Here is a 57,671-nt window from a genome sequence, read left to right on the forward strand (position 1 = left end):
CAACTAATTTAGGCAACAACACCCCCTGCAGCTGAAAACGAAGTCGTTATTTACTACAAACGCGATGTTGCCGCTGCCAGCTCATCTGGCTCAACTTACGACGGTTGGGGGCTTCACCTTTGGAATGGTGAAGGCTGTACCAGCACAGATTTAGTCGGCATGGGATTAAGTGAAACCGGAACCGACTGGAACAGCCCTTACGAATATGATGGTATCAGCGATACTTACGGTGCCTATTATGTGTTGAAAGTTGACCCAGATGCCTCTGACCCACACAAATGCATGAACTTCATCTTGCACAATGGTGATGAGAAAGCATTTGGCAGTGCGAACTCAAAAGTCGAGTTAACTAAGCTTGGCGATTCACAAGGCGTATTTGGTTTCCATGGCAGCAGCGAGTTGTACTACGACCCAATTTCAGAGCGCCCAGTCAATATTGATGGTCAAAAAGCACACTGGCTAGATGCAACCACAATTGGTTGGGAAGCGGCTAGCAATGCAGACTCTGTGAAGCTTTTCTATGCACTAGACAACAGCATCACAATGAACGATGACAAAGAGATTGTCGGTGGAACTGCAATTGAACTAAGCAAAGACGGAGAACTATCTTCTGAATTGAAAGAGCGTTTCCGACACCTTGCAAGCTTACCTGCCCTAGCTATCGATGTTGACGACAGCACACTTCGCACTATTTTAAAATCTCAGATAATTTTTGTTGCCTACAATGCCAATGGCGATGTTATCTCTTCAACTGAGGTTCAAAAACCTGGTGTGCTTGATGCGGTATTTGCTAGCGAAGATGCTGGTAATGCAATGGCTGAAGAACTAGGCGCAATTGTTGAAGGCAGTGCGGCGACCTTCAAGCTTTGGGCACCAACCGCGCAAGATGTAGAGCTAGTTCTTTACAGCGAAGACCTGAAAAGCTCACAAGTTTTTCCAATGACAGAAAGCACTGAGACGGGTATTTGGGCGACTGACGCGGTACCTAACGCTGTCAACAGTTACTATCGCTACCAAGTGAAGGTTTACCACCCAACCACAGGCAACATTGAGACTCGCCTAGTGACAGACCCATATTCTCTCAGCTTATCGAAGAATTCGGCATACTCTCAAGTGATTGACCTAAATGATTCAACCTTGAAACCAGCGAACTGGGACAACTACCAACGACCAACCGTAGAGAAAGACGAAGACCACGTACTTTACGAATCACACCTACGTGACTTTAGCTTCAGCGATAAGCTCGGCACAGCTAGCCTAAATGGCAAGTACCTCGCTCTTACAGAAGCCGATCGTGAGTCGGTCAAACACCTACAAGCTCTCCAAGAAGCAGGTTTAACTACGCTGCATATCTTACCAGCATTTGATATCGCTACCGTCGATGAAGATGCCGCGAGCCGTGTTGATATCACCGACACCGTAGGAAAACTGTGTGATGTAAAACCGACAGCTACCTTATGTGGAAGCGAAGACGAAAACAAAGTCATCGAAGACGTACTCGATGGTTATGACCCTTCAACGGGTGACGCACAAGCATTAATGAATGACCTTCGTATGCTTGATAGCTTCAACTGGGGCTACGACCCATTCCATTACACAGTTCCTGAGGGAAGTTACGCGACCGATCCTAATGGTTCTCAGCGTATTCTCGAATTCCGTCAGATGGTCAAAGCTACGCACGACATGGATCTTAAGCTGATCATGGACGTGGTATACAACCACACCAATGCGTCTGGTGTGAACGATAAGTCGGTACTGGATAAGATTGTCCCTGGGTACTACTACCGTCTTAACGTCAACACTGGTGGCGTAGAAAACTCGACTTGTTGTGACAACACTGCGACCGAAAACCTGATGATGGGTAAATTGATGGTCGACTCACTTAAGGTGTGGGCTGACGACTACAAAGTGGATGGTTTCCGTTTTGACTTGATGGGCCACCAGCCAAAAGATGTAATGGTCGAAGCATTGGAAGAAGTGCGCAAAATCGACCCGAATACTCTGTTCTACGGGGAAGGCTGGGACTTTGGTGAAGTCGCTAACAATGCACGCTTCGATCAAGCAAACCAAATCAACATGGCGGGCACAGAAATCGGGACCTTCTCAGACCGTTTACGTGACGCAGTTCGTGGCGGTAGCCCGTTTGATGGCGGCGTCGATTCAGAAGGCAACCACCCACTTCGCTTTAACCAAGGCTTTGGTAACGCAGCGATTGCCAACGAAGAAACCAAAGTTGATCAAGACTCTATCAACGGTCGTTTACACAACCAAGACCTTGTTCGTTTAGGGATGGCAGGTAACCTCGCAGAATACGTGTTGATTGATTACAAAGGCGATACCAAGCTGGGTAAAAACGTTGATTACAATGGCGCGCCAGCTGGTTACACCAAGATGCCTTCCGAGAACATCTCTTACGTTTCCAAACACGATAACCAAACACTTTGGGATAACAACGCTTACAAGATCGCCACTGGTACTAGCTCTGCAGAGCGTGCGCGTATGCAGTCTGTATCGCTTTCTACCGTGATGCTAGGCCAAGGCATACCATTCATCCATATGGGTTCTGAACTGCTACGATCTAAGTCTATGCAGCGCGATTCTTACGATTCTGGTGACTGGTACAACCGCGTCATGTTTGATGGGACGGACAACAACTGGAATGTTGGCTTACCTCGTGAAGATAAAGATGGTGCCAACTGGGATCTGATCAAAACAATCATTGCTGACAGCGCGGCTAAACCAGACTCAGACGACATTGAGCTGACTAAGCAGCAATTCCTAGAGCTATTAAAGATCCGTAGCTCAAGCGAACTGTTCCGCTTAGATACAGCTGACGAAGTTATGAAGCGTGTCGACTTCCGTAACGTTGGCGAAGATCAAGTCGAAGGCCTGATTGTCATGTCGATCGATGATGGCGTGTCTGCGGGCGACGATCTTGACCCTGCAAATGATGCGATTGTGGCAGTTGTAAACTCAACTAATGAATCTCAATCATTCAAAATCACAGGAGCAACCGGCTTTACACTTCATTACGTTCAACAAAACTCGGCTGACGACACAGTGAAAGGCGCAAGCTTTGCCGCTGAAACCTTCACAGTCCCTGCACTAACTACCGCTGTATTTGTACAAGCTCAAGGTGATGCACAAGGTGCTGGCCTGCCAGTTGATAACTCAGACAAGGATGTATCTAGCATCCCACCATACGGCCAAACAACAGTTTACGTTAAAGGTGACATGAATGGATGGGGCGCAACGGATGATTGGGCAATGAGCTTTGTCGCTAATGGTGTTTATTCTGTGACAGGCAACTTGGAAGCGGGTAACTATGGCTTCAAGTTTGCTGATGCTGATTGGGTATCACCTAACTTTGGTTGCGATTCAGTCGAACTTGCTGGTGGGTCAATCGACCTAGGTACTGATGGTAACTGCCAATTAAGCGTAACAGAAACTGGCAGCTACACATTCACTCTGAATGCAATTCACGAGCTGGATGACAATGTAGATGGTCCAGTTGTTTCGGTCACTAAGCAGTAAAGCTTAAAGTATCGAAGCGAAGTAACAGATAATAAAAACCAGCGAAAGCTAGCCTTTGGGAGACGTCAGTCTCCCTTTTTTACAACTATTGAACCCAGCAGATTTAAGCAAATAATAAACAACTGCATCGCCCATTAAAATTCGGGGCATTTCCAACCATACTTTATAGCCCCTACATTCGATTACATGGCTGAAAACTTAGAACTAAAGGGAAAGGATATTCCTTAGAACCGTTAAAACCAGATCTTAACGATATATCATAGTAGGAATGCCGCTCTCCCTTAAGTGAACAGAATTAATCCTGGCAGCCTTTTTTGAAGGGTTACGCCCTACAATTACGATTAAAATACATTCAATTCTCGATGTAATATTCTATCAACAGCAAAACACCGCAGTTGTTTGCGGTGTCGTTAAATTTTGATTAGGAAAACTTCCATGAACCGTAAACATATCATCAAAACCATCCAAATGGGCATCGTGACTACAGCATTGATGGGCGGGATGGCTTTGGCTAATACCACTGATCTTGTAGAATCTACCGACGCTGCTCGCGCCCTGGCACATACTCCTAGCACTGCAACAACGCAACAAATACAAGCTGAAAATGCCGCGCACAAACAGGCACTGCAAACACTTGAAAGCAAAGGTAATGTTGATCAATATATGGAAATGGATAAAGCAGGGGAAACGACTACTGGTCACGTATCAAAATGCGAAAATACAGAAGTCCCTTTAGGCGAGAAAGTTGCTGAACATTGCAAATAAAAAGCATATACATTAAAGCGGTATTCGATAGGGTTCCTTAGAAGATGCTAACCGATGCTTAACTTACAAGCATTGCACTTTTAAAGGAACCCTTTATCTATATTACTTGGCGTTGACGGCTCGCACAAAGGCTTCTTGTGCACCTTCAATACCAAGGGCTTTTGCTTCATCTAATAAGCTAAGAGCTTTAGGAATATTATCTTCACTTACTGCTGTTTGAATTGCATTGTGGTAGTAAGTTTGTGTTTCTGGTTGAATGGTATCTATCTTAGCAGCCGCTGGCTTAGCGTTAGATTCACTGCTTGAACCAAATGAGAAGAAGCTTGGTTTATCAATCGTAACTTCTACTTTACCAACACTAGCGTTTGGAAGTGGAATATCTTTAACTTCAGGTAGATAATTACCACGCCCTTCTGCATCTAAGCGAGCAGGGTGAATCACATCAGTAAAGCCACCGATATCTTTCTGGTCTGTATAAACAATTAAGAAAACAGAGTCTTCAGTACGAGGAGGGAAGAACTCTTTTTCGGCAACAAGTCGATTACCCAGATGCATTCTAGGTTTCTTATATTCAAAGTCATCTTTACCATAACTTTCTAACTCTTTACCGTTTTTATCAAAGATCACTGCACGTGGGACAAATGCTGTATCTCCAATCAAACTTGAAATTGTTAATGAATACTCACCACGATTTGCTGGAAGTTCAACAGCAACGACAGGGCTATTAATAGATTGATAGTTTAGGTGTTGGCTTTCTGGCGTTACATCAAAAACTACAGAACTAGGTAGTTTCATTGCTGCAAATTGAAGGGCAGCAATAGAGTTAACTTGTTCAGCTTGTGCCACTTGCACTTGCTCAACTACTTGTGCAGATTGACAACCGGCCAACGCAACACAGCCACTCAACATTAGAGCTTTAAAATACATACCCCTTCCTTTTTGTTATTTTTTTAAGAAATTTACTAACTTTAATTACCACAAAGAAAACTATTCACCTAGAGAACGATCAACTTAATTGTACATTCCTTAAAAAAATAGCCGACGCAAGCCGGCTATGAATTAGGACAGTTTAGGATTTGTTAAGCTAAGTGTTTACCACCAAGCTTCAGCTTGGATACCGAATACATATTCAGTATCTTCATTCGTACCAAATGCGTTATCATTTTCAGTGTCTAGGATGTAAGAACCGTAAACACGGATTTCAGGGCGAGCCCAGAAGCTGTCACCCATAGCCCAAGCTTGAGCTACCGTGAATTTAGCGTTACCGAAATCTTCTTTCGCTAGGCCGCCATCAGAAATTTTCTCACCAGCATTGTAGCCAGCTTCAAATACTGTGCGCATTGTGTCGTTCCACTTGTACATTGGACGAACTACAGCAGAGTACTGGTCAATATCAAAGTTTTGGCCAGTGTAGTTACCACTGCTATCTTTACCGCCGATGTCACTACCCGCTAGATAAGCTAGTTGGTGACCCATTTCCCATGATTCGCCAAGGTTCATTACACCCCAGTTAATCAAGCGGTAACCAGTTGCGTCATTTTGAGCGCCAGAGCGGTCATACCATGCGCCTGAACCACCGAAGCTAGACATTTGAGCACCGTAACCGTTAGTACCGTATTGAAGAACAGTTTGGTTAAAACCATTGTCCATACCTTGGTGAATGATACCAGTAACCATCAAGCCATCATCAGCTTGAACATCTTGACCACTTGATTCAGTCGCAAAGTTGTAAGCTAATGCAACTTCTAGAGACGCATCAGACCACAGGCCAATGTTTGCTAAGCGAACATCTGCGATATAACCATTAACTGTTTCGCCTTTATAAGCAGTTGCGTCTTCATAGTTACTAGCGTCATCTAGTACTGCTTTTTCACAAGTTGCGCTACCTTTACAAGCTTTCAATTTCGCTTGTCCTGCAGCTGTTAATACAGCAGTTGTACCATTTTCAACATTTTGAGAGCCATTATCTTGAATCAGAGCAACAGAAAGCTTCTGGTCACCAATAGATAAGTTTTCAATACCACCACCGGTACCTGATGTGTTCAGGAAATAGAAATCAGTGATGTGGATATCTTTACGTTGGTAGTATGTTTTACCAGCCCAAAGCGTTGCTTCTTTATCTGAAGCGATTACACCTTTGGCTTTAACAGCAAATTGTGCAACGTTGAAGTCACCGTCTTCCCAACCATTTGCGCCGTCTGCACCAGAAGCAATCATTGACTCTAGACGCCACGTTTGCTCACCAGTTTTTAGCTCTTCTGCAAAACCAAACTCAGAGTAGTTGTCATTTTCGTTACCTAGACGACCAACACCATTTTTGTTTACAGATACGTCACCGCCAGAATTTCCGCTAATACCAGTACCAGCACGCATGTAACCATTAAAATCTACAGCGAACGCAGAGCCAGCAGCTAATGTAGTTGCCACTGCTGCAGCAATCAAACTTACTTTTTTCATTCTTAACTCCATTAAGGACGATTTATTTTAGGTTTTTATATTTTTGCTCTCTTGCGGCAACCAAAGGCAGTAATGGTAGTCGTAAGATAGAGAGGTTTAGGGTTTCCCCTGATTCGTTTCAACGGGGTCAATATTAAGAGGGGATGACAAGTTTGACTTCCTCCGCCCCTAAGTTAATTAAGGGGGACTAGAGGGGAGTAGAAAATATACAGAATGGTGTTTTAAAGAGGTAGATCACTTAATATAGGAGGAGTAGACAGCACACAGATCTAATTATTCAACATAAGTGAGATCTAGCTCAAATATATAATTTGAACTTCATCGATGAATTATTTTTTTTACCGTAATTAATCTGTGAAGTTGCTTGACCTTACTGTGACAAAGCTTTTTACTTATAGTTCACTGATGTCGATAAACGAACAAGAAATCAAGCAATGACTAGAACGCTCGCTCGCCCTTATCCGCTAGGCGCAACGCTAGGTAACACTGGCTGTAACTTTTCAATTTATTCTCCTGACTGTAAATCTCTCTCTCTCGCTCTTTTTGACGAGAACGACGAATTCACCACTTATAAATTAGAAAATGAATACGCTGATATCAGGTATGTCTTTATTGATGGTATTAAAGCGGGACAAAAATACGGCTTCATTGCAGAAACGGACAATGGCCCTATCCTGCTTTCAGACCCGTATGCCAAAGCAATAAGCGAACCGCTCGATTACGTCACGCCATATACCAATGAAAAAAGCTTTGCTATGGCGAAATGTGTCGTTGTTGATGACACCTTCGATTGGCAAGATGTAGAAAAGCCACGCATTAGCCGCGAAGATACCGTTCTTTTTGAAACGCATGTAAAAGGTCTATCTCAACTGCACCCAGAAGTGGCTGCCAATACTAAAGGACGCTACTTAGGGTTAGTGAGCCCTGAAATGCTTGCGTTCTACAAACAGCAAAATATCAACTCTCTACAGCTTTTGCCCATTGCCGCATGCATGCATGAACCACACCTATTAGACATGGGTAAAGTGAACTATTGGGGTTACAACCCATACTTGTTTATGGTGCCTGACCCTCGCTACGCAGAGAAAGATGCCGTAAACGAGTTAAAGACTGCGATTCGCGAACTGCACCGCAATGGCATCGAAGTCATTCTAGACGTGGTGTACAACCACACAGCAGAAGGTGGGGAAGGCGGAACCACCTTCAACCTAAAAGCACTCGATAGCCGCTACTACATTAAACATGGCTGCCATTACGCGAACTTCACTGGCTGTGGAAACACCGTCGACCTTACCCACCAGCCAACACTCAACTTAGTAATGGATACGCTTCGTTACTGGGTAAGCGAATTCCAAGTCGACGGCTTCCGTTTTGACTTGGCAGCGACACTGGGGCGCGAAGGTGACAACTACAACCCTGAGGCTGCTTTCTTTAAAGCCGTAGCTCAAGACCCTGTACTTAAAGAAACTAAGTTAATCGCAGAGCCGTGGGATATTGGTCCTAATGGTTATCAAGTGGGTAATTTCCCGCTTGGTTGGAATGAATGCAATGACAAGCTGAGAGACATCACACGTAGCTTCTGGCGCGGTGATCAGGGTTACCTAAAAGAGTTTGCTACACGCCTAATGGGCTCTCGTGATATCTACAGTGCAGCGCACTGGCCTTACAAACTCACCGTCAACTACATCACTTACCATGATGGCTTCACCATGCAGGACCTTGTCTCGTACAAGCACAAGCACAATGAAGAAAATGGTGAGAATAACCGCGATGGGCATGGTGATAACCGTTCTGAAAACTACGGTGTTGAAGGTGAAACCGAAAACCTGTTAGTTATCGCAACACGTGAAAAGCAGAAACGCAACTTCATGGCGAGCCTGCTGTTTGCTTTTGGTATTCCTCATATTTTGACGGCCGATGTGTTATCTCATACTCAAAAAGGTAACAACAACGCTTACTGCCAAGATGGCGTGACCAGCTGGCTTAACTGGGAAGATTCAGAGCGCAAGACTTACTTCAAGACTTGGTTATCTGAAATGATCTCTGCTCGTCAGCAATACATGGTGCCGTTTATTAAGGCATTCAGTGGCGAAAAGCGTAACTCTAACCGCATCTTCTGGAGCCGTGTCGATGGCACACTTATGGAGCATGACGACTGGAACCGCTTAAGCTCAGTCGCTTTGCATTTAGGTATTGGTAAAGATGGCGACGAGTTAATTTATCTTATCAACCAAACCAATGCGCCAGCACGTTTCTCGTTACCGAATGACCGTGAACAAAACTGGGTAACCATCTGTGATACCAACTCGCGAAACGTAAAACCGGGTCATGCAGAAGGTGAAATGTTGTTGTCGCCAACTTCGATGGCAATTTTGCACTATTCGCCAGATCAGGCTGATTTGATTAAAGCAAAAGCTTAGTCAGCTTAATAAAACACCGAAAACCATAGAAGCCAGTTATATTTACAGCTGGCTTTTTTGTTAGCTGAATATCACAAAAATCATTCATCCATATGGAATCATTTGCATTGATGTGGTTAATGAAACTGTTTAGTATTGCCGTACTATAAAAATGAATCTATAACGTCTTTGGATATCATGGCTTTACCTAAAACATTAATTCGGCTTTTTAAACCATACATTATTTTATTAACTGGAGGGATGCTCTATCTTGCTATGACTCAGCTTGAAAAAGTAGAAACAGCAGCAACAGAACAATCATCATCAAACATTCGTATCGCAAGCTCTACCATTCGTTCCAACATCGAAGCCACATTCGGCAAACTCTATTTTTTAGAAACCAGTCTAGGCTTGCCTAAAACGGCTCCAATCGGTGATAAAAAATTCAGAGAATTGAGTGATAATATTCTAAGAAGAACACCAAATTTCTCCGATATCGTTCGATACCAACCTAACTCCCAACATTATGTCTCCACTCGTGGCCTTCCTCTTTCCAATGAACAAATCGCCACAATACAATGGCATTCAATAGACGGTGTTGTAGAAGATTTTTACATCTCTTCCGTTTACCAAAAAGCCGATGGACGATGGGTTTTCGCCGTTAAACACACTGCAGAAAAGCTCAACGAAGAAACCTGGATTGAGTTTGATTTAATGCATACCACGCAAGGTTTAAGAGATTTAAAAACGCTTAATCACGGCTATGTATTTGTCGTTGACAGAGCAACAGAGCGACTGGTATTCCACCCGGATCCACAGCGTATCGGTTCTAAATCCATCAGCTTCCATGCAGGGATCAGCCACCAACTATCTCAAGGTGAATTGGCGGGTAAACATGAATACTACTATCAAGATAACTTCAAAATATCGGTATTTGACGCAGACAACAGCTTAAATTGGGTGTTCATTGCGGTCACCGATCGCCACGATATCTTAACCAGCTCACACCAATTTACGCTAACTGGCTTGGTACTTGGTTCACTGCTTCTATTGTGGATTGGCGCAAACTATTTGGCTTATCGTTTGAACGTGTCCTTGTCACAACTGAATAAAGTCGATGACCTTGTAAGCTTTAAACGAGAATTAAAATCCATACTGGATAGTTTCACCTACCAAAAAGGCATTCAATTCTGTCTCTATCAGCCTGAGAACCACGCATTCAGTACCATCGACTATCACGGAAACAAATCAACGGTACATTGTGACAAAGCCCTTGCCGAACGATTTACACCGGACACCATGGCTTACCGAAGCGGAAAGTACGCAGACCCATTAGCGTGTAAACTCAAAATACACCAACGCCATTACTGTATTCCTTTGCACTCTCGCAAGCAGTTGATCGCAGTGTTGTACGTAAACGCAAACTTACCGATCAGCCAGAGTATTCTGCGTATGATCAGAGATTACACGGAAGTCTCACTGTCCAACTTACTGCTTCAGCACCAGTTGAGTAGCAAGGACTTGATGACACAATTAGACAACAAAAGTAGCTTTAATATTGCACTGGAAAACTACGCCAACCAGCCTGAAACCTATATAGCTCTACTCGATATCGATAATTTTGACCACGTGAACCGTGCTTATGGTGAAGCTGTGGGTGACAAGATGATCAAGCTGACAGCAGAAGCACTACGCTCGTACTTTCCGAAGCCTAAAGGACTATGCCTTGCTCGTATTGGAGGCAAAGAGTTCGCAGTATTATTTAAAGCAAACGACGGCAACGACGCCAAGTTCCAACTAGACCAGTGCCGAATTGGCGTAGCAGAGAAAACTATTGTGACGCCAGACATCAGCCTCTCTTTAGGCGTGAGTGTCGGTTTTTCACAAATAGAGGGAGAGCCAGATACAGCTCTAGCACTGGCGGAGCAAGCAAAGTTGATTGCTCAACAGCTTGGAAAAAATCGAGTTGAAGGCCACATCAGGGCTGTTGCAAAGGCTTCATAGGTTGTCCTAACAAGCTCACTTTATCCTTTACTTGGATACCGATGAAAACAAAGCACCTAGGATTCATACCCTAGGTGCTTTTGTTTTTATGGAAAGTCATTACAATGCGCGTTCAACACGACAATACCCCTTTTCTAACGACACGAGCCTTATGAAGCTAAGTAACCGACTGCAAACTCTCCATTCCCTTGTCAGCAATGACTACCAACATATTTGGGACTGTTGTTGTGATCACGGCTTCTTGGGTGTTCAACTGTTGTCGGATAACAAAGCACCTCAGCTTCACTTTGTCGATATTGTCCCGTCTCTTATGAGCGATTTGGAAAGCAAACTTACGCGTTACTTTCCGCAAGGTGCAATAGCAGAACAGAAAGTGACTAGCCAATGGCAAGTCTACTGTATGGATGTCGCCGCTATCCCGCTTGAGAAACATACTGGCAAACACCTGGTGATTATTGCGGGCGTCGGTGGCGATCTTACTCAAAAGCTCGTCGATGATATTCATCGTCAACACCCAGACAAAGCGATCGATTTCTTGCTTTGTCCGGTGCATCAGCAATTCGAGTTGAGAAGCCATTTAAAGGCGATCCATTTTGGTCTTATTGATGAAGTGTTGATTGAAGAGAACCGTCGTTACTACGAGATTTTATTGGTGAGTAATAGTCGCGGTGATTCAGAAAAGAGCCAAACCGTTAGCGAGATATCAAACGTCGGTGACAAGATCTGGACACCAAGTTGTGATGAACAAGTGAAGGTATCACAGCAATACAAAGCCAAAACATTGCAGCACTACTTACGTATCCATCAAGGACAAGAGAAGCAAGGAAAACCTAGCCAAGTAAAGCATATTATTGATGCTTACCAGGCGGTTAAGCCATAGTAAGTACTAACTTAATGGTTTGAATATTAAGAAAGTCAAATTAATAAAAAAGCCGATAGTTCAATGAGCTATCGGCTTTATTAATGCTATCGATTCAGTTTTAGCTTACTGTTCTTGTTTCTTATAAGCCACATCAGGCTCGTCAACTGTCTCTACCTCAGAAGGCTTATCAACCCCATAAACCGTATCAAGGTAGACGTCTTTCTCTTTCCACGTGCTGTTCAACCAATTGTGGAAGCGACGTTTAAATGCCTTATCTTCAAAGTAATTACCGTTCACGTTCTCATCCATTGGATGCAATTTAATACGCACAACGACCTTAGTCATTTTGCCCTTCAGCATATCTTCAAACGGAGAGGTTTGGTTTTCAGGGTAAGCTAAGGTCACATCCACGATGCCATCCAAAATTGGGCCCATTGCAGATAAAGCAAATGCCACGCCCCCAGTTTTCGGCTTCAATAAGTGGCGATAAGGGGTCTTTGCTGACGCCAGTTTCTCGTGGTTTGCACGAGTCCCTTCAACAAAATTAACCAATGTTGTCGGTGCTAATTTGAACTTAGTACACGCTTTATTGATTGCATTAAAATCATCATTACGGCGTTCTGGGTTGCGTAATAGGAACTCACGAGAGTGGCGTCTCATGAATGGCATATCTAAGCCCCAGCAGGCCAAGCCAACAAATGGTACGTACAACAATTCATGTTTCAAGAAGTACTTCGTCATCGGCATTTTGTCTTTTAGGATTGAAGACAAAATCACAATATCTGCCCAGCTTAGGTGGTTAGACATCATCAAATACCACTGCTTGGTCGAAATATCTTCCCCCCCTTCCACTTGCCATTCGATATCGTTATTGGCGTTCAACATCCATAAATTAAGAGAAGCCCAACACCAGAATGTGAAGTTAGCTAAGCGAGTGCATGATTTTTGAACGACAGAAATTGGCAAAATCAGTTTGATTAGGGCAAACAGACTCACAGCCAATGCGGTGAATGCAGTATTAATGGTCACGAACAATACGTTCAAGGCCATACGAAGATTATCAAGCATAAAACACAGTTATATTGAGAACGAAAGCCGCCATTATACGCATCTATAAATTATTCTCTTCAGTAATTGATTGAATATCCTAGGGGTCAAACCACTCAACCTATGTTAACGATGTTCAACCAGCTAAAGTCTATTAAAACGAAACTAAAAACACATGCACGAGTCATTTGGACTCAAATAGTATATTGTCTTTTTGACAACATTCGACCCAATAATTAACCTTTAAGCAGTATTGATAAGCATTCTCATTATTGGCGTGGTACATGCAACTCTAAAGTGTAAATAGTTGAGTATCCTTAATGAGATAACTTCTCTTCTTAAAGGTGGATGATATGACAGATATTCCTCATGGTTTAGTTACAGGCAAAGTCCTAAACAAAACAGAATGGACAGATCAATTGTTCTCACTCCAGGTTAGTGCACCTGTCTCTTCTTATCAGGCAGGTCAGTTCACGAAACTTGGCTTACTTAACAGTGAGGATGAGTTCGTAAGACGCGCCTATTCGATGGTGAACGCGCCAGAGCACGAACAAGGTCATCAACATCTGGAATTTTTGATTATTAAGGATCAGAACGGTCAGCTTTCACCTCAACTTCATGAGTTGAAGATGGGCGATGACATCTTTGTCGGCAAAGACCCAAGTGGCTTTATGACCTTAGATGAGATCCCAGAGATCGCCGACGATCTATGGATGCTTTCAACCGGAACCGCGGTAGGCCCATTTATCTCAATACTTGAGAGCATGCAGATCAAGCAAAATGAGTTGGCTTCAGACAAAGCCTCTTCATTCAAGAATCTGGTTCTAGTGCATGCTGTAAGAACAGAGCAAGACCTGACTTATCGAGATCGTATCACTCAACTCGTTAATCACTTTCAAGGGAGACTTAAATATGTGCCAATTATTTCTAGAGAATCAGTTACCGGAACTTTGCGCGGACGAATCCCAAATTTGTTACTTGGAGGCGACCTCGAGCAAGCCGCGTCTGTCGCTTTCAATCAAACCCGCAGTTTTTTCTACCTTTGCGGCAATCCGCAAATGGTTCGTGACACAAGCGAAGCGCTAACTAGCTTAGGTTTCGAAAAGCACTTACGCAGAAAACCCGGTCAATTCAGCAGTGAGAACTACTGGTAAATAACAACCGCCACTCGTTAGACAGAAGCACAACTTTCAAAGAACAGTTAGAGAAGAGGTTTTATATGAGTCATTTACGTATTCCGTCACACTGGAAAATTCAACGTTCCACACCCGAAAGTAAGATTCATTCAATATTGATGAACTTATAAGCAAGCAACCTCGTAATGTGATTTTTAATGTTCAATAAGTGAAGACAAAAGATCAAATAACCATAGCAATTACAATGACTAATGGTGATAGACAAGAGAAAAAAACTCTAGCACACTGAACAGAGTTATTAGTTTTAATCCCGTCTCAGAGAATGAATTAGTGGGTTATTTATATTTTAGGTAAGAGAGGAAGCCATGCTCAACATTGCTTTTTTTAGCTCAAAATCATACGACGAAAAATCATTCGAACTGGCAAAAGGCGAACTCAACGCTGAGTTTCATTTTCACGATTTTCGACTCACCACAACAACAGCAAAAATGGCGCACGACAACGAAGTGGTTTGTGCGTTTGTAAACGATGACCTATCGCGAGACGTGTTAGAGATTCTTGCTCAAGGCGGCACCAAGTTAATCGCGATGCGCTGTGCGGGCTTTGACAAGGTCGACCTAGACGCAGCCAAAGAGTTTGGTCTGCAAGTGGTTCGCGTTCCAGCTTACTCACCAGAATCGGTAGCAGAACACACGGTTGGCATGATGATGTGTTTGAACCGTAAACTACACAAGGCATACCAACGCACTCGTGATGCGAACTTCTCTCTTGAGGGGTTAGTTGGCTTTAACTTCCACGGTAAAACGGTCGGTATGATTGGCTCGGGTAAGATTGGCCTAGCGACGATGCGAATTCTGAAGGGTTTAGGCATGAATATCCTATGCTATGACCCATATCCAAACCCGTTAGCTGTTGAGTTAGGCGCTAAATACGTTGAACTCGACGAACTTTACCAAGAGTCTGATGTGATTTCTCTACACTGCCCAATGAGTAAAGAGAACTACCACCTATTAGATGCGACTGCGTTTGAGAAGATGAAAGACGGCGTGATGATTGTCAACACCAGCCGTGGTGAACTACTGGATTCCACAGCTGCTATCGAAGCGCTTAAACAGAGTAAGATTGGCGCACTTGGTCTTGATGTGTATGACAACGAGAAAGAGCTGTTCTTCCAAGACAAATCAAATGACGTGATTGTCGATGATGTGTTCCGCCGTCTATCTGCTTGTCACAACGTGCTGTTCACAGGTCACCAAGCTTTCTTAACCAAAGATGCTCTGTTCAATATCGCGAACACAACACTCACCAGTGTTGATGCTTTCTTTGCTGGCAACACCAGCGGCAACGAACTCGTTTAATAACAGATTGAGTTAACAGCAGGCTGAGTTAAAAACAAACTAGGTCTACAGATACAAAGCCACGCTATTCTGAAGTGAACAGCGTGGCTTCGTCGTTTATTCAGTATTCTAAAACCGTTCCTAGACGCAGAAATGACAATCTTCAGTGTCTAAACCATAAACGCCTTTTCTAATAGCAAGGTGCTCTTCACCGGCTTTGACGCCCATCTCGTAACCTGTATTAAGAGTACTTTGATCCATAGTTAAACGCTTAACCGCGAAGGCTTCAGGTGGCGCTATCACTTTAATAGTCGCATCTTTGGGTGGGTTACGAATGAACTCCAGAGACTGGTTGTAGTTTTCAGCACGTACCGCCATCGACTCAGCAATATTCGGGAATTTCTTTAATAGTTTCTTCAGCATCCATTGGTGCTTTTGAGGCTTCATTCGGTAGCTCAATGGGTGAGACAGAATCACGGTAATATCGCGTGCGCCACGGCGATATGCTTCACGAACCGGAATCGAATCGGCTACACCGCCATCGGTATAACAGCCACCAGAGAAACACGGAGTTTCACGGTAAGCGATAGGTAAAGCCGTTGTTGCTTCAACAACATTAGAAAGGTTTTCTGGCTTAGTATGGTAATAGTCTGCACTGCCCGTATCGACATTTGTGACAGCAGCAATGAGTGGGATACTTGAAAACAACTCACCACAATCGAGCGGATAACGTTGATTGGATTCGTTCCATAACCATTTAACATCTACCAAGTTACCGCCTTTGGCAAAGCGAGAAGGATTAAAGAAAGTTTTATCCGTCGCCATCGTGGTGATCACATCATAACTGCGTTTTGGTGCATGAGATAAGTAGCCAACCAGATTCGACACACCTGCAGATACGCCGATGGCAAAATCATAAGGACGGAAATCGTCTTGCATGAAGGCGTCTAAAACTCCAGCAGCAAAAATACCTCTCATTGCTCCACCTTCAACGATTAATGCGCTCTTATTCATCTCAAACTCTTCTACTTTATAAACTGATAGTCGTAGAATAATCCCATCACTCTTACAAAGATAATGGGATAGATTTATCAATTCGATAGGTAAAAACTATCAATGTGGATTATTAAATTTTTCAATGATTTAGGGTTGCTTAATAAACAGCGAGATCAAAAAAGGCCGTTGAGTGATTCACTCAACGGCCTTTCAATTAACGAATCAAGATGATTGATTACGACTTAAATTCGCTCACGTCGATTTCAAGCAGTTTACCAATGCCTTCACCGTATGCAGGGTCAGCTTTGTAACAGTGTCTTAGGTGACGCAATTGAATCTCTTTTGGCACGCCGCCTAGGTTGCGAGCAGTGTTATCAAAAAGAATCGCTTGCTTCTCTGGTGTCATTAGGCGGAACAAGTCACCCGGTTGCGAGAAGTAATCTTCATCTTCGCGGTGATCCCAGTGTGCTGCTGCGCCATCTAGGTTCAGTGCTGGTTCAGCGAAATCTGGTTGCTCAGCCCATTGACCTTCGTTGTTTGGCTCATAACCTAATGTGCCACCGAAGTTACCATCGACACGCATCGCGCCATCACGGTGGTAGCTGTGTACTGGGCAACGAGGCGCATTCACTGGAATGTGCTGATGGTTTACACCCAAACGGTAACGTTGTGCATCACCGTAAGCAAACAGACGACCTTGCAGCATCTTGTCTGGCGAGAAGCTGATACCTGGAACTACGTTCGCTGGGTTGAATGCTGACTGCTCTACTTCTGCGAAGAAGTTTTGCGGGTTACGATTTAGCTCTAGCTCACCCACTTCGATCAACGGGTAATCTGCATGAGGCCAAATCTTAGTCAAATCGAACGGGTTGTATGGAACCTTCGCTGCATCCGCTTCTGGCATCACTTGTACTTTCAACGTCCATTTCGGGAAATCTTGGTTATCGATGCTGTCTAGCAAATCACGTTGGTGGCTTTCGCGATCATCACCGATCACTTGTGCCGCTTCTGCATCAGAAAGGTTCTTAATACCTTGCTGAGATTTGAAGTGGAATTTCACCCAGAAACGTTCGTTATCAGCGTTGATGAAGCTGAACGTGTGGCTACCAAAGCCGTGCATGTGACGGTAAGTCGCAGGGATACCACGGTCACTCATTACGATAGTAATTTGGTGCAGAGCTTCCGGCAAAGAAGTCCAGAAATCCCAGTTGTTTTTCGCGCTACGCATGTTGGTGCGTGGGTCACGTTTCACCGCGTGGTTTAAGTCAGGGAACTTAAGAGGATCACGAAGGAAGAATACTGGCGTGTTGTTGCCCACCATATCCCAGTTGCCTTCTTCAGTATAAAACTTCAATGCAAAGCCACGAATATCACGTTCAGCATCGGCAGCACCGCGCTCACCCGCAACTGTTGTGAAACGTGCAAACAAGTCGGTTTTTTACCTATTTCAGAGAACAATTTTGCCTTGGTGTATTTTGTGATGTCGTGTGTAACGGTAAATGTGCCGTAAGCACCTGAGCCTTTCGCGTGCATACGACGCTCTGGAATCACTTCACGATCAAAATGGGCCAATTTCTCCAAAAACCAAACGTCTTGAAGAAGTTGTGGACCACGTTTGCCCGCCGTTTGAACATTCTGGTTATGAGCGACAGGACAACCCGCAGCTGTGGTCAGTTTTTTACTCATGGTCTATTCCTTAAGGTTAAAGATATCGCATCGTTGCCACATCTTAGATTTAAGTGGATTCAATACTTTAAAAACCACTAAAACAATATGGATAAAGAATAGACCTGAGTTGGCAGAAAATATAATCGTTTATATTTATCGTTGTTATCTATGAAACCTATTGAACTTCACTGCGAATAAGCCTATGTATAACTTCGGTTTATTTAAAAATGGCATGGCCTAACCTCAGAGTTGAGGCAATGTTCCTCGCCGTTCTGGTTAGGTTCAATTCAGCTTCTCGCAGTACTTGCTCGAGTGACTGAGGAGAGCGCACTGTACCAAACAAGCTGTTCATTTCACCATATAAGGCTTCGACTTCTGTACCTAAAGAACCTGCAATCCCTATGGTCGGAATGCCTTGTAAGCTCGCACGTTTGGCAATGCCATAAGGCGTCTTTCCTTGCAGAGTTTGATTGTCCATTTGCCCTTCACCGGTAATCACAAGATCTGCGCCTTTCAATACTTCATCGGCTTGCAAAACATCAAGCACCATCTCAATACCCGGTTTAATCTGCATGTTAAACAACAAACCAAGCCCCATTGGAGCACCACCAGCCGCACCATAACCCATACGCTTTTGAACGGATTCACCGCCGTCTACACAACCTTGCGTTTCTGCGACTTGAGCAAAATTCGCAAGCGCCTTATCAAGCATTAAGACTTGTTCAGGTGTCGCTCCTTTTTGCGGACCAAATACATGGCTGGCACCGTTATCGCCACACAATGGATTATCAACATCGCATGCCACAATCAACTCGACATCTGCATAGCGCGAATCCAAACCTGTAAGATCTATTGATGCTAATTCTGCAAGTGCAGCACCACCTCGGCCAAGCTCTTGCCCTGCATTATCTAACAGTGTCCCACCTAATGCTTGAACAATACCTGCACCGCCATCATTAGTTGCACTGCCACCCAATCCAAGAATAATCGTTTGAGCGCCCTGCTCTATCGCCTCCAAAATCAATTGCCCCGTTCCGAATGAAGAAGCAATCAATGGATCACGCTGCTCTGGTTTCAACAAGTCCAAACCCGATGCAGCAGCAATTTCAACCAGTGCCGTTTTGTTCGGGTTGCTATTGGATGACTCAAGCATCGCCCATTCAGCATTAACTTGTTGCCCTAACGGCCCTTCGACTTGCCTATGTCGCTTTTCACCAACAAGCCCTTGGAGCAATACATCCACAGTCCCTTCACCACCATCAGCCAAAGGCAATGTTACGTATTCAGCGTCTGGGAAGATTTCACGAAAGCCCTTTTCAATACACGCCGCCACAGATACAGCCGATAGAGATTCTTTAAACGAGTCTGGTGCAATAACAATTTTCATACTGAGAGATCCAAAAGATTAGTAATTTTGATGAGTGCCCGATCCAAAAATGCCCCTATTGAAGATCAGCAAGCTAATCACTTAATAGGGGCAGTATATAAAGTAAATACTAAGCACATAACGTCACCCTCACATTGAGGTTATTGATACCCGCAATTTGTGAGTTAGATCTACTACTTACATATTGGAATCATAGATTGAGAGCATCGACCGAAATTTTAGGATAGGCAGAGTAGAGTTGCATAAATTGAAGATGGTATAGTCCACGAAAATCAAACATCTTGGACATCATCATGCATTCTAGCGACATCATCAAATTGGCAAATTTAGGCGTTAATATCGAAATTTCAAAAGACTCTTCATTGCATCCTTCTGATGCGTTGGAAGTGGTAAAGATTGTTGCTGAAATCGGTAGCCAAATCGTCATCAAAAAGAAGTACCACACAGACTACCTGATTCAGATGGCTGAAGTGGGCCGTGATCATGTGACTATTGCTGTTTAAGAACAGCCACTATTTCGAAATTGACATAACCTCAGCTTCAACAGTTTAGGGCGACATGTTGATATAAAAATGCAGCATATTGGGGGGCAATATGCTGCATTTTCTCTTTTCGTTAGGAGCACCGAGAACGCAAAGAGAAACTAGTTAATAATTCTAAGTAGAGTTAGTGGTCAAACAACATCGGAACACCCGTTTGCACACAAACATCATTCAGTCGTTTTTGTGCCGTAAGTATATTCTCTTTCCAACGTTCATCTTGAGCCCACATCTCAATCACGAGTGGTACGACGCACTCAGTCTCTTTCAACGTTTCAAAAATGGCATTAAAGTCGACTTCACCATCACCAATCACTAAGTCTCGAAATTGACCTTTGTATTCGTCAGTCACTTTATAAGTGTCTTTGAGGTGGATCTGAGTGATATGAGGCTTGCTCAACTTTAGTTCCGTCACTATGTCGTAATTCCAACCGGAGATATTACCCACATCTGGATACGCCGTGAAATACGGTGAATTGACTTCACGACTCAGCACTTCAAACTTGCTCAAAGAGTTCAAGTAATCGGTATCCATGATCTCCACAGCGAGCATAACGCCCGACCTTTCCGCCAACTGCGCAGAAAGCTTCATGCCTTCAATGAACCTCTGGTGAGTCACCTTATCCGCAGGCTCGTAGTAAACGTCATACCCAGCCAATTGGATGGTACGAATACCCAATTTGTAAGCGAGTGAGATCGCTTTTTCCATATGGATAGCCGCTTGTTCACGAATCACCGGATCTGCAGATCCAAATGGGAACTTGCGATGCGCGCTTAAACACATGGATTGCAGCGGTACACCATGCTTTTCACACAGGCGACGTAAGACATACACTTCATCGTCATTCCAATCCAAACGGCTACGGCGCTCGTCTGATTCATCTACCGATATCTCAAGAAAATCAAAGCCGAGCTCTTTGGTTGTTGCCAGTTTGTCTTCCCAGCTGAGTTCGTTAGGTAGGGCCTTCTCATAAAGCCCTACTCGGTGGCGTAATAAGTTTTGGTACATAACGCCTCCTAATTCCAGTAACGGTCGATCTGAGCTTTTAGTGCTTCTGCTGTTTCTTTACCTTTTTCACCCGCAAGTGCGCGACCTGCAATAAAGGTTTTCGCTTTAATGCCTTCAAATAGGTAAAGGTCTTCAGGCACGATGCCACCTGTGATAGAAAGCTCGATGCCCATTTCAGACAATGCACGCATCTTCACAAGATCTTCTTCAGTCCAGCCCACACCAGCTAATTCAGCGTCACGAGAACGGTGATAGATAGCTTGAGAGATACCTAGGTCGACCCAAGATTGAGCATCGTCCATTGTCCAATTGCCGTAAATTTCGATTTGGATTTCACCGTTAAATTCGTCAGCGACTTTCTTAGACGCACCAATGGTTGCGATGTGTGCAGCCGCAGAAACGGTTATCCAATCAGCACCCGCTTCGAATGCCATTCGAGCCAAAATTGCGCCGCCATCGGTGGTTTTCATATCGCACACAAGGATATGGTCTGGGTGGTTTTTACGAAGGGTAGAAACCGCTGTCATCCCTTCAGCAAAAGCCAAAATAGTGCCCACTTCAATCACATCAACAAAGCTTTCAACGTTGTTTGCCACTTCAATTGCGGCAGGAAGATTTGTTTGGTCTAGGGCGATCTGAATCATTGGTTTAGTCATGTTGTTATCCTTTAATTTGTTCACGTATTAGACGGGCTAAGCCATCATGGTTGTTATCTGTTGAGCACACGCGTTGAACGTGTGATTTGACGATGTCATCAGCATTGAGCATCGCTACACCGAATCCGGCGTACTTAATCATGGATATGTCGTTGTGGTTATCACCGACGGCAATGACGTCATCGGCGTGATAACCGAGTTCTGCGATGTATTCAGCAAGGCGTAAGCCCTTACTGTTACCTTTTGCAGCAAAGTCGATTCGGTTTGACCAAGAACGCTCACCGTTGAAGTTCTCTCCTATCCATGGGTGTTGCATTAAACGGTCGACGGAATCTTGGCTCCCCTCTACCACAAACTTCCAAACGTGTTCAGCTTGTTGAGCTGTTTCTATGAATGATTCCACTTGGTAAATTTGTGGGCGATGTTGCTCTGGTGCCGTTTCAGCCCAGCTTTCCAATGCCAACATGTAGGCAAATGGGTTGTACTGTGAGTACGTCATGGCATGAGTTATATACATCACCATCTTGAGCTGAAACTCGTCAGCCATGTTAATGAAAGTAAGTGCCTTATCTTTCTCTATGGCGTTTTGAGTCAATACCGTTTCAGTTTGATAGTCATAAACATAAGTGCCGTTACAGCAGATGATTGGAGTATCTAGCCCCAATTCGTAATAGTAAGGTCGTGCTGCTGTGTGGTGTCGGCCAGTAACAATCATGACGTGACAACTTTGTTTGGCTTCTTGAATCGCCTTTTTTACTTCTGGATGAATCGTGTGATCATCCTTTAACACGGTTCCATCGAGATCTAACGCCAGCACTTTATACATAGAGTCCTCTACTTATTCCCTGAAGTCGGGCCTAATCAATATTGAAGCTACTTCGAATAGAAACGACTTACTTAAACGGCTTATTTAAACAAAAAGCCGATTTACTGTTGGCCGTAATAAGCATTTTCACCGTGCTTACGTAAGTAGTGTTTGTCGGATAGTTCTGGCTGAATTTTGATGCCGCTATTCAAGGTGCGCGTTGCCAACGCCATTGCCGACACTTCTTCTAATACCACCGCGTTATGAACGGCGTCGTTGGCATCTTTGCCCCAAGAGAACGGCGCATGTCCTGCAACAATCACACTTGGAACGGCCATTGGATCGATTCGACGTTGCTTGAACTCTTCAATAATCACCAAGCCAGTATTTTTCTCGTACTCTTCAGAAATTTCAGAGTGAGACAATCGACGTGTACATGGGATGTCACCGTAGAAATAATCAGCGTGAGTGGTGCCTAAGGCTGGGATGTCGATACCCGCTTGTGCCCAAATGGTGGCACTGCGTGAATGCGTGTGAACAATGCCACTCACTTCAGGGAAAGCTTTATAGAGCTCTAAGTGCGTTGCGGTATCGCTTGAAGGATTGAGTTTCCCTTCAACAACCTTGCCTTCGAGATCGACGACCACCATGTCTTCAGCCGTCATATCACTGTATTCGACACCTGATGGTTTAATCGCTATCACTCCGTTAACACGGTCAAACTCAGAGACATTACCCCAAGTAAATGTCACCAAACCGTATTTCGGAAGTTGCAAATTGGCTTCTAAAACACGTTGTTTCAATTGGCTATATTTAGACATCGTTGCCTCCTTACGCCGCTTCCGCTTGAAGCAATGCAGCATCAATTAAACGCGCCACTTCTTCTGGGCTTTTGCACGCGCGAAGTTTTGAGAAGTCTTCATCGAATTCAATCAAGTTCGCCACTTGCATGGTGCCTTCGATGTGCTCTTCTGAGTCCTTACCCGCTAGTGTTATCAGCACATCTACAGGCTCATCAACACCTTCAAACGTAATTGGCGCTTCAAGCACGGTTAGCGCAAACCCAGTACGAATAACACCGTCTTCAGGGCGGCAATGTGGCAGTGCGAACGCATCGTGAATACAGATATAAGGCCCTTCTTCGCCAATCGCTTTGGTAATCGCTTCGTAGTAACGCTCTTCAGCCACGCCCGCTTTTACCAATGCGTCAGTACCTAGCTTGATCGCCGCTTTCCAGTCGGTTGCTTTTGCATTCAGTAGGATAGAGTTATTCTTGATAAGAGATTCTTTTAAGTTCATGTTATTGCTCACTTATATAATTGTTTTTATTGGCTCAGCAGTGCGACACCACTGAGCCGTTTTTAATTATTTATGGAAGTTGTTCTCGATGATGGAAACAAGTTCGTCGCCGAAAGTTTTCACCATAATCATGTTCTTAACCGCTAACTGTTGCTTACCTTCCGGCAGACCCGTGATCTTCGCTGCAAGAGCAACCGAAGTAACGATGATGTCGAATGAACCAAGGTGTGATTTGTAATCAGTGATGGCGCTGTTAAAGGTCGAGCTTGGGATGCCTTTCTTGTCCAAATACTCTTTGATTTTCTTAGAGCACATCATTGAAGAACCTTGTCCTGAGCCACAGCACACTAAGACACGAACCGGTTTCTGGTCAGCGGCTGGTGAGATTCGAGTTTCTGATGTTGTAGAAGCTGCCGTTGTTGAAACAGATGGTGCTTCAGCGGTTGCTGTCGATTGTTGTGGAACCGCGACTTCAACCTCAATACCTTCAGGCGTTACTGCGGTCATTGTTTCAGCAGCAGCTTCTGCGTCTTCTTCAGCTCGTAGTTGCTTAGAAGCGAAGTACATGTAGATGCCAGCCAAAGCCAAAATCACAAAGAAGAACATGCTAGAGCTTGAGATACCTTGCATGATTGGTGGGAATACCAGAGCCCAGTCAGCCATGCCCATCCAGCCATTAAACTCAGTACCTGATTGAGCGAAGATATGGATTGCCCACGCAGAGCCAACCACTTCGATGATGCCCATCACGAAACAGATCTTCATCACCGCTTTCCAGCCACCAAAGTGGTTAGCAAACACACCGATAGTGGCGTTCGAGAAGAACATTGGGATAAAGCCAGGAATGATCATGATTGGTGCGTCAAACGCTAGCATTGCAAGAACAGCGGTGAATTGACCCACTGCGCCCCACATGAAACCAAATACCATTGCGTTAGGAGAGTAGGCGTAAATAGCAGCACAATCGATTGCTAAAACAGCGTTAGGAATAAGGCGTTGAGAAATACCGTTAAATGCCTCGGACAGTTCCGCAACGAACATGCGAACACCAGTAACGATGACTTGAATGGCAACAGCGAATTTCAAACCAGTTTCAAAAATGTAGATAAACCAGTGCGTTTTACCTGCCATGTCCTGAAGGTTATCAAGACCGAACGAAAGAAGAATAATGCCGAAGAAGCCAGTCATTACTAACGTTGTTGCAGCGATACTGTCGTGGAAAATGTGTAACCACTTAGGCAGTTTGATGTGGTCAACACTGTCGTTCTTGTCGCCAAGCTTCGGTGCAACCTTGGTGGCTACCCATGAAGCAAACTGTTGTTGGTGACCAATCGAGAAACCCGCACCACCAGTGACTTCTTGAGTCGGCTTGAACATGATGTTTGAGGAGATACCCCAGTACAACGCCATCAATATTGCTGAATAAATAATGGTTTCCCACATACCTGCACCAAGCACGAAGTAGAAAACAGCAATGAGGCCAGCTTGCTGGAACATGATATGCCCAGTCAGCATGATGGTTCTGATACCCGTAATACGTCGGAAGGCAACAAGTAGAATGTTTAGCCCAAGAGCCAGTAATACTGCATACCCAACCCAAGAGTAGTTGTCGCCCATGGTTTCCATGGTGGACATCATGGAGGTGTACGGGTCAATTACCGATCCCGTTAATCCATGTATTTCACTCATTTTTTCAATAACCGGTTTAAAACCCGCTACCAATGTTCCTGCACCTACCTGCACTATCATGAAACCAACGATGGTTTTAATAGAGCCGGAGATAACAGTTGTTGCGTCACGTTTTAGAAGGATGTAGCCGAGACAAGTAACAAGACCGAGTAGCAACGGTGCTTTGGTCATTACCTGACTGTAAAAAATATAGAAAATATCGTATAAGAATTCCATATCTTTACCCCTGATTGATTTTTAATTTTAATGATTTGTAGGATGTGATGATTCTAGTTTTGCTCACGAACTAGACTTTACCAATCAAAAGTAATCATTCAATGCTCACTTGTGATTACTTTGATTTATATCAATTAACCACACCCAGAATGTGCTTAATTGAGCTTTAGATCACACGTGAAAATTATAAATACAATAAAATCAACCACTTATAAAACATTGTGATTAATGTCTGGTTTTTATAGCGATGTGGTTTGACAATCATGATGGTGATTATTAGAATCAAAACAAATCAAAAGTAATCATTAAATTGTCACAACGACAAAAAGAGTGATAAATATGAATGAAGTACAAAGACATAACGGCATTGTGTCGCTGTTAGAAGATATGCAGACAATCAACGTCTCTCATATTATTGATAAATTTAGCGTTTCTCCTGCTACTGCTAGGCGCGATATCGCTAAGTTAGATGAAGTTGGCCGACTTAGAAAAATTCGAAATGGTGCGGAACGAGTAGAAACTCAGAAGAGAAAGTGGTCACCACTGAATATCAACAGCACTGAGTTCTATGAAGAGAAATCAGAGATTGCTCAAGCAGCTGCAGGGCTTTGTCAGGCTGGCGATACAGTCGTGATCAACTGTGGTTCGACGGCTTTCCTACTCGGTCAGCAATTATGTGGCGATGACGTTCAAATCGTAACGAACTACTTTCCACTCGCAAGCTACTTGATCAACGAAGATCATGACGATGTCATCATCATTGGTGGTCAATACAACAAAGCGCAGAACATCTTTCTAAACCCTGCCCCTAATTCATTAGGTGGCTATGCGGGAAACTGGATGTTCACCTCAGGTAAAGGCTTAACCGATGCCGGGCTGTACAAAGCCGACATGTTAACGGCCGTAGCCGAACAACAAATGCTCGAACAGGTCGATAAGCTTGTCGTCGTGGTCGATAGCTCAAAAGTTGGACAACGTACCGGAATGCTCTTTTGCAGCACCAAGCAAATAGACATTGTCATCACCGGTAAAGACGCCAATCCCGAAGTCGTAAAACTGATTGAAGCTCAAGGGACGCAAGTCATCCTAGTTTAAATCGCAGGGCTAACTAGCCCACCAATAATAATAAATTTAGCTCAGTGCCTTAATCCAAATTAAGGCGCTCGGCTCCCTACATCCAAAATTAATCAAATTATTGAAATAAAAGGTATTATCATGAGCAATGTAAACGAAATCACTCGCGAGTCTTGGATCCTAAATACATTCCCTGAGTGGGGCACATGGTTAAATGAAGATATTGAACAAACAGTTGTGCAACCGGGTACGTTTTCTATGTGGTGGCTGGGTTGTACAGGTATTTGGCTAAAATCAGAAGAAGGTGCAAACCTATCAATGGACTTCTGGTGTGGTACTGGTAAAAAAACACAAGCCGTTCAAAAAATGAAAAACCAGCACCAAATGATGCGTATGGGCGGTGTGGAAGCACTTCAACCAAACCTACGTACCGCGATCTTCCCATTGGACCCTTTCGCTATCAAAGAGATCGATGCAGTTATGGCATCTCATGACCACGGCGACCACATTGATATCAACGTTGCAGCGGCAGTTCTACAAAACTGCGGCGACCACGTTAAATTCATTGGCCCTAAAGCGTGTGTTGATTTATGGATGAAATGGGGTGTGCCAGAAGATCGGTGTGTTATTGCTAAAGTTGGCGACGAGATCAAAATCAAAGACGTGAACATCAAGGTTCTTGACGCATTCGACCGTACAGCTCTAGTGACACTTCCTGAAGGAACATCTTCCCTAGACAAAGAAATTCTAGACGGAATGGACGACCGTGCAGTGAACTACCTAGTAGAAACAACAGGCGGTTCAGTTTACCACTCTGGTGATTCTCACTACTCAAACTACTATGCTAAACACGGTAATGACCACAAGATCGACGTTGCACTGCTTTCTTACGGTGAGAACCCACGTGGCGTAACAGACAAAATGACATCTTCAGACATTCTTCGTGCTGCTGAGTCTTTGAACTGTGAAGTAGTTGTTCCGTTCCACCACGACATTTGGGCTAACTTCCAAAATGACCCGCGTGAAATCGAAATGCTGTGGAACATGAAGAAAGAACGTCTTCAATACGGCTTCGCACCTTTCTTCTGGCAAGTTGGTGGTAAATACACATACCCAACAGATAAAGGCCGCATGCACTACCAGCACTTCCGTGGCTTTGCAGACATCTTCACAAATGACCCAGAACTGCCATACCGCGCATTCTTGTAAACATTAAGAAAAGCACTAACTAGGGAGCAATGCGCTCCCTTTTTTTATCATCGAATAAGGATGTTGATATGGTATTACGTGAGTTCAAAAAACATTTCAGTCGTGGCGACCTGAAAGCAGCAATTGGTGTCGTGTCCCCAGGAGCTAATGGTTATTACTTAATGGTCAAAAGTCATAAGTGGGGAGTAAACAGCTTTCTTGAATCCGACAGAAAAATGCAACCCAGGGTATTCAAGACTCAACAAGCTTTGTTGAACGCCGCTAAAGCAATCGGTTTTTCCTACCACTCGATTGATATCCAACATTTATAATCAAGATTGTTAGATATTGGGTTGATTCTGTTATCGGTGTCGCTTCGTAAAATAACCAAACATTCAGAGCCTGAATACCACCACTCCAAAATCATCTGTTTATCTACTCGACAAAAATAATTCTTACAATTAAGCGTTTATATTCATTAATAATATTGGCGGCGGGCGGCATAATAGCCGCGAATCCTTCTAACGAGTTTGGTTATGTTCTACAAGCGTCTTTTGGTATTGGCTTTACCGCTTACTTTTGTGTTTCCCATCCATGCTGAAACGTTTGGTGAGCGAATGGCGCGTATCGAACAAGAGAATGTACTGGCGAAAACCATGAGTGAAGAACAAGTTGAGTTGATACAAAAAGTCGTACAGACCAATCACAGCGCTAAAGTGGCGTTAACCCACCACCAACGCATTTTAGGCCAATATAAGGTTGAGACATCTTCTTCTGAGTTATTTGTAAAATGGCGTCAACTCGGTAAGCAGTTAGACGCTCAATACGAGACAGATTACCCCGGCTACCCTAAGCACGCTTTTCAAGAATATCCTGCGGCTTCAAGCAAAGTCGATGGCTACCTTTTTGCTTTAATCGACAATGGTTTAAACGAGCAATCGTGGATCGCCAAAGAGTTTAAGCAGTGTAAAAAGAATAAGCTAATATCCCGAACCTAAGCTCAAGTCTGCTCTGGTTCGAGAGTACTCACTCACATTGGTTCTAATAAAGTAAGAACAGCCCTTCATAACCGCCAATTTCTATTTCACTCACATAGTCACCAACGTTACCGTTAGCATCAACAGGTTTCATTGGAACATCCAGCGCGATGGTGAGTTTTGCCGCGTCATAAAAGCTCGGATTCTTACCGTGGAAATCCGTGCGATACAACACACGACCATTGCTGAACTCTCTCGCTAACACCATGTCCTCAGGGCCACCAGCAACCACCTGATTTTCAGATTGATACATAAAGTACGTGAACGTCGGTAGAACGTGAGTGATACCATTGGGCAGATCAGCATGCACCATTTCGTTCATCGAGGAATCGCCAACGATGGTGTAGTCAGCAGGCTGAGGTGTCGTTGTCGAAAGCATCAAAGGAATCGGCGCAAAGCCATGTGGGATTTGATGACTCGGCTCTCCCAAGTCAACGGCCAATAACGAACTGGGTTGGTAGGCGATGTTTTTAGGGACACCACTTTGCCAGAAAGTGTCAGCCGTCGTATTGCCACTTCCATAGACGTAACCATTGTTCCACTGATTAAAGTAGCTATGTTGAGCGTGTCGATTGAGGTGGTAGATCGCTAGGGTCGAGTATTGGTCTTGCTTCCAATTATCTTCACTATTTCCAAGATACTGAACTCGCCCATAACGCGTTGTCGCCTGAAAAATAACACTTTGCCCATTGTAGGCGAGCGCAGAATTATCCCAGAATTTTGAGATCCCCGAGTAACCACTAAACCCAGTAGACGGAAAAATGTAGTGCTCGCGTAAATACAGAGAGCCCGCCTCGCTAAGATGAGACTGTCCATTTCGACCCAGTAAGTTCGCGGTTCCGATATTCAACCCAATCGACGCATCACTTTCTAAAGCAGAAAGATTTTTGAGAAACGCTGAAAATTGTTGCTTGTAGAGATCATCCGCTTGATTCGAACCCGCAACAGCTCCTAACTCTTGAACATGCCCGCCAGAGTGAACATAGAACTGGTTCGAGCCAATGAGTTTATTTGTGTCGTCGTTGTACGCACCATTCAAACCTTGTCTTGCCCAGCTTTGCTTGTAGTAGCGATGAATAGCAGATAGATAATCCGCGTTTGCGACGTTCGTTAGCGACCAAGATGAGTTAGCGCTCCACATTCGACCAAATGGCACCACTCTTGATTCCCAACGAAAACGTGCTGTCGCGTTCTTATTGGTTCGATTTCGATACTCGCTTGGCGACAAGTAGTTATCACCATCTAGATCTGCAGACACATCAAAACCACGGATTTTTCGCCATTGGCTGATAGCATTGCCGTCCGGGGTTGAAGTCGGAGCATCGGTTAACTTGACGGTTGGAAAACTGTTTTTGAGTTTTACTTCTTTTAAACGCGGCCTGTCGTCGGCATTCTCACTTTGCCAACGAACTCTCACAACGTATAAGCGCCCACCATCTCTCAAAAAGGTTGAACCAAAATACTGGCCGCCGCCATAACTCGCACCGCTCCCATCATGAGTTGTAGCTCTTAACCAGTTATCCGGAAGGTTCCAGATCACCGATTGGTTTTTGGTCATATTGAGCGTTTTGTCTTTCTTTACATCAAGCCTTTCCCATTGTGAAACCCTACCCTGAGAATCAATAGCAGTTGGGTATTCAATCCAAAATTCACCGCTGCCAGCAAACTGTGAGAACTTAAAGGTCAGCCGTTCGAACTGTTCAGCATGATAGACATACAAAGCCCCACCCTGTTCGAAATTCTCAAACACATCGGCATCCCACGGAGGCTCTTGATACAACCAAAAACCAGCATGGTCTTCACTGGTTGTATAACCCAAGATCATAGGTTTTCGGTTTAAAAGGGTCTTTTCGCCATGAGTTTTATCAACTTCGGCAATGACAGTATCTTCAGAAAAGTGCAGGAAATAGTCTTCGAAATTGAGGCCTTCTAACTCAGCTTGGTTACGGAGATCGTTCTCCAACCAACCCGAGTTCATCGCCATGACTTGGTTGTACATATAACCAATTGTCGTGGCCCGCTCATTGTCGGCTTTGTCGGCATAAGCTCCGAACACAATATCACTGTTGGAAATTTCCCAATCAATGACGGCATTCGTAGATAGTGGGGAGCCCAAAAGATCAACACCAACTTCATGTTGCCCTGGCAGCACAACCGCTGTACCAACAGCAAAAGCGTAACCAGCGATTAAACATGACGGTATGAGTGCGAGCAGCCCAGAAATGTAGGTTTTCATGATTCAAATTTCCTAATCGATACTGTCATGCCTTAAATCACAAAACGAAAAGTCAGCCAACTTACGTGTCAATTTAGGAATCAAAATACGAAAAAAGTATCGACTACATGGCTCTATTGTTCAAGTGCTCGTCTGTCTTGTTTCATCGGTGGCAAGTAAAACGAGCAAATGCCGATTCAAAATCAATGCATTAAGGAAAATATAAGTTTTTGTGATTTTAATTTTATTTGGAAACCAAGTATCTCCGGCTAACGAGAAATCAGCTCAGATTTTCTCAAAATGAGAATAATACGGTTTGGAAGATGAGAAGTTATCAGAGCCTAGAACTCAGAATAGGACTTGGATTTGCTGTATCGAATCTCAGTTTGAGCGCCACACTATTGAAACTCAATTTGGATAGGCTGTCTAAACAAGAACGATGACAACGCTCCTTAAAGCCTCTTGTTCCACTTCCCTTGATGGTCGCGATCGCAATTTTCTTGCGTATCGTAGCTAACATGCTTATCGATATTCTTCAGTTGAATTCCAACTTGATTGAACGCTTGTTGAATAGCCCCTGAGACACTCTGTTGACCTTCGCCACTTAAGAAGTTCGTTCTATCCTGATTGGTATCGAATACACAGACAATTTTCAAACTTTGCGGAAAAGAGGAAAAGTTGACCGAGTGAGTCACCCACAAAAAACCATCGAAGCCTTTCAGCGTGTCTTCACAAACGTCAGTTAACACGTCTCTGATTTGATTCTCGATTTTCTTATCTGATTTACGCATGCGGCAAAGGTCCTATTTAACACCTTAAAAAATAAGGTTTTTCGGTCAGTTTCGTACTACCTGATATTGGACACTGTGGCGGTTTCAAATGCAAAGTATTTATTGGGGAGAGTCGACTGGAAGATATAGAGGAAACGCCTCATGTTTGATAGCTTACGAGGCGATCAAACATGAGACGAGTATAGAATTTACTAAAACATTAGCTCGCCGCATGTTCCCAATCAGTTAATAACTTCATGATTACGCGAGAGTCTTGGTGGGTTGCCATTGGCGCAGCAAGTTGTGTATCACCTTGCTCAACCGCTTGGCGGATATTGCGCACTTGATAATGGAAACCATCACCTTGCGCTTCGACTTTCACTTCACGTGTCGACGTTTCATAGATCTCTACCGTAAACGTGTTTTCTGCCATCGGTAGCCATGGATTAGTATCTAGCGTGATACAGCCTTTGCTGCCTAGGATCGTAAAACCATGCTTTAAACCGTGGTCTTCAGCAGTGTGGATTTGTGCGGTAAAACGGTCGTTGAAATGCATCATCGCCGACGATTCACAGATATTGCCATCTTCGCCTCGTCGACCGATTGCTGAGATCTGCACGTCATCGAACACGCTCTCACCAAATTGCTGCTGCGCAACAGAGTGAATCAGCGACATTGGGTAACAGCCAAGGTTGTATAGCGCGCCTTTGCTCGCAGGATTCACGAACTGATCAATCGCCGCAACGTAGGAACCTTGAATTGAACGCACTTCGCCAATCTCACCAGTTGCCAGTTCTTGATGAAGCTTGGTGATAAGTGGATGGTTTAAATACATCAAACCTTCAGCAAAGAATACGCCCGCTTCTTTCACGGCTAGTAAAGCTTGCTCGGTTTTTTCCATATCTACCGACAAAGACTTCTCACACAAGATCGCTTTGCCTTTTTGAGCCGCTTTAATCACATACTCATGATGAACGTGGTTTGGTAGAGCAATGTAGATAATGTCGACCGACTCATCTTCAATCAAGGCTTCATAGTTGTTGAAGGTTCGTGTTGGCTGGTATTGGGCAGCAAACTCATTGAGTGTTTTCTCTGTGCGTCCAGCAACAGCATACAGCTCACTTTGAGCATCGCCTTTAATCGCATCCGCCATTACGCCTGAGATAAAGCTGGTTCCTAGGATTCCCCATTTCATGTCTTAGATCTCCTGCTCTTGTGCTTTGATAGGCCCACGTTGCGTTTCGAATGCTTGAACCAACTCGGTAATATCACGCTCAATAAACGCTTGGGTATGAGGCATCACAAAGTGCTGATTGATCGCCTCGCGGTTTACGTATTGCTCAAGCAAGATCACACGATCGCTTTGGCTTTGATCATAGGTTGCAATTGCTTGTAGGCAGCCCGGTTCGCTTTGCATGTCTAAACAAAACTGTTCGATAGCTTCGAGCGCAGCTGCTCGTTCTATGTTGGTTTTGATCTTAAGTTCGGCAGTAACAAAGATAGTTTCATTCGTTTGAGGCATTGCACACTCTTATTTTAGTTAATTATCGGTTTGCCATTAATATAATTAACCCCTAATAATTGATAAACTCACCTTTTGTTTATTGTTTATCAACCAAGAGTGTTCAATGGATAAGTTAACCAGCATGAAAGTCTTCGTCTATGTGGTGGAACAAGGTAGCTTTCGCAGCGCCGCAAACCACTTCAACCTGTCGGCGACCATGATAAGCAAACATGTCCATTCCTTAGAAGCCAGTTTGAAGTCTCAGCTGATCCACCGCACCACGCGTAAGCAATCGTTAACCGATTCAGGACAACTTTACTATCGTGAGTGTAAGCGAATTCTCGAAGACATCAGCAATGCAGAGAACCTGATTCAAACCTTGGAAAATCAACCACAAGGCACGGTAAAAATAAACTGCCCTGTCACCTATGGAAACAAGGTACTCGCCCCTATCGTAGCTAAGTTTCTCGCGCATCACCCAACCATTAACGTTGAGCTGATGTTGAATAATGACCTTGTTGATCCTTATTCATCTGACATTGACCTGATTGTGCGAATTGGTGACCTATCCGATTCAAGCTTGGTCGCAAGGTATTTAGGGGATTATGAGATGTGTTACTGCGCGGCGCCCGCTTACCTAAACCAACATGCTGAAATCAGAGTATTGGAAGACTTGGCGCAGCACCCATCGCTTGGATTCAGTTACAGCAGCCAAGCTCCTCACGCCACACCGAATAAAGAACGTGTGCGCTTGATGTCGAATAATGGTGATGTGTTGCGGTATGCCGCCCTGCAGGGTGTGGGCGTGTTGTTGCAACCGACTATCTTAGTCGCAGAAGAGATTGATCGTGGAGCGCTGTTGGAAATCCTACCCGGCATGGCGCCGTTACCAAAGCCGATTCACTTGCTCTACAAAACCAAGCAACTGTCGTTGAAGAACAGAACCTTTGTCGAGTTCTTGTTAGCTGCGTTTGCTGAGTAACTAAGCGCTTTCTAAACAACAAAGACCGCTAGACTGTTTGCCATTGGCTCATCAAGCGCTTGCCAAGATCAGAGGGCGTGGTGTTATGGACGATCATCTCATCACATTGGTTGAACACCATGAAGTGTTTTAGTTCATCGCATAAAGCATGAACCAACAACTCATGGTTTTTAATTCGCTCTTCCACAACCAAGTTACGGATATTGAGCAAACCACTCTTCCTGTCGACCTTGCAATCCATTCGTGCCACCAGCTCACCTTGCCACAGAATCGGTAAGCTAAAATAACCAAACTGACGCTTGGCCTCTGGAACATAGCATTCTAGGAGGTAATCAAAGTTGAACAATGATTGCATTCGCTTTCGTTGAATCAGCAGGTTATCAAACGGAGACAGTATCTTAAGCTTGGTTCTGGAAAGAGGTTGATTCAGCAGTTCAAAAGCACCTGGCAGGACATAGTAATCAGAGCCTTGAATATCTACTTTCAGAACCTGCTTATCTTCAAGCATCTGTTGGAGTGCTCTCTGAATCAAAGGCTTTGTGTTCTTGAGTAGGTAGCTCATTTCCGACGCTATTCCAACTCCGTTAGCCTCTAAATAACGTGTTATCAGATGCTCGATGTACTCTTGTTCTGTCGGCTCAGAGGTATCAATTCCGCTCGGTAAAACTCGCTCGGTTAGGTCATACACCTTATGAAAGTTAACTCGGCTTGGCACCATTAAGTCGCCTTGCATGAACAATGTTTCTAATGCTTGCTTGGCCGGTTTACCGCCCCAACCGCCGGGGTTTGGCCTATCCCCTTCAAAATCTTTCGCCATCAACGGCCCTTCATTCTCAATACGTTTGAGAACATGAGCCATCAGTGCGTCATTCTTTTTATACCAATGCTTGAGCTTACCGCTCGCAAAGCCATTCTTGCGGTGTAGGCTGAATCGGAAGTCACGCATGGGTAAATACGCGGCGGCATGCGACCAATACTCAAATACTTCTCGACGCTCTAACAGCTTATCAAGATGGTTCAGTTGGTAATCTTGATTGCGATTCCAAAGCGTGTGGTGGTGAGCTCGCTGAATCACAGAGATGGTATCAATTTGCACATAGCCAAGGTTTTCAATCGCAGACAACGTGTTCGCCAAAGCGCCCCCATTGCGTTGCTTTTTAGGTGGCAACTTCTTAGGCGGCAGCTTTTGCGAAAGCAATACCAGTTTTTGCGCTTGAGCGAGTGACAGTGATTCCATGAAATTCAGACTCTAATTGATAGCAATGATCCGTTTATGATTCAGCAATAAGCTCTTGAAGAATCTGCTTGTAGGTTTCTACCGTCTGCGCGCCCGTTACTGCACTCTTACGGTTGAACACCACAGCAGGAACCGCAGAGATCCCCATGCGTTGCCATTCAAACTCTTGCGCTTCAATTTGCTTCAAGTTGTCGGTGTTCTTTAGGCGCTTCAGTGCCTTCGTTGAGTCTAAGCCAACCGCTTCAAGCTCTTGTGCAATGACTTCAAGATCGGACAGGTCTTTTTGCTCTGTGAAGTGAGCAGCAAAGAAGCGTAGCTTTAACTCAGTCTGTTTGCCGTGCGCTAGTGCAAAATCGAGAAGTACATGTAGATGACGTGAATTGACCATTCTCATACTGTCATAAAAATTGAAATCGAAACCAACCGCTTGGCCGCGAGCCGAAAGCTGTTCTCGTGAACGTTGGCTCTCTTCTGCGCTAGAACCGTATTTTCTCATGATATGGGCACGCAGGTTTTCGCCCTCTTGCGGCATGTCAGGGTTAAGCTCAAACGGCTGCCATTCAAGTTCAATCTGTTGTTCTAAGCCAAGTTCCGTAATGGCTTGCTCTAAGTTTTTGTAGCCGACCACGCACCAAGGGCACATTACGTCAGAAATAATATCAAGTTGAAGTTTCTTGCTCATAATCATTCCAAATATCGTTACTAAGGCGTATCCAATTCAAAGTGAATACCCATCTTTCTGGTTAGACTACAACAAGCTGAACACTCGTTCAAATTTAACTCAATACAACAGCAGCCAACAAAAAAGCCAACTCATTTTCACGAGTTGGCTTTGATAAAAATCGAATCTAGCTTAAGAGCGTTACGCTAGCAACTTCTCAAGTACTTGGAACACACCCGCGTCAACGTTACTTGGCGCGCCAAAACGCGCGATCTCTTTTAACTTTGGATGCGCGTTTTCCATCGCGTAAGAGTGGTAGCTCTCTTTAAGCATTTCCAAGTCATTTAGGTAATCACCAAAGCTCATGGTCTGCTCGTAAGTGAAACCTAATGTGTTCTGTAGATGTTTAATCGCCGCACCTTTTGACGCTTCAGCGTTCATCACATCTAACCAAATTTTTGCGCTTACAACCACTTGGTAGTTCTCACCGAATTTGGCATCAATAGTTGGGTTCACTTTCTCTTGTGAACCGTCGAAGTGACAGATAGCCACCTTGATGAAATCGTCTTCTACCGCCAGTAAGTCTTCTACTTGCTCACGGCGATGGTAGTACTTAGAGATCTCCGCCAGAGCACGCTCATCTTTGGTTTCGATGTATGCCGATTTCTTACCGCATAGCACCACATGCGCGCCTTCAATAGCTCGAGCTTCTTTAATGATCTCTTTAATGGCATCGGTATCAAGCAAGCAGCTGTAAAGTTCTTGGCCTTTGTGCATCACTAATGTGCCGTTTTCAGCAATAAACATCATGCGATCTTTAAGCGGGGAAAATGTTTCTAGCAAGCTGTAATACTGGCGGCCAGACGCGGCAGCAAAAATAATATCTTGCGCTTCTAAGCGCTCATAAAGATTGAAAAACTCAGGGTCGAGCTTTCCATGCTCATCGAGTAAGGTGCCATCCATATCAGTCGCGATAAATTTGATGTTTTGTTGGGGCATGTCGGGCGTACCTATTATTGGATTATGATCATTCGTTATCTTGAGTAACGGTTCTGGGTTCGATTATATCGCTAGAGTCGCTGGTGAATACAATGCTTATTTTACCGCCTGTCAGTCACTGTTTCACATCTTTCCAAGGCAAACGCTAACAGAAGCGCATTCCAGTTTGAAGGGTTAAGTCCTACATACAAGATGTGCGTTAGGTCACACTCCACTATATTCTTTCCTGTCTCTCCATCACTTTATTCCGACCACAGTCATTATGATTTTAGCTATTATTACGACCTTGCTTTGCATCGTTACCGTCAAGTTTCTAATCACACTTGCGAACTTAGAGCGCCATCGTATTCACATTGAACCTAAAATATCGTTCAAAAGAACTGAGTGGCCGACTGTTTCCGTCATTATTCCTGCGCGAAATGAAGAAGACAATATTGAAATCAGCCTTGGCTCTCTATTGAAGCAGAGCTACCCAAAAGACAAGTTTGAAGTCATTGTTGTTGATGACTTTTCTACTGACTCAACCCGTGCAAAAGTAGAAGCATTGATCAGTAAGTTCGACGTTAACGCGCGCTGTATTTCAGGTAGAACGTTACCGACCGGATGGCTTGGTAAGAGCAATGCATGTATGGCTGGCGCACTCAACGCGAGCGGTGAATATGTGTATTTCATTGATGCAGATACCGATTCAGCACCCGCGATGCTACAGAGCGTTATCGACTTTGCTATCCAACAAAAAACTGATCTCTTATCGTTTAATCCAAAACAAACTTTTGCGTCTGTGGCAGAAAAAGCGACCTTGCCGGGCATCTTTCTATCGATCGCATCTTATATGAACTTTAAAAACTCGAACGACATGACTAAGGAAGAAGCGATTGCTAACGGTCAGGCGATGTTGTTTACCCGAAAATCCTACGACGCAGTCGGTGGACACGCCGCAGTAGCAAACGCGATATCGGAAGACATCGCCTTTGCAAAAGTCATGAAGGTCAATGGATTTAAGATTTTCTGGGCATTTGCAGACAAACTAATGAGTACGCACATGTATTCAGACTTCAACTCAATCTGGGCTGGCTTTTCCAAAAACATGAATCTTATTGTGAATTGTCAATCGCAAGCACAAGCTTTAAAAGTCTTCATCAAAGCCAACATCATCGCATGGGCGGGACCGCTTTTGATGCTGGTATCGGCGAACGCCTTCATCAGTGACATGTCTGCCATTCATGCTTATTCGCTCATTGTCAGCTCTGTGATGCTCTTGGTGTCGATCGTCACCTACTTCATTTTGGTTAAGGAACTGTTTGTTCCCGCAAAATTTGCGTTAACCGTACCCTTCGGTATTTGTGTTCAAAGCCTACTCGTGCTGAACAGTTACCGCTTATCTAAAACCAATAAAATCAGCTGGAAAGGGCGCTCATTAACATGATGAATAAGATTATTACTTTGCTTCTTCTTGCTTGTTCAGTTTCGGTGTTTGCATCAGACACCGATGGCTGGTCACTGGCACGCGATAAAAAAGGCATCGAGGTTTATAACCGTAAAATTGAAGGCAGTCACTTTAAAGAATTTCGAGCAGAAGGCGACATCAACGCGTCCCTCACTTCTATTATCGCACTCTTTATCGATACCTCTGTTGGCACGCAATGGGTAGAAAACATCGATGACATGGAAGAAATAGAGCATTTTAGTGCGGCGCACACGATCACCAAAACCTATACCAAGGCACCTTGGCCAGTTGCCGATCGTGAAGCTATCGTAGAGAACGTCATCACTCAAGATCCAAAGACGATGGTTGTCACCATTGATCAGCATGGTAGGCCTGATTACCTGCCAAACAATAATAAAAAAATCATCAGAGTGGCTGAATTAGAGGCGAGTTGGATCCTGACACCAATCGACGAAAACACCACCCATATCTCTTATCGAGTATTGAGTGATCCAGGTGGCGATATTCCGTATTGGCTCATTAACATGGTGGCCGTTTCTCAGCCTTACAACACGCTTCGCGGGTTATCTAAGATGTTGGATTCTGGTGAGTACACCGATCGTCGCCTTGATTTCATCGAGAACTACACGTCACTTTAACAATGCAATGAATACTCTAGAGGTCTATATTGTGAAATTTCCATTCTCTCCAATCGCAGCGATATTGCTTGTAGCATCAAGTTCAGTATTTGCTAATCAAATCATTGTCGATACTAAAGGTGTTGATGAAACACAGTATCACGCCGATCTGTATGAATGTGAGCAATACGCTCAACAAGTGAAGCCTGAAGAGGTCGATTCTCTTGGCAGCGATATTGTCGGTTCAACCGCTAAGGGTGCAGCGCTGGGTGCGGTTGGTGGAGCCGTCTCTGGCGGGAGTGGTCATGATGGTGCAAAAATTGGTGCTGGCATCGGTATTATCAGCGGCGCTTTAAAGCACGGTGCTCAAAAAAGACAATCCGCCGAGCTATCTGAGCAGCAGAAGTTTCAAGTGAATCGTAACTGTATGATCAACCGAGGCTATACCGTTCTTAACTAGCGGATAACCGAGCAAAATGGCGTTTAATCGATGTTCACGCCATTTTGCGTAGCTGAGTCAAAGCAGAGTTCAACCATAGTCCCTGAATCGCCACCTTAAAGTTCGTTCAAATAGACAGTGAGCATTGACCCCTATTTAAAATAGGCTTATCATTAATCGTCTTTTAACGATTAATAAAAGTGAGACGTCAATATGAACTCAACTTGCTCGACATCTGGTGGCTGTTCTCTGCCCATCGAACACGGTGATGCTAAAGCAGAAAAGCAAATGGCCGCACTGGCGAAAGCACTCGCTCACCCAGCAAGAATACGTATATTGAGTATCCTTTCCACGTTAGAAAAATCGGGCGGCTGCTTGAACAGTGATCTGGTGAGTGAATTGGGTTTAGCTCAATCAACGGTATCAGAGCACTTAAGAATATTAAAAGCCTCAGGTTTTATTACGGCTGAGTCGATTCCGCCGAAGATGTGTTACCGCATCGACCGCGACAATATTCAACGCTTCGAATCGATATTTAACAGCATTTTAAAATAGAAGTTCACGCTTGAATGATCGGCTTTGATAGCCTTTACTTTTAAGCGTGTTTTTTTGCCACAACCAATCGTTTTTCGACGATTTACGATATCAACTAAGAGAGATTATCATGAAACCAAAGTTAGGTTTTCTAGATCGCTACTTAACACTGTGGATTTTTATTGCCATGGGCCTTGGTGTACTACTCGGCACCCTATTCCCACAGATCGAACAGTGGAACGATTCAATGTCTGTTGGCACCACTAACATTCCGCTTGCGATTGGCCTTATCTTAATGATGTACCCACCTCTGGCTAAGGTTAACTACAACCTGCTAGGCACTGTGGTAAAAGATAAGAAAGCCATTAAGCTCTCTTTGATCATGAACTGGATCGTTGGTCCAATTCTGATGTTTGTATTGGCACTAACTTTCTTGGGAGACCACCCAGGTTACATGGTTGGGGTGATTCTGATTGGTCTTGCTCGTTGTGTGGCGATGGTTCTGGTTTGGAACGACATCGGCGGCGGTAACAAAGAGTACGGCGCGGCATTGGTTGCTCTAAACAGTGCATTCCAAGTGGTGAGCTACAGCTTTATGGCGTGGTTGTTCATCAGCGTTCTTCCACCAGTATTTGGTTACGAAGGCATGTTGGTTGATATCTCGATGATCGACATTGCACACAGTGTACTTATCTACCTAGGTATCCCATTCCTAGCGGGCTTCCTAAGCCGTAAGATCCTTGTGTCGATGAAAGGCGAGCAGTGGTACAACGACGTATTTATTCCACGCATCTCTCCAATCACACTGATTGCACTACTGGCGACTATCGTTCTGATGTTCAGCCTGAAAGGTGAAATGATTGTTGAACTGCCAATGGACGTTCTATTAATTGCGGTTCCACTGACTATCTACTTCACTGCGATGTTCTTCATCAGTTTCTTCATCGGTAAAAAGATGGGCATCGAGTACGACAAGAACGCATCAATTGCATTTACAGCAACAGGTAACAACTTCGAGCTAGCGATTGCCGTGGCTATCTCAGTATTCGGTATCAACTCAGACCAAGCGTTTGCAGGCGTTATCGGTCCACTGATTGAAGTCCCTGTGCTGATTTACCTTGTGAACGTGGCGCTTAAGATGAAAGACAAGTACTACAACGGTCAGACGGTTAAACCTAGCGTATAGCATCTACGTCTACACCTAGAACTAGAACTAACAAAAAGCAGCATCACTTTGAACAGAAAGGCTCACACGTTAAACGGTGAGCCTTTTCTTTATTCAGTTTCGTCTAATAGGCCTTTCAATGCTTGTTCAAGCCAAAGTAATGCAGGACCTTTTGAGCGTGTTTTAGACAGAACAAGATCAACCGGAGGCGACCAAGTTTTATGGTCAAATGACACATTCACCTCTACCAAGCGCTGTTTAATAAGCTCTTCTTCAACAAGGTGTTTCGGTAAGTATGCCCAGCCAATATCACTGCCGAGTACCATCTCTTTGATCACAATAAAGCTGTTTGACCACCACACTTTACCGGCAATCATCGGAAACTGATCCATCACCTTCCCCTTGTCTCCCCTCAACACTAACTGACGATGTGGGAGTAAATCAGGGAGTTTCGCGACACCTGTTTTTGCGAGCGCATGACTTGGATGACACACAGCAATAAACGGTAAGTGACCGATAAAGCATGGCTCAGAACCGACATCAAAAGCCAAGTTGGTAAACATCAATCCAATGTCGGCTCTCTCTTCGATAATTAACGGATTGACCTCTGTCGTGGTACACGCAACCAGTTCCACTTCAGTCGCAGGGAATTGTTGACTGAACTGACTAAGGATCTTAGATAGATTCGGGACCAATAGTGAATCATCTAATGCAATTTTGATGAGCCCCTCTTCACCACTGCCCATCGCACTAACCGTCACATTCAGATCTTCAACCTGAAGCACGATCGCTTTCACCTGTTTAAATAACTGCTCGCCCGCTTTGGTTAGTGAAGGCTTTCGAGTCGAACGATCAAAAAGCTCAACATTAAAATCTATTTCAAGATTACTGATGCCTTGGCTCACCGCCGACTGCACCTTCCCCAAATGACGAGCACTGGCAGAAAATGACCCTAATTCAACGGCATACACAAACATTTTCAGTTGTTCAATGTTGTACATTCGGTGTCTCCCAAAACTTACTATCACTATATGTGATGCTAACTATCTTTATATTATCACTTAAGTAGATATTATTTAGCCAAGTCATTAGCCCATCGGCGGCTATTTAATCGTAAAGAGAGTTAGAAAAATGTCACATAAAGAACGCATGTTGCACATGGTGCTATTTGAATTGGTTGCTTTGGTTTTGATGGCAGGGCTTGCAACCTATATTACAGGAAACGGCGCAGGTGAAATGGCAGGCTTAGCGCTCGCAATATCATTGATAGCGATGGCTTGGAACTACGTTTACAACTATGGCTACGACAAAATTTACGGAGCAGACCGAAGCAAAAGAACCACGAAAACACGTATCCTGCACGGATTAGGTTTTGAGCTTGGCTTAATGACAGTGACTCTACCTGTCTTGATGTGGGTTCTACAACTCGACTTCCTAACCGTACTGATCATGGACATCGGCCTAGTTATTTTCTTCGTACTTTACGCGATTGCGTTCAACTGGGCGTATGACTCGGTTCGATATCAATTGGTTGCGAAAGGAAAAGTGGCAGCTCTGGTTTAGAGCTGCATACATTCAAATAAAAAGGGGCTAACTGGTAATCAGTCATCGTAAAAAGGAGAATAAATACGATGACCACATAAGCATAGACGGACGGGTCACATATCAGTTAGCCCATGAGTTTACTCTAACAATCTAAGCTGTCATGCGCCTGACATGACAGCAATTAAACTTCGATGAAATCTCAGGTCATTCAATCAACTCACCATGAACAGAGGCACGTTGGTTTTACTCAATAATCTTCTGGTAACGCCACCCAGCATCTGTTGATGCATCTTCTTATGAGCAAGAGCGCCAGCCACTATCAAGTCAGCATGAAACTGCTCTGCATGAGCAAGGATCGCTTGAGGCGTTTTTATTCTGCCCTCTTTAAACGAAATACACTCCACTTCGATATTATGTAGCCCCAAATAGCGCTTTAAATCTTGTTGATTAGGCTTTTTGTTGAGTGAACGCTCACTGGTTACCACCACGATGTTTTTTGCTTTTCTAAGCAATGGCATCACTGCTTTCACAGCCCTCGCACCTGGATCATCTCCATTCCAAGCAATCATAATGCATTCCGGGTTAAAGCTTTTTTGCTCACGTGGCATCAGTAAGATGGGGCGACTGCCATGTTCTATCGCCACGTCAAAACTCACGCTACTTTTGCCATTGAGCGGTTTAGGGATAATGATTAAGTCAGACACCTTACCGCGCTCAGAGACTACATCCGCTCGATAACCCGTTAGATTATGCCATTGGGCACTCACGAGTTTATTGGCGTCGTTCATCACTAAGTTATCACTGTCGCACAGTGGCACTTCGAGCTTGTCGCACAAGGTGGTGAACTCAAGCTCAGACTGGTTCATATCTTCTGCAACGTAGTTATTCACCAATTGATCAATACGGCTAAGCCATTTACTTGGTAGCAATTGGCGCTCTTCTGGCATTAACTGTTGCGGGCTAATTTGGGCGTGCAATACATCCAAGTGCGCACCAAAATACCGAGCAACACTCAATGCACCTTCTAACCTTTCAGCGGAGTTTGCCGTAGAAGCAAAAGGCATAATAATAGTTCGAATCGTCATAATTACTTTCCTTCCATTATCCAATCGGCCAAGGCAGATCAACCGCCTCTTGCAACAAGCCAATCGGTAAATCCAAAACCATTAGGTGAGTTAGACCCAGTAAGAACCCTGTCGCAGCAACCGTTACCGATGCGGAACGTATCAAGCTCAACCCTGCTTTACTCATCAAGAACAGGCAGAAGAACGCGCTAATAGAAATCACGTAGCCGACAAAGTAACAACCAAGGATCAACGCACCGAGCCAGTACAGGTAATGCATCATGCTGATGCTGTTGGTATCAAAGGCATAGCCTTGCTCATACTCGTTATCAAAATAGACAGCATCGCCTTCTGGCTTGGTCAGCAGTTGGAATAGCACCACCGAAGACAATACCCACATAATACTGGCAATGATGATGGTGAACACGCCACCTAAAAAGCTCTGTTGGTAGCCATCGTAAATGCCGTACATAAACGCGATGTTGACCAAGGCAGCGAAGATAACCTGAGGCTTGCGGTAACTGATTCTTACTGAAGGTTGAGCAGTTTCAATCGAAGCGTCTTGTGCTTCGCTTTGCTTGTTCTTCTTCGCGCTTTGACGCCACATGAAGAACAGAGAGAAGACAGTCAGCGCACCAATAATCATCACACCCGGGCGTAGTAAGAATGCAGCACCATCAAACTGAACCGCTTGGTATAGGTAGGTCTCCATGCCGTTGGCCAATACAAAACCAATCAAGAACGCAGGGCGAGGCCAGTCGAAACGCTTCATCAGCACACCCAGCGTACCGATGCCTAATAGGGTCACTAAGTCGCCAAGGTCGCGTGTTGCTTGGAATGCAGCAAAACAAATCACCATCACCATGAATGGGGCAAGCAAGGTGTAACGAACCGTGGTCAGCCTAGCCACCCAAGGTGAAATCAGCATACAAGCACCAGCACCAAACACGTTCGCTAATGCCAAAGACCACACGATAGTGTAAGTAATATCGAGGTCAGTACTCACCATCGCAGGACCCGGTTCTAAACCCACCAACACCATGCCGCCAAGGAATACTGCCATGCTACCCGAACCTGGAATACCGAATAACAGCGTAGGGACTAAGCCACCACCCTCTTTCGCATTGTTCGACGATTCAGGTGCGATAACACCACGCACATCACCTTTACCGAATTCAGGATCTTTCTTAGTCGTTTGCACCGCATGACCATAAGCGATCCAGTCCACGACACTGCCACCAAGGCCGGGAAGTGCACCAACAATACAGCCGATTACACTACAACGCACTGCGAGCCATTTGTTTTCCAAGAAGTCACGAACGCCCGCAGACCAACCCTTGCCAAGTTTACTAGCATTGGCGATTGGCTTATTTTGACGAAGCAGATCGATAATCTCAGGAAGCGCAAAAATACCTAAGCCAACGACTACCAGAGGAATGCCGTCCATTAGGTAGAAGTTGTCAAAGGTCATTCGATATTCGCCAGTTGCAGGGGCACTACCGACACTGCCAAGCAATACACCCATGCCACACGCCGACAAACCTTTTACCAAGCTCTTACCTGCCAACGCACCGACCATGCTCAAACCTAATAAGGTCAGCATGAACAACTCACCAGAACCAAAAGCGAGGATCACTGGTCGAGCGATCAACACAAACCCTGTCAGTATCACCGCACCGAACAAACCACCGAAAAGCGATGAAGTAAACGCGGCAGAAAGCGCACGAGCCGCCTCGCCTTTCTTCGCCATTGGGAAGCCATCAAGCACGGTTGCTTGTGAGCCGCTTGAGCCCGGGATCCCCATTAATACGGAAGTGAATGTATCGGAAGTGGGAATAACCGCAACCAAGCCGATAAGCATCGCCAAGGCTGAAATTGGGTCCATGCCATACAAGAACGGCAGCAGTAATGATAAGCCTGCAATGCCGCCAAGCCCCGGAAAGATACCAATCGCGAGACCCAGCAATACACCACCTAACATAAAGGTGATGTGCTGAACGCTTAATATGGTTTCCAGTGCAGCAAAGAGTTCGTTAAACATCGTTGAATCCTTTCTATCATGAGACTCACTTTCGCTTTCGTGACCACTGCTTTCCTGAGCCCTTGATGCACAAAGCCCTACGGTGTTACCCGTACAGCGGCGATACAATGGGAGTGAAGCACTCACTGAGTTAACGATTTAATCGAATAACTCGTTAGCTACGTTGCGACAGAGAAAGTGAGATGAAAAGGCGTGAGCCACGATCTTGCGTCGCGGTCTCACTGCCAGTTAATACTGAGCGTTGTTAAGACTCATATTTTCTTGGGCTTCTGGATAGCCTGTTTAGAAACGAGTGTTGTAGTTTGTAGTGAGCCAATTTCTGACCCATTCAAGGTTGCTTTCATCAAGCGACATAGCCGCTTTAAGTGCGAGTTGTGCTTGTTCGCCAGTCAGCTGAGGGTAATCACCCAATACTTCGACGGCACGTTTTTGAAAATCAGGTTGAGAGACTAATTCAGAAGCCGATGCGCGCCATGCTGCAACTATCTCTTCTGGTGTCGACTTAGGCACAAAAATCATCTTCTGAGCGGCAAACCCGGCCATAAAGAATGAGCGCCAAACCGCATAGCCTTGTGTTTCTGCTTCTTCAGGGTGGAACAACTGGTACACCTCAGCGAAGTGCGGAAGCTCTGGGAAGTTAGGATCACGCTTTAGCTTGCCGTCTTCACCCAATACACCGAAGCTAAACAAAGGAATCGCTTTACCTTCATTGACTAACGGTGTCACTTTGTCGATGTAAGATGAGCTGGTTTGAGAATCGATATTCACTTCGCCGCGCTCGAATGCCAGTCGACCCGCACCACGCCCTTGCATGCCGAAAATCGCTTGTACCTCCAAACCAAGTAGATCCATGGCTAGCAGTGGTACCAAGTCAATTGAGGTCGCACCTTGGCTTGCGTATTGAAACTTGATTTGGTCTTTCTTATCGAAAAGATCTTGTACATTCTCGATGCCCGTTTTAGGCGAAACATACACAACGCCGCCAGTTGGGGATGCGAGAATCACGCTCCAATCGTTGTAGTCGTAACGAACTCGGCGATCTTGAAGAAGATAGGGATATTGGGTTGATGCCGAGCTTGCAAAGATGTTGAGGCCGTTGTCTTTCGCACGGCGAGCAAATTGGTTAGCGCCTTTTGTTGAGCCGCCACCCGGGATGTTTTTCACCACCACTACTGGATTGCCCGGTAACGATTGAGACAAATAAGGTGCATAGAAACGCCCCCATGTATCGGTACCGCCGCCCTCTTTGTAAGGCATCACAAACTCGACACGCTCACCTTTAAACGAAACCTCTTCGGCTTGTGCGTGATGAGATAATGCCCCGACACCAAGTAGCGTGACCAAGAGTGATTGGCAAACTTTTAGCTTAGACAATTTTTGAGTCATAAGAAAAGAACCGTTCGAGAATAACGAACCCTTAGTAGAAGATTGTGTATTTTCGGGTAGTTGTACGTTCAGCATCGTGCCTCCTAATATCCTTTTTACTGCGTGTTACCTGCAGCTGGACTGTTTTTTGTGGTTTCTGACAAATTAGTCACCGAACCTGTCATCCAACTGACACGCTGCACTTTGATAACAAAAGTGTTACAAAGATCGCCCTTTAAGGCACAAAAACAGAGCACCGCGCGCCGAATTGGTGCAGTAAACCTCGAGGTTTTACTAGGGTCCGGGGAAGATATTAGAACGAACAAAGAATATGAGTGTAAGTGTGAATGTGAGAATGAAAAAAAATCGCCAACCCAATGGCCAGCGATTATGAATACGCATTAAAGCAGCTTGAGATTAAAACGTCGGGTAAACCTGACCTTTGAACAGTGGGCGCGCTGTACGCACCAAAGCCGCTTGACGAACCGCAGGCTCAATTTCCCCTGGCTCTACTTTGATATTGACTTGGATTTGTCCACTAGGGTGCTCAATAACGACCGTTTCAGAGTTAATGCCTTGGCACACTTCATGCGCGACAGTACCCGGAATCATGCAAGCCGCCGCAACACAGATCCCGCCCGTCACAGCATGGCTAGCATGACAGTTTTGAGGAACAAAGTAGCGAGAGGTAATGTGTCCGTCTTGAGTTGGTGGTGATAACAAAGACACTTTAGGCACCACGCTTCCTGTCACATCACCCATGCCCATTAAGCGACCTGCAGATAAACGGATAGACTCGATGCGCTCAAGTAACTCGGCATTATCATCGAGTTGTTGCTTGGTCTCGTTACCCGCTAAGCCAAAGTCTTTGGCATTAATGTGCACCATAGGCACAGCTGCATCCAAGCAAGAAACTTCAACACCTTTGACTTGATCACGCACGTTGCCTGTTGGGAATAGCTTGCCCGTTTTCGAGCCGCCAACATCTAAGAAGTTAAGCAAAACTGGTGAGCCAGTTCCAGGAACACCGTCCACACGCACATCACCGTCATAACGTAAATGGCCATTTGGGCTTTCGGCGGAAACTTCGATAATAGTATTGGTGTTGATGTTTCTGACACGCAACATGGTCGATGGACTGCTTAACTTAACCAAATTATTTTCACTGGCGAACGCCACGATGCCTGAGAGAATATTGCCGCACGAAGGTTTGGTATCGACTTCTTTCTTATCGACCGCGACCTGAGCAAAGAGATAATCTAAATCTGTCCCTTCTTGCTCCGACTTAGACACAATTGCGACCTTGCTCGTCAGTGACGTGCCGCCGCCGATGCCATTGATTTGTTGGCCTTCGCCTGAACCCATAATACGCACAAGCAGATCGTCTCTCTCTTGCTCACTTTCAGGTAAATCACTCGCTAGAAAGTACGCGCCTTTCGATGTGCCACCGCGGATCAACATGCAGGAAATATTCTCGTTCATGACCGTGTTCAACCTCTTACTCTTGAAGTGAAAGAGCAATTCCATGCTCATTTTTGGACTTCAAGAGTAAAAAACGAAACTGTCATGTAGCTGACTCGGCGGTATTTCGGTTGAATGACCAAGCCAAGATCGGGTTGCTGCAAAGCAATCGAATTAACTACCAACTAAACTAATCGTAGCTTTTAAGAGCGCTCTCCCATTCGGTTATCACTAAGGATTTTTTGCTTTGATCCGAGAAGATCAACAGGCTGACATCTAACGGAAGGGGCTTGAGTTGATTGGCAAACTGCTCACGTAAAACCGCTGCCGATTTAGCACTTTTTATATCGGTACGCACCGGGGGCATATTGGTTTCTTTTGCCATCAGCTTCTGCCCTGAATAGGAAAATAAGTAATCAATAAAGGTTTGAGCTTGTTCTAGCCTAGGCGTGGTTTTATTAATAAATGCAGTTCGAATGACCACAGGTGTGTAGTCGTTGGCCGCCACAATCACCACATCTTTGTGCTTCGATTCCCACGAGTTCGCATACGAGCCCATGATGTTGTAGGCAATCGCAATATCACCATCAGTCAGCGCTTGGAGCATCGACGCAGAGCTATCAAAGGTGCGAGCCTGATGGAGATTAAACAGCTCCAAGAATTGTCCGTAGTTACTCGTTTGAGCGCGTTCAAAGGACCAAAGCAGATAACCGATACCAACATCTCGAATATCAAACAGCCCTATTTTCCCCATCAGTTCTTCACTATGGAGGCGAATAAAACTCAACAGTTCGACACGGCTCAACGGGACTTCCTTTCCTTCAAGAAAAGACTCATTAAACACGATCACAGCAGGTTCATAGCTAAAACCAAACAGCTCATTTCGCCACTGGCTCCAGTGGGGAACAATACCCGATTGAGAGCCATAGCCCGGCACATTTATTTGGTAAGGCAGAGCATAACCATCATTAACAAGTCGCAATTGTAAATCCATCACCGAACTGATGGTGATGTCGGGTTGGTCCGGCTTTTGGTCTCGGATATGAGCATCTAATACATTGCTGCTCATCGCTTGATAGCGCACGGTTATTTCTGGGTTTCGACGCTGGAAATCATCGAGCAGTGGCTTCATTTCTGACAAATAGGCTGCACCATAGATCACCAACGCATCTTCATTGCCATCACCTTGGTTGCTATTGTCTTGGTGAACAGAGTCTTGAAGAACCGAATCTTGGGGACCTGAGCCTTGATTAGCTTGTGCGGTGGCATTGGTAACGAATAGAGTGCTTGCTAACAACACCGCCGAAGTTAGCCCTGCGATCCAAATCCGTAAAGATTTCATCATTAAACCTCCCACCAATAGGTATGCGGGAACTGGACTTTCACCGTGAGGCCGCGATTATCCGTTTCGCCTGATGTAGTGTCTTCCAAGCTCAGAATTGCATTGGATTTTTGAGCAACATCTAACGCGATACTCATCCCTAGCCCTGTGCCTTGGCTAATCGCATTCGCGCTGCGATAAAACTTCTCGAACACATGAGGCTTATCTTGCTCATCAATGCCCGGCCCGAAATCGCGAATGTACAGCACCGCTTTGCTGCCTTGCTGTACTAATTCAACCTCGATAGTGCTGTCTTTGGGTGAATACTTGATTGAGTTTTCAATGAGATTCGTCAGCATCTGAGTTAAGGCGAAGCTATCGCCTCGAATGTAAAATTTAAGTGATTCTATGTAGCTCAATTCGATGTCTTTATTGAGTGCATTCATCGCCAAGCCACGGCTGGTTTGCTTCACTAGCTCATTAAAATCAATCTCTGTGGGCTCAATACTTTGGTAGCGATGGCGAATCGTTGCATGGTTCAATAGCTGCTCTACCGTACGCTCAAGCACCTCACATGCGCCAGTGACTTTATCTAAGTAATCGAGTGTGTGGCTGTCATTGGCTTTGCTTTTGGCCAGTTCGATTTGAGCTTTAATACCAGCGATTGGCGTCTTTAATTGATGAGCAGCTTCGCCAGTAAAGTTCTTAAGGTTGGTTAAGTTCTTATCGAGTTGAGACATAAACACATTGATGGTATCGACCAAATGCTCGACCTCTTCCGGCGCATCGAGATTAATAGGGGTTAAGTCGAGATTCGATCGCCTCTCCATCTTATTGTTAATCTCATTGACCGGCTTGAGCACCTTTACAATCAACACAAAGATGACCAATAGTGCACTTAGCATCACCGCGAGCAGTAGCTTAACCGCGTGGTCCGAGAGCTGCTTCTCCCATACTTGCCTCGCTTGTGTGGTTTGCCCCACAAGCACGTAAATGTTTTGCGGCCCTTCACGGGTATTCATGATGCGACTGACCAAAGACAAACGCACCCATTCATCTTTAAAGGTTAAGTAATAATAAGCAGCCTCTGGTTCGAGCTTAATCTGATACTGGTCGATTTGGTCACGCACTAACTGATCATCAAGCAATTCTTTATAACCCGTGATGTAACCAGACTCCGATGAATTCGAAGAACTAGCAACCAGATAGAAAACCTTATCTCTAGGGGAATCAGCCAGCGATTTGAAGGCCGCGGTGGGGATGTCGACACTGAATGTTAAACCATTAAAACGAACCTGCTCTATGATCTGCAGGGCGGCGTTATTCAACTGGCGATCATAAAACATCTGAGTGGTTTGATAGGCGTAGCGCTTTACCGCAACCAAAGTGAGCAAACTAATCAGGCACAATAGACAGGTCGCTGAGAACAATAATTGAAATCTCAGCGATTTTGTTCGAAAACGAAATCGGACAGGTTTGCTCAGTGCCGTCACCTAATACACCTCAGCTCAGTCTTCGACTTTATTGAGCACGTAACCAAGGCCACGCAGGGTTTTGATCTCAACATTGCTATTGGCTAGCGCCTTCCTCAAACGACCAACGTAGGTTTCAATCGCATTAGTGTTGGGTGGGTTATCGAAGTTATATAAGTGGTCGATGATCTCTTCTTTGCTCATCACACGGTTGAGGTGGTTCAGGAAGATTTCTAATAAGCGATATTCACGCTGTTTAAGCTCAATGACCTCGCCCTTCACTTTCACAATGCAACCTGCACTGTCGAACTCAATGTCACCAAACGTCACTGTGTTCTGATCGCTGCCTTGACGACGTCGAACGATCGCGCGACAGCGGGCTTCCAACTCACCAAAATCAAAAGGCTTAGTGAGATAATCATCAGCGCCCAGATCCAAAAGCTGAATTCGGTCAAACACTTCACTGCGCGCGGTAAGAATGAGAACAGGGGTATCAGACGATTGGCGAATACGTTTAATGATCTGCTCACCCGATTTATTGGGCAGGTTTAGATCGAGGATCACTAAATCAAAATCGGTATGGCTAATCATGGCGAATGCGACCGCCCCATCGTAGGCACAATCAACACCATGACCTAGGTCGATAAAGCGCTGTTCTATTGCTTCACTGATCAGACGATCATCTTCAACTACCAATATTCGCATCTTATCCCCCGCTTAAATAAGACGATTGTTCTCAAGTATGATGGCAATTTCAATAACAAAAGTAACAATAATAAAACAAAGTCCAGTATCACATCACATTTAGAACATTCTGTTCAGTACAGATGTTAAGGCGCGTTAAATATCATCAAGCTACGTCTAATAATCCGCCACTCACGAAGTAGCATCACAAATCCAAACATAAACTCCTCGTACCAGTTGCGCATTCATTTACATATAGGTAGTTTGAGCGGCTTCGCAACCTATCAATTCGAGCAATGACGTTCATGCGAGCATCTTTTTCGAGCAAAAGTGTTCGGATTAACATTTCAAGTGACTTTAATTAACAATTTTATGCTCAAACGCTCACTTTTGATGTTCGTTTATTTTCGAGTTCGCAAATATATGCACAATACACGTGCTAGATAAGCAAAACTAAAAAGGACTCGAACATGACAACAAACAAACACCCTTCTTTATTTGGGCAATGCTTGGCTGAATTTATCGGTACAGGATTACTCATATTCTTTGGCGTTGGCTGTGTGGCCGCTCTGGTATTAACTGGTGCGACATTCGGACAATGGGAAATCAGCATCATCTGGGGCTTCGGTGTTGCGATTGCAATTTACTGTACTGCCGGCGTTTCAGGCGCACACATCAACCCAGCCGTAACGATTGCACTGGCCATGTTCCATGGCTTCGATAAAGCGAAAGTGGTGCCTTACATCATTTCGCAACTGCTTGGCGCTTTCTGCTCTGCAGCATTGGTTTACAGCCTGTACAGCAACCTATTTACTGACTACGAAATCGCACATAACTTCGTTCGTAGCAGCCAAGACGCACTATCAACTGCTGGTATCTTCTCGACTTACCCACATGCTTCACTCTCTTTCTTCGGCGCTTTTGCTGTGGAATTCGTGATTACAGCAGTGTTGATGTTTGCCATTTTAGCGTTAGGTGATGAGAACAACGGCGCGTCTCGCGGTGCAATGAACCCTCTACTGATCGGTATTCTTATCGCGGTTATCGGTGGTTCTTTAGGTCCACTGACGGGCTTTGCAATGAACCCTGCTCGTGACTTCGGACCAAAACTGTTCGCTTACTTTGCAGGTTGGGATTTCGCACTAAGCGGTGCTCGTGATATTCCTTACTTCATCGTTCCAATTCTTGCTCCAATTGCTGGTGCGTGTTTTGGTGGTTGGTTGTACCCACGTGTTATCGGTGCTTACCTACCAGTAGAAGGCCAAGGCTGCACAATTCCAAACCAATGTGAAACAGAAGAAGAAGCTGAACAAGCTCAAGCTTAATTCCTAAGCGACCCTACATTTACTAAAATATAAATAACAAAAGAAAAAGGACTCTTACCATGACCGAGCAAAAATACATTGTTGCCCTAGACCAAGGAACAACAAGTTCACGCGCCGTAATTCTCGACCATGATGCAAATATCGTCAGTTCTTCTCAGCGAGAGTTTACCCAGATTTATCCTAAAGCTGGCTGGGTTGAGCATGATCCAATGGAAATTTGGGCGACTCAAAGCTCTACATTGGTTGAAGCTTTGGCTAAAGCAGGCATTCGCAGCGATGAGCTAGCCGGCATTGGTATCACCAACCAACGTGAAACTACTATTGTATGGAACAAAGAGACAGGCAAACCGGTTTACAACGCAATCGTATGGCAGTGTCGCCGAACTGCCGACATCTGTGAAGACCTTAAAGCGCGTGGCCTAGAAGACTACGTACGTGACAATACTGGCTTAGTCCTTGACCCGTATTTCTCAGGTACCAAAGTAAAATGGATTCTAGACAACGTTGAAGGCGCTCGCGAAGACGCTGAAGCTGGCAAACTACTGTTCGGTACGGTTGATACTTGGTTGGTTTGGAAGATGACTCAAGGACGTGTTCACGTTACGGATTACACTAACGCGTCACGTACTATGTTGTTCAACATCAACGACCTATGCTGGGATCAAAAGCTACTTGATGAAATGGGGATCCCGTCATCAATGATGCCAGAAGTGAAGCGTTCTTCTGAAGTTTACGGTCAAACGAACCTTGGTGGTAAAGGCGGTACTCGTATTCCAATCGCGGGTATTGCGGGTGACCAACAAGCTGCACTTTACGGTCAAATGTGTGTAGAAGCAGGCCAAGCTAAGAACACTTATGGTACTGGTTGTTTCCTTCTAATGAACACAGGCCAAGAGAAAGTCACATCGAAAAACGGCCTTCTAACCACACTGGCATGTGGCCCTAAAGGCGAACCTGCATACGCACTGGAAGGTGCAGTATTCATGGGCGGCGCATCAATCCAATGGCTACGTGATGAAATGAAACTACTGGCTGGCGCAGAAGACTCTGAGTACTTCGCAACCAAAGTAGATTCTTCAAACGGCGTTTACGTAGTCCCTGCGTTTACTGGTTTAGGCGCACCATACTGGGATGCTTACGCTCGCGGTACGATTGTTGGCCTGACTCGTGGTGTTAACTCTAACCACATCATCCGTGCAACCTTGGAAGGTATTGCTTACCAAACGCGTGACGTACTAGACGCGATGCAAGCGGACTCTGGCATCAAGCTAGCAAACCTACGTGTTGATGGCGGCGCAGTAGCGAACAACTTCCTAATGCAATTCCAATCAGACGTACTAGATACAGAAGTTCACCGTCCTGAAGTAACGGAAGTAACGGCTCTGGGTGCAGCATACCTTGCTGGTCTAGCAGTTGGTTTCTGGGACAGCATCGATGAGCTTCAAGACAAAGCAGTACTAGACCGTACGTTCTTGCCACACCACGATGAAGAGAAGCGTAACCGCCGTTACAAAGGTTGGAAGCGTGCTATCAAGTGTGCACAAGTTTGGTCTGAACTACACGATGACGACGAAGAGTAAAATCGAGCGTTCGAATAATCACTCTCTTATCGATTGAATTGTTCGTTCCTCAGTAAACGAAACTAAAAAGAGCACTATTTTGTGCTCTTTTTTGCGTTTGGGGCCTTTTTTTCATGTTTTGATCAACGTTTTTGCGGTTTAGACATAATTCCTTACCATCATTACTTCTCTCTGAGTATCAATTCGAGCACAATAGCGCGAGGTAATATTTAGAATTAGGTGCGCTAAAGTATTGCAGCGCGCAGGGAGTGGTAAGTTAAGTGAAGCAAATACCAAGACACCAGCAGATTGTAGACCTGGTAAAAACACAAGGATATGTGAGCACAGAAGAGCTCGTTGAAAAATTCGATGTCAGCCCACAAACCATCAGACGAGACCTCAATGAGCTGGCTGATAGCAACAAAATCCGTCGTTATCACGGTGGTGCAACCATTCCTCTTAGCTCAGAAAACACCTCTTACAACACGCGTAAAGCGCTTAACTTCAATGAAAAAGATGTGATTGCCGACGAGCTGGTTAAACACATTCCAGATGGTGCAACCTTGTTCGTTGATATCGGCACCACACCAGAATCAGTGGCACGTGCACTCAATAAAAACCACAAACAACTCAGAGTCGTGACTAACAACATCAACGTTGCCAGTATCCTGCTACCAAACCCAGAGATAAAGGTTATCTTGGCAGGTGGCGAAGTGAGAAACCGTGATGGCGGTATCGTGGGTGAAGCAACACTCGATTTCGTGAAGCAGTTCCGCCTCGATTTCGGCATTCTAGGGATCAGCGGCATCGACTTTGACGGCTCACTGCTTGATTTTGACTACCATGAAGTTCGAGTGAAGCAAGCTATCATCGAAAACAGCCGCAGCATCTTCTTAGCCGTCGACCACACTAAGTTTGGTCGTAACGCGATGGTTAAGCTCGGCAATATCTCTCAGGCCCACATGGTGTTTACTAATAAGCAGCCACCAGAAGAGATCCTGAACATCCTCAAGGATTCATCGATCCCATTGGAAGTGATCGAGACCGCGTCTCAACCACTAGCGTCGGACGAATAAAAAAACGCTCAGAAATCGTGTTCATTAAAAGAGCCCATTATTGATAGATCACTTTATCGATAATGGGCTTTTTTGTTACTTGGAAAGTCGCACTTGAACATGATTAATATCACTTCTATGCTCGAATGAGAGTTATTTGGAACCTTCGCTGTCATAAGCGAAGGTTTTTTTATGCGCAAATCACATAAAACGCGCATAAACGAAAATAATAAATGACCGCAAACGAAAGTTAATATACGATTCAATTATGTTCTAAAATGCTCGTTCGCTCAGAAAGAGGTCAAAACCATGAGTGCTCAACAAACTAATTCAAACAATAGTACATCTTCAACTCTAGACTTAATCGTTATTGGCGGCGGCATCAATGGTGCGGGTATCGCGGCAGACGCTGCTGGTCGTGGTCTAAACGTTGGTTTATACGAAGCAAATGATTTCGCGTCTGCGACGTCTTCTGCTAGCTCAAAGCTTATCCACGGTGGCCTACGCTACCTTGAACATTACGAATTTCGTTTGGTTTCGGAAGCACTCGCTGAACGTGAAGTCTTGTTAAGAAAAGCGCCTCACGTTGCTCAGCCAATGCGTTTCCGTTTACCTCATCGACCATTTTTACGCCCAGCTTGGATGATTCGCTGTGGCCTATTCCTTTACGATAACTTGGGTAAGCGCACCACTCTTCCTGGAAGTAAGACAGTCAACCTAGCAAAATCAGGGCTACTGAAACCAGAAATGAAGACAGGCTTCGAATACTCAGATTGCTGGGTTGATGATGCTCGTATGGTATTGCTCAACGTGTTGGCAGCAAAAGAAAACAACGCAGAAGTACGTAACTACTGCCGTGTTGAAAAAGCGCACCGCGAAGGTGGTATTTGGCATGTGACGATCCTTGATGTGATGACAAACCAACGCTTTGAACGCAAAGCAAGAGCGCTTGTTAACGCTGCAGGCCCTTGGGTTAAGCAGTTCTTTGATGATGGGTTAGAGCAGGCTTCGCCTCGTAATATTCGTCTGATCAAAGGCTCGCACATTGTTGTGCCACGCATTCACGACGAACCACAAGCGTACATTCTGCAAAACAAAGACAATC

Annotated in this window: 48 protein-coding genes and 2 pseudogenes (1 of these 50 running past the window's edge); 23 read left to right on the forward strand and 27 right to left on the reverse strand. The window is 44.8% G+C overall.

Features of this window, described 5'->3' with window-relative positions:
* Window positions 1-27: 27 nt before the first annotated feature.
* Window positions 28-3,534, forward strand: a pseudogene (gene pulA, locus AB4585_RS16380) (pullulanase-type alpha-1,6-glucosidase); the annotation flags it as partial.
* A 435-nt stretch (window positions 3,535-3,969) separates the two neighbouring features.
* Entirely contained in the window at window positions 3,970-4,299 is a 330-nt protein-coding gene (locus AB4585_RS16385; protein WP_372170279.1) for a hypothetical protein, read from the forward strand.
* A gap of 102 nt (window positions 4,300-4,401) precedes the next feature.
* On the opposite strand, the gene AB4585_RS16390 is transcribed toward AB4585_RS16385, so the two are convergent.
* Both AB4585_RS16390 and lamB read right to left on the reverse strand, forming a co-directional pair.
* On the reverse strand, window positions 4,402-5,226 hold the full coding sequence (locus AB4585_RS16390) for a MalM family protein (RefSeq protein ID WP_104216187.1): 825 nt from the start codon (window positions 5,224-5,226) through the stop codon (window positions 4,402-4,404).
* Window positions 5,227-5,391: 165 nt separating this feature from the next.
* Complete coding sequence (lamB, locus tag AB4585_RS16395) at window positions 5,392-6,768, reverse strand: maltoporin LamB (protein WP_372170282.1); 1,377 nt, start codon at window positions 6,766-6,768, stop codon at window positions 5,392-5,394.
* 422 nt (window positions 6,769-7,190) lie between these two features.
* Between lamB and glgX the strand changes: the two genes are divergently transcribed.
* From glgX to AB4585_RS16410, 3 genes are all read left to right on the forward strand, one after another.
* The gene (glgX, locus tag AB4585_RS16400) at window positions 7,191-9,176 is read left to right on the forward strand and encodes a glycogen debranching protein GlgX (RefSeq protein WP_372155492.1); all 1,986 of its coding nucleotides are present in this window, start codon (window positions 7,191-7,193) and stop codon (window positions 9,174-9,176) included.
* Window positions 9,177-9,416: 240 nt separating this feature from the next.
* Window positions 9,417-11,159 carry a diguanylate cyclase domain-containing protein gene (locus AB4585_RS16405; protein ID WP_372170287.1) on the forward strand — a complete coding sequence of 581 codons (1,743 nt, stop codon included), beginning with the start codon at window positions 9,417-9,419 and terminating at the stop codon, window positions 11,157-11,159.
* Window positions 11,160-11,310: 151 nt separating this feature from the next.
* Window positions 11,311-12,039, forward strand: coding sequence for a tRNA (adenine(22)-N(1))-methyltransferase TrmK (locus AB4585_RS16410; RefSeq protein WP_017069730.1), 729 nt, complete (start codon window positions 11,311-11,313; stop codon window positions 12,037-12,039).
* Between the two features lie 105 nt (window positions 12,040-12,144).
* Here AB4585_RS16410 and AB4585_RS16415 read toward each other — a convergent pair whose 3' ends face one another.
* Window positions 12,145-13,089 carry an acyltransferase gene (locus AB4585_RS16415; protein ID WP_017063993.1) on the reverse strand — a complete coding sequence of 315 codons (945 nt, stop codon included), beginning with the start codon at window positions 13,087-13,089 and terminating at the stop codon, window positions 12,145-12,147.
* A gap of 332 nt (window positions 13,090-13,421) precedes the next feature.
* On the opposite strand from AB4585_RS16415, the gene AB4585_RS16420 reads away from it, so the two are divergent.
* Window positions 13,422-14,222 carry a ferredoxin--NADP reductase gene (locus AB4585_RS16420; RefSeq protein WP_372170290.1) on the forward strand — a complete coding sequence of 267 codons (801 nt, stop codon included), beginning with the start codon at window positions 13,422-13,424 and terminating at the stop codon, window positions 14,220-14,222.
* Window positions 14,223-14,569: 347 nt separating this feature from the next.
* Window positions 14,570-15,562 (forward strand): 2-hydroxyacid dehydrogenase, encoded by a 993-nt coding sequence (locus AB4585_RS16425; protein WP_065583768.1) that lies wholly within the window; start codon window positions 14,570-14,572, stop codon window positions 15,560-15,562.
* A 120-nt stretch (window positions 15,563-15,682) separates the two neighbouring features.
* On the opposite strand, the gene AB4585_RS16430 is transcribed toward AB4585_RS16425, so the two are convergent.
* The 3 genes and pseudogenes from AB4585_RS16430 to AB4585_RS16440 form a co-directional block, all read right to left on the reverse strand.
* On the reverse strand, window positions 15,683-16,555 hold the full coding sequence (locus AB4585_RS16430; protein WP_372170293.1) for a patatin family protein: 873 nt from the start codon (window positions 16,553-16,555) through the stop codon (window positions 15,683-15,685).
* Between the two features lie 217 nt (window positions 16,556-16,772).
* Window positions 16,773-18,223, reverse strand: a pseudogene (locus AB4585_RS16435) (catalase).
* 199 nt (window positions 18,224-18,422) lie between these two features.
* Entirely contained in the window at window positions 18,423-19,592 is a 1,170-nt protein-coding gene (locus AB4585_RS16440; RefSeq protein ID WP_372170295.1) for a glycerate kinase, read from the reverse strand.
* A 293-nt stretch (window positions 19,593-19,885) separates the two neighbouring features.
* Between AB4585_RS16440 and AB4585_RS16445 the strand changes: the two genes are divergently transcribed.
* Window positions 19,886-20,095, forward strand: coding sequence for a hypothetical protein (locus AB4585_RS16445; RefSeq protein ID WP_009845895.1), 210 nt, complete (start codon window positions 19,886-19,888; stop codon window positions 20,093-20,095).
* Between the two features lie 163 nt (window positions 20,096-20,258).
* Here AB4585_RS16445 and AB4585_RS16450 read toward each other — a convergent pair whose 3' ends face one another.
* The 6 genes from AB4585_RS16450 to AB4585_RS16475 form a co-directional block, all read right to left on the reverse strand.
* Complete coding sequence (locus AB4585_RS16450) at window positions 20,259-21,140, reverse strand: L-ribulose-5-phosphate 3-epimerase (protein WP_017065671.1); 882 nt, start codon at window positions 21,138-21,140, stop codon at window positions 20,259-20,261.
* 8 nt (window positions 21,141-21,148) lie between these two features.
* Window positions 21,149-21,796: a 3-keto-L-gulonate-6-phosphate decarboxylase UlaD gene (locus AB4585_RS16455; RefSeq protein WP_372154328.1), complete on the reverse strand. Its 648-nt coding sequence runs from the start codon at window positions 21,794-21,796 to the stop codon at window positions 21,149-21,151.
* A gap of 4 nt (window positions 21,797-21,800) precedes the next feature.
* Window positions 21,801-22,622, reverse strand: coding sequence for a pyridoxal phosphatase (locus AB4585_RS16460; protein WP_017064002.1), 822 nt, complete (start codon window positions 22,620-22,622; stop codon window positions 21,801-21,803).
* 101 nt (window positions 22,623-22,723) lie between these two features.
* Entirely contained in the window at window positions 22,724-23,422 is a 699-nt protein-coding gene (locus AB4585_RS16465; RefSeq protein ID WP_017064003.1) for an L-ribulose-5-phosphate 4-epimerase, read from the reverse strand.
* A gap of 10 nt (window positions 23,423-23,432) precedes the next feature.
* On the reverse strand, window positions 23,433-23,900 hold the full coding sequence (locus AB4585_RS16470; protein WP_372154329.1) for a PTS sugar transporter subunit IIA: 468 nt from the start codon (window positions 23,898-23,900) through the stop codon (window positions 23,433-23,435).
* A gap of 66 nt (window positions 23,901-23,966) precedes the next feature.
* Window positions 23,967-25,805: a PTS ascorbate-specific subunit IIBC gene (locus AB4585_RS16475; protein ID WP_017060920.1), complete on the reverse strand. Its 1,839-nt coding sequence runs from the start codon at window positions 25,803-25,805 to the stop codon at window positions 23,967-23,969.
* 339 nt (window positions 25,806-26,144) lie between these two features.
* Here AB4585_RS16475 and ulaR point away from each other — a divergent pair, with 339 nt between their 5' ends.
* From ulaR to AB4585_RS16495, 4 genes are all read left to right on the forward strand, one after another.
* Entirely contained in the window at window positions 26,145-26,900 is a 756-nt protein-coding gene (ulaR, locus tag AB4585_RS16480) for an HTH-type transcriptional regulator UlaR (protein WP_017060921.1), read from the forward strand.
* A 120-nt stretch (window positions 26,901-27,020) separates the two neighbouring features.
* A complete protein-coding gene (gene ulaG / locus AB4585_RS16485) occupies window positions 27,021-28,088 on the forward strand; it encodes an L-ascorbate 6-phosphate lactonase (RefSeq protein WP_372154330.1) in 1,068 nt (355 codons plus the stop codon).
* Window positions 28,089-28,156: 68 nt separating this feature from the next.
* Window positions 28,157-28,399 carry a hypothetical protein gene (locus AB4585_RS16490; protein ID WP_017064006.1) on the forward strand — a complete coding sequence of 81 codons (243 nt, stop codon included), beginning with the start codon at window positions 28,157-28,159 and terminating at the stop codon, window positions 28,397-28,399.
* A gap of 204 nt (window positions 28,400-28,603) precedes the next feature.
* On the forward strand, window positions 28,604-29,065 hold the full coding sequence (locus AB4585_RS16495) for a hypothetical protein (protein ID WP_372154331.1): 462 nt from the start codon (window positions 28,604-28,606) through the stop codon (window positions 29,063-29,065).
* Between the two features lie 43 nt (window positions 29,066-29,108).
* Here AB4585_RS16495 and AB4585_RS16500 read toward each other — a convergent pair whose 3' ends face one another.
* The 4 genes from AB4585_RS16500 to AB4585_RS16515 form a co-directional block, all read right to left on the reverse strand.
* On the reverse strand, window positions 29,109-31,340 hold the full coding sequence (locus AB4585_RS16500) for a hypothetical protein (RefSeq protein WP_372154332.1): 2,232 nt from the start codon (window positions 31,338-31,340) through the stop codon (window positions 29,109-29,111).
* A 431-nt stretch (window positions 31,341-31,771) separates the two neighbouring features.
* On the reverse strand, window positions 31,772-32,110 hold the full coding sequence (locus AB4585_RS16505; protein ID WP_017060926.1) for a hypothetical protein: 339 nt from the start codon (window positions 32,108-32,110) through the stop codon (window positions 31,772-31,774).
* A gap of 199 nt (window positions 32,111-32,309) precedes the next feature.
* Complete coding sequence (locus AB4585_RS16510) at window positions 32,310-33,284, reverse strand: Gfo/Idh/MocA family protein (protein WP_372154333.1); 975 nt, start codon at window positions 33,282-33,284, stop codon at window positions 32,310-32,312.
* A 3-nt stretch (window positions 33,285-33,287) separates the two neighbouring features.
* A complete protein-coding gene (locus AB4585_RS16515) occupies window positions 33,288-33,611 on the reverse strand; it encodes a putative quinol monooxygenase (RefSeq protein ID WP_229648088.1) in 324 nt (107 codons plus the stop codon).
* Window positions 33,612-33,717: 106 nt separating this feature from the next.
* Here AB4585_RS16515 and AB4585_RS16520 point away from each other — a divergent pair, with 106 nt between their 5' ends.
* Window positions 33,718-34,575 carry a LysR substrate-binding domain-containing protein gene (locus AB4585_RS16520; RefSeq protein ID WP_017069718.1) on the forward strand — a complete coding sequence of 286 codons (858 nt, stop codon included), beginning with the start codon at window positions 33,718-33,720 and terminating at the stop codon, window positions 34,573-34,575.
* Between the two features lie 28 nt (window positions 34,576-34,603).
* Here the strand turns inward: AB4585_RS16520 and AB4585_RS16525 are convergent, their stop codons facing one another.
* From AB4585_RS16525 to AB4585_RS16535, 3 genes are all read right to left on the reverse strand, one after another.
* Complete coding sequence (locus AB4585_RS16525) at window positions 34,604-35,812, reverse strand: winged helix-turn-helix domain-containing protein (protein WP_017072304.1); 1,209 nt, start codon at window positions 35,810-35,812, stop codon at window positions 34,604-34,606.
* Window positions 35,813-35,846: 34 nt separating this feature from the next.
* Window positions 35,847-36,494, reverse strand: coding sequence for a DsbA family oxidoreductase (locus tag AB4585_RS16530; protein WP_372154334.1), 648 nt, complete (start codon window positions 36,492-36,494; stop codon window positions 35,847-35,849).
* 180 nt (window positions 36,495-36,674) lie between these two features.
* Window positions 36,675-37,472 (reverse strand): Cof-type HAD-IIB family hydrolase, encoded by a 798-nt coding sequence (locus AB4585_RS16535; RefSeq protein WP_017069716.1) that lies wholly within the window; start codon window positions 37,470-37,472, stop codon window positions 36,675-36,677.
* 262 nt (window positions 37,473-37,734) lie between these two features.
* On the opposite strand from AB4585_RS16535, the gene AB4585_RS16540 reads away from it, so the two are divergent.
* From AB4585_RS16540 to arsB, 5 genes are all read left to right on the forward strand, one after another.
* The gene (locus tag AB4585_RS16540; RefSeq protein WP_017064013.1) at window positions 37,735-38,898 is read left to right on the forward strand and encodes a glycosyltransferase family 2 protein; all 1,164 of its coding nucleotides are present in this window, start codon (window positions 37,735-37,737) and stop codon (window positions 38,896-38,898) included.
* Window positions 38,895-39,557, forward strand: a complete 663-nt coding sequence (locus AB4585_RS16545; RefSeq protein WP_017072305.1) for an START domain-containing protein — start codon at window positions 38,895-38,897, stop codon at window positions 39,555-39,557. Before AB4585_RS16540 ends, AB4585_RS16545 begins: the two co-directional genes overlap by 4 nt.
* Before the next feature lie 31 nt (window positions 39,558-39,588).
* Window positions 39,589-39,996 carry a glycine zipper family protein gene (locus AB4585_RS16550; RefSeq protein ID WP_029235181.1) on the forward strand — a complete coding sequence of 136 codons (408 nt, stop codon included), beginning with the start codon at window positions 39,589-39,591 and terminating at the stop codon, window positions 39,994-39,996.
* A gap of 192 nt (window positions 39,997-40,188) precedes the next feature.
* Window positions 40,189-40,530 carry a helix-turn-helix transcriptional regulator gene (locus tag AB4585_RS16555; protein ID WP_017064015.1) on the forward strand — a complete coding sequence of 114 codons (342 nt, stop codon included), beginning with the start codon at window positions 40,189-40,191 and terminating at the stop codon, window positions 40,528-40,530.
* A gap of 109 nt (window positions 40,531-40,639) precedes the next feature.
* Entirely contained in the window at window positions 40,640-41,695 is a 1,056-nt protein-coding gene (gene arsB, locus AB4585_RS16560; protein ID WP_017065681.1) for an ACR3 family arsenite efflux transporter, read from the forward strand.
* A gap of 89 nt (window positions 41,696-41,784) precedes the next feature.
* On the opposite strand, the gene AB4585_RS16565 is transcribed toward arsB, so the two are convergent.
* A complete protein-coding gene (locus AB4585_RS16565) occupies window positions 41,785-42,675 on the reverse strand; it encodes a LysR family transcriptional regulator (RefSeq protein WP_372170300.1) in 891 nt (296 codons plus the stop codon).
* 130 nt (window positions 42,676-42,805) lie between these two features.
* Between AB4585_RS16565 and AB4585_RS16570 the strand changes: the two genes are divergently transcribed.
* Window positions 42,806-43,237, forward strand: a complete 432-nt coding sequence (locus AB4585_RS16570) for a PACE efflux transporter (RefSeq protein ID WP_017066100.1) — start codon at window positions 42,806-42,808, stop codon at window positions 43,235-43,237.
* Window positions 43,238-43,431: 194 nt separating this feature from the next.
* Here the strand turns inward: AB4585_RS16570 and AB4585_RS16575 are convergent, their stop codons facing one another.
* From AB4585_RS16575 to AB4585_RS16605, 7 genes are all read right to left on the reverse strand, one after another.
* On the reverse strand, window positions 43,432-44,304 hold the full coding sequence (locus tag AB4585_RS16575; RefSeq protein ID WP_136973632.1) for a universal stress protein: 873 nt from the start codon (window positions 44,302-44,304) through the stop codon (window positions 43,432-43,434).
* Window positions 44,305-44,320: 16 nt separating this feature from the next.
* Window positions 44,321-46,324, reverse strand: coding sequence for a tripartite tricarboxylate transporter permease (locus tag AB4585_RS16580; RefSeq protein WP_372111723.1), 2,004 nt, complete (start codon window positions 46,322-46,324; stop codon window positions 44,321-44,323).
* Between the two features lie 282 nt (window positions 46,325-46,606).
* A complete protein-coding gene (locus tag AB4585_RS16585) occupies window positions 46,607-47,785 on the reverse strand; it encodes a Bug family tripartite tricarboxylate transporter substrate binding protein (RefSeq protein WP_372154336.1) in 1,179 nt (392 codons plus the stop codon).
* Window positions 47,786-48,106: 321 nt separating this feature from the next.
* Window positions 48,107-49,171 (reverse strand): 4-oxalomesaconate tautomerase, encoded by a 1,065-nt coding sequence (locus AB4585_RS16590; RefSeq protein WP_136973630.1) that lies wholly within the window; start codon window positions 49,169-49,171, stop codon window positions 48,107-48,109.
* Between the two features lie 169 nt (window positions 49,172-49,340).
* Window positions 49,341-50,495 carry an ABC transporter substrate-binding protein gene (locus AB4585_RS16595; RefSeq protein ID WP_372170305.1) on the reverse strand — a complete coding sequence of 385 codons (1,155 nt, stop codon included), beginning with the start codon at window positions 50,493-50,495 and terminating at the stop codon, window positions 49,341-49,343.
* A complete protein-coding gene (locus tag AB4585_RS16600; RefSeq protein WP_372170308.1) occupies window positions 50,495-51,964 on the reverse strand; it encodes a sensor histidine kinase in 1,470 nt (489 codons plus the stop codon). The genes AB4585_RS16595 and AB4585_RS16600 overlap by 1 nt, the downstream gene beginning before the upstream one ends.
* A 15-nt stretch (window positions 51,965-51,979) precedes the next feature.
* Complete coding sequence (locus AB4585_RS16605) at window positions 51,980-52,648, reverse strand: response regulator transcription factor (protein WP_016795398.1); 669 nt, start codon at window positions 52,646-52,648, stop codon at window positions 51,980-51,982.
* 449 nt (window positions 52,649-53,097) lie between these two features.
* On the opposite strand from AB4585_RS16605, the gene AB4585_RS16610 reads away from it, so the two are divergent.
* The 4 genes from AB4585_RS16610 to glpD form a co-directional block, all read left to right on the forward strand.
* Window positions 53,098-53,952 (forward strand): MIP/aquaporin family protein, encoded by an 855-nt coding sequence (locus AB4585_RS16610; RefSeq protein WP_004732234.1) that lies wholly within the window; start codon window positions 53,098-53,100, stop codon window positions 53,950-53,952.
* A gap of 59 nt (window positions 53,953-54,011) precedes the next feature.
* Window positions 54,012-55,532 carry a glycerol kinase GlpK gene (gene glpK / locus AB4585_RS16615; RefSeq protein WP_017060940.1) on the forward strand — a complete coding sequence of 507 codons (1,521 nt, stop codon included), beginning with the start codon at window positions 54,012-54,014 and terminating at the stop codon, window positions 55,530-55,532.
* 260 nt (window positions 55,533-55,792) lie between these two features.
* Complete coding sequence (locus tag AB4585_RS16620) at window positions 55,793-56,587, forward strand: DeoR/GlpR family transcriptional regulator (protein WP_372170311.1); 795 nt, start codon at window positions 55,793-55,795, stop codon at window positions 56,585-56,587.
* Window positions 56,588-56,875: 288 nt separating this feature from the next.
* Window positions 56,876-57,671, forward strand: the 5' portion of a protein-coding gene (gene glpD / locus AB4585_RS16625) for a glycerol-3-phosphate dehydrogenase (protein WP_372170313.1). The gene runs 764 nt beyond the window's last position; 796 of the gene's 1,560 nt are visible here — the first part of the coding sequence; the start codon lies at window positions 56,876-56,878; its stop codon lies beyond the right edge, outside the window.

The sequence above is a fragment of the Vibrio sp. 10N.222.49.C9 genome, from assembly GCF_041474985.1.
In the GTDB taxonomy this organism is placed as follows: domain Bacteria; phylum Pseudomonadota; class Gammaproteobacteria; order Enterobacterales; family Vibrionaceae; genus Vibrio; species Vibrio crassostreae_C.

Excerpts from the sequence above, each read along its gene's own strand:
- AB4585_RS16385 (WP_372170279.1), top strand. The coding sequence starts at position 3,970 with ATGAACCGTAAACATATCATCAAAACCATCCAAATGGGCATCGTGACT.
- AB4585_RS16390 (WP_104216187.1), bottom strand. The coding sequence starts at position 5,226 with ATGTATTTTAAAGCTCTAATGTTGAGTGGCTGTGTTGCGTTGGCCGGT.
- lamB (WP_372170282.1), bottom strand. The coding sequence starts at position 6,768 with ATGGAGTTAAGAATGAAAAAAGTAAGTTTGATTGCTGCAGCAGTGGCA.
- glgX (WP_372155492.1), top strand. The coding sequence starts at position 7,191 with ATGACTAGAACGCTCGCTCGCCCTTATCCGCTAGGCGCAACGCTAGGT.
- AB4585_RS16405 (WP_372170287.1), top strand. The coding sequence starts at position 9,417 with ATGCTCTATCTTGCTATGACTCAGCTTGAAAAAGTAGAAACAGCAGCA.
- AB4585_RS16410 (WP_017069730.1), top strand. The coding sequence starts at position 11,311 with ATGAAGCTAAGTAACCGACTGCAAACTCTCCATTCCCTTGTCAGCAAT.
- AB4585_RS16415 (WP_017063993.1), bottom strand. The coding sequence starts at position 13,089 with ATGCTTGATAATCTTCGTATGGCCTTGAACGTATTGTTCGTGACCATT.
- AB4585_RS16420 (WP_372170290.1), top strand. The coding sequence starts at position 13,422 with ATGACAGATATTCCTCATGGTTTAGTTACAGGCAAAGTCCTAAACAAA.
- AB4585_RS16425 (WP_065583768.1), top strand. The coding sequence starts at position 14,570 with ATGCTCAACATTGCTTTTTTTAGCTCAAAATCATACGACGAAAAATCA.
- AB4585_RS16430 (WP_372170293.1), bottom strand. The coding sequence starts at position 16,555 with ATGAATAAGAGCGCATTAATCGTTGAAGGTGGAGCAATGAGAGGTATT.
- AB4585_RS16440 (WP_372170295.1), bottom strand. The coding sequence starts at position 19,592 with ATGAAAATTGTTATTGCACCAGACTCGTTTAAAGAATCTCTATCGGCT.
- AB4585_RS16445 (WP_009845895.1), top strand. The coding sequence starts at position 19,886 with ATGCATTCTAGCGACATCATCAAATTGGCAAATTTAGGCGTTAATATC.
- AB4585_RS16450 (WP_017065671.1), bottom strand. The coding sequence starts at position 21,140 with ATGTACCAAAACTTATTACGCCACCGAGTAGGGCTTTATGAGAAGGCC.
- AB4585_RS16455 (WP_372154328.1), bottom strand. The coding sequence starts at position 21,796 with ATGACTAAACCAATGATTCAGATCGCCCTAGACCAAACAAATCTTCCT.
- AB4585_RS16460 (WP_017064002.1), bottom strand. The coding sequence starts at position 22,622 with ATGTATAAAGTGCTGGCGTTAGATCTCGATGGAACCGTGTTAAAGGAT.
- AB4585_RS16465 (WP_017064003.1), bottom strand. The coding sequence starts at position 23,422 with ATGTCTAAATATAGCCAATTGAAACAACGTGTTTTAGAAGCCAATTTG.
- AB4585_RS16470 (WP_372154329.1), bottom strand. The coding sequence starts at position 23,900 with ATGAACTTAAAAGAATCTCTTATCAAGAATAACTCTATCCTACTGAAT.
- AB4585_RS16475 (WP_017060920.1), bottom strand. The coding sequence starts at position 25,805 with ATGGAATTCTTATACGATATTTTCTATATTTTTTACAGTCAGGTAATG.
- ulaR (WP_017060921.1), top strand. The coding sequence starts at position 26,145 with ATGAATGAAGTACAAAGACATAACGGCATTGTGTCGCTGTTAGAAGAT.
- ulaG (WP_372154330.1), top strand. The coding sequence starts at position 27,021 with ATGAGCAATGTAAACGAAATCACTCGCGAGTCTTGGATCCTAAATACA.
- AB4585_RS16490 (WP_017064006.1), top strand. The coding sequence starts at position 28,157 with ATGGTATTACGTGAGTTCAAAAAACATTTCAGTCGTGGCGACCTGAAA.
- AB4585_RS16495 (WP_372154331.1), top strand. The coding sequence starts at position 28,604 with ATGTTCTACAAGCGTCTTTTGGTATTGGCTTTACCGCTTACTTTTGTG.
- AB4585_RS16500 (WP_372154332.1), bottom strand. The coding sequence starts at position 31,340 with ATGAAAACCTACATTTCTGGGCTGCTCGCACTCATACCGTCATGTTTA.
- AB4585_RS16505 (WP_017060926.1), bottom strand. The coding sequence starts at position 32,110 with ATGCGTAAATCAGATAAGAAAATCGAGAATCAAATCAGAGACGTGTTA.
- AB4585_RS16510 (WP_372154333.1), bottom strand. The coding sequence starts at position 33,284 with ATGAAATGGGGAATCCTAGGAACCAGCTTTATCTCAGGCGTAATGGCG.
- AB4585_RS16515 (WP_229648088.1), bottom strand. The coding sequence starts at position 33,611 with ATGCCTCAAACGAATGAAACTATCTTTGTTACTGCCGAACTTAAGATC.
- AB4585_RS16520 (WP_017069718.1), top strand. The coding sequence starts at position 33,718 with ATGGATAAGTTAACCAGCATGAAAGTCTTCGTCTATGTGGTGGAACAA.
- AB4585_RS16525 (WP_017072304.1), bottom strand. The coding sequence starts at position 35,812 with ATGGAATCACTGTCACTCGCTCAAGCGCAAAAACTGGTATTGCTTTCG.
- AB4585_RS16530 (WP_372154334.1), bottom strand. The coding sequence starts at position 36,494 with ATGAGCAAGAAACTTCAACTTGATATTATTTCTGACGTAATGTGCCCT.
- AB4585_RS16535 (WP_017069716.1), bottom strand. The coding sequence starts at position 37,472 with ATGCCCCAACAAAACATCAAATTTATCGCGACTGATATGGATGGCACC.
- AB4585_RS16540 (WP_017064013.1), top strand. The coding sequence starts at position 37,735 with ATGATTTTAGCTATTATTACGACCTTGCTTTGCATCGTTACCGTCAAG.
- AB4585_RS16545 (WP_017072305.1), top strand. The coding sequence starts at position 38,895 with ATGATGAATAAGATTATTACTTTGCTTCTTCTTGCTTGTTCAGTTTCG.
- AB4585_RS16555 (WP_017064015.1), top strand. The coding sequence starts at position 40,189 with ATGAACTCAACTTGCTCGACATCTGGTGGCTGTTCTCTGCCCATCGAA.
- arsB (WP_017065681.1), top strand. The coding sequence starts at position 40,640 with ATGAAACCAAAGTTAGGTTTTCTAGATCGCTACTTAACACTGTGGATT.
- AB4585_RS16565 (WP_372170300.1), bottom strand. The coding sequence starts at position 42,675 with ATGTACAACATTGAACAACTGAAAATGTTTGTGTATGCCGTTGAATTA.
- AB4585_RS16570 (WP_017066100.1), top strand. The coding sequence starts at position 42,806 with ATGTCACATAAAGAACGCATGTTGCACATGGTGCTATTTGAATTGGTT.
- AB4585_RS16575 (WP_136973632.1), bottom strand. The coding sequence starts at position 44,304 with ATGACGATTCGAACTATTATTATGCCTTTTGCTTCTACGGCAAACTCC.
- AB4585_RS16580 (WP_372111723.1), bottom strand. The coding sequence starts at position 46,324 with ATGTTTAACGAACTCTTTGCTGCACTGGAAACCATATTAAGCGTTCAG.
- AB4585_RS16585 (WP_372154336.1), bottom strand. The coding sequence starts at position 47,785 with ATGCTGAACGTACAACTACCCGAAAATACACAATCTTCTACTAAGGGT.
- AB4585_RS16590 (WP_136973630.1), bottom strand. The coding sequence starts at position 49,171 with ATGAACGAGAATATTTCCTGCATGTTGATCCGCGGTGGCACATCGAAA.
- AB4585_RS16595 (WP_372170305.1), bottom strand. The coding sequence starts at position 50,495 with ATGATGAAATCTTTACGGATTTGGATCGCAGGGCTAACTTCGGCGGTG.
- AB4585_RS16605 (WP_016795398.1), bottom strand. The coding sequence starts at position 52,648 with ATGCGAATATTGGTAGTTGAAGATGATCGTCTGATCAGTGAAGCAATA.
- AB4585_RS16610 (WP_004732234.1), top strand. The coding sequence starts at position 53,098 with ATGACAACAAACAAACACCCTTCTTTATTTGGGCAATGCTTGGCTGAA.
- glpK (WP_017060940.1), top strand. The coding sequence starts at position 54,012 with ATGACCGAGCAAAAATACATTGTTGCCCTAGACCAAGGAACAACAAGT.